The following is a 57,671-nucleotide window of genomic DNA, read 5'->3' on the forward strand; positions in this document are numbered from 1 at the left end:
CCGGGAGATTCATCTCATGATCGTAGCTGAATTCTCCTTCAATTGTTGCTACATCTTTCGGAATATCAATCAATACAGGTCCGGGTCTTCCAGTTGTTGCAATATGGAACGCTTCTTTAATGATTCGCGGCAGATCTTCCGGCTGGCGAACCTGGTAGCTGTGTTTTGTCACCGGCATCGTAATCCCTAGAATGTCTGCTTCCTGAAATGCATCACTCCCGATAACAGAGGTTGCCACCTGCCCTGTAAAGACAACTAACGGCAATGAATCAATCATGGCATCAGCAAGGCCTGTAACAAGGTTTGTCGCTCCCGGTCCTGATGTGGCGATAACGACACCCGGTTTTCCAGTGACTCTTGCGTATCCTTCCGCTGCATGAATCGCGCCTTGTTCGTGACGGGGAAGGATATGTACCAACCCTGAATTGTATAGCTTATCGTAAATCGGAAGCACAGCCCCGCCCGGATAACCGAAAATCATTTCTACTTTCTCTTTTTTTAATGATTCAATCAGCATTAATGCTCCGCTCATCGTCTGTGTACATTTGGCAGATGCTGAATCCACCTGTACATTAGTCCTCATTTTAGTTCCTCCTTTTGGATTTTCATCCTTTAAAGATCATCTTTTCATTAGCTAGATAGCTGATTATTCAATAAAAAAAGCCCTTCCACCCACAATCAGCCGCGCAGTAACTGCGATAGCTAAAAGGGGCGAAAAGGCTTTTCTTTCCGCGGTACCACCCTTGTTTACGGCCTTAGTCGGCCGTCTCATGGATATTTCTATCCGCTTTAGTAACGAGTGAATCAAGTTCACCCGGCCAAGTCCTACTGTCATTTCAGACTGGCACTCTGAGGCGAGTTCACCTTGTAAAGTTTCACCGGTTCTCAGCTAACCCGGTTCTCTGTGGAAAGCTTTATCAAGGCTACTTATCCTCATCTGCGCTTTTCATATTCACCCTTCAGAACGGCTTGCAAGCAGTTCAATGAAGGTCGATTGTTTTCAATTTTTCAGAATCATATTGCGATCATTTTCGCTTGTGAAGCTTGCGTTATCTTTTGTTGAACTCATATTACGCCGCTTTGGACGCAGTGTCAACAGCATTTTTTAAAATTATTAGACAATTTTGATTAATCAATCTATATTGTATACGCTTTCATTATTGGTACAAAAGGAATTGTAAATGTTAAAAGTTTTTATAATTTTTTTATTAATCTATCAAGGATACACCAGAATAATTCAATTTTACATAAACGTGTAAGATTTTATAACACGCTATGATTCGTATCGGAATTGAATCTGACAGATCCTCTTGCAAACCATTTCAATTCGGATAGGCACTCCCCTTGTTCCCTCGGCATACATTAATGGTATCTTGCACAGAAAAGGTGATACGATGAATAAATCATTTGCAGACATGCAAGGATTTCCTGCGGGCTTTCCAAGCTTCCCCAGCTTCCCACAACAGCATTATCCTGCTACCCCTGCCTTTTACCAGCAAAGCCAGCAGCCATTTGGAGGCTACGGATACGGACAGCCGTTCAGCCAGGCATACAGCCCGTTGACCACTCCCTCTACTATGTACTCCTCTTATCCATACACTTCAGATTTTTTCGGGCAGCAATTTTCAGGCACTGGCTTCAGCGGCCATAGCGGCGGGTTCAGTATTCCGGCGACACATGTCGGCGGTTTTAGCGGAACAGCCGGTGTGCATGGAGGCTTTAGATATTAAAGAAGACTGCAAGGGCCGAACAACGATTTCGGCCTCTTTTTTTGCTTTCAAACATCTTTTGCAACTCATATATTGGCTTCAATACTGTCAGGTTTTCTGTCTTTATAGTTGGAAACAGGATGAAATATGATTAAGATCAATGTTTGAGGAGGAATAAAATTGCATATAAAAATAGACGATTTAACTGGACGTCAGGTGGTCTCACTTGTGAATGAGCATTTACATAGCATGACGCTTATGTCCCCGCCAGAAAGCACTCATGCCTTAGGTTTAGAGAAACTAAGAGAGCCTGAAATAACATTTTGGAGCGCATGGGAGGGCGATGAACTAGCCGGCTGCGGAGCGCTAAAAGAACTGGACAGCCGGCATGGAGAAATCAAATCAATGCGAACATCTGCATCACATTTAAGAAAAGGCGTTGCCAAACAAGTTCTCCAGCACATCATTGAAGAAGCCGAGAAGCGAGGTTATGAGCGACTAAGCTTAGAAACGGGTTCAATGGCTTCATTTGAGCCGGCAAGAAAATTGTATGAAAGCTTTGGTTTTCAGTATTGCGAACCGTTTGCAGACTATGTTGAAGATCCGAACAGTGTGTTTATGACAAAGGAGCTGCAACTATGAAGATAGATAAGACAGAGGAAAGTCTGTCTTATCTATCTTTTTTGATATTCACACACATTTCACCCTTTTGATACCCGCCAATGTTTTCAATTTTGTTTAATTCAAAGAGCATCGGGAATTACAAACGACATGAACGATATCATGCAAATTCATAAAGGAGGAGATTGATATGAAAAGCATAGTTGGTGTATTCGAAACTCCGCAGGAAACCATCGCAGCGATTGAAGGCTTACTCACAAAAGGCTATGATTCTGACGACATCTCTGTTGTAACAAGCCGGCGAGATACAGATTATTTGGAGTCACGTACAGGAACAGAGGTCAATCAAGCCATCGATGCACATCAGGGCGAATCTGAATCTTTTTTCGATAAACTGAAAGATTATTTCACAATGGATGATACTGCTGCACACAGCAAAGCATTATCCGATTTGGATATTAAAACGGATGAAATAGACAAGTATCAAGAAGATTTGGATGACGGAAAACTCCTGGTAGCCGTCGATACAGATGCAGATGTAAATGCTCCTCTTGATAACGGCAGTGCCCTTTCAGGCGGCTTTTCAAGCACAAATGAAATGGCGGATTATACAACGAAGGAAGAAAAAACGATGCCGCTCCGGGAAGAACAGCTGAAAGTCGATAAAGAAGACGTTCAAACCGGTGAAGTAGAGATAGGAAAAGAAGTAAAAACAGAAAAAAGAGATATGGATATCCCGGTGAGACATGATGAAATTTATGTGGAACGCCGTCCAGTAGATGAAAATAAAACGGACGCTGCTCCCGTCAACGATTCGGAAGAGATCAGAGTTCCAATCGTTGAGGAAAAGCTGGAAGTGACTAAAAAACCGGTTGTCACTGATGAAGTGGTTGTCGGTAAACGCACTGTTGAAGAAAATGAACATATTTCTGAAACTGTGAAAAAAGAAGAACCTCGTCTGAATAAAGAAGGAAAAGTTGACGGCTTGGATGATGATCCGTTAAATAATAAATAAAAATCATAGACCGACAACAAAAAACCTCAAATCCTAAATGGATTTGAGGTTTTTCTTTTTGGTACGTCCCAGGAGAGATTCGAACTCCCGACCGACGGCTTAGAAGGCCGTTGCTCTATCCAGCTGAGCTACTGGGACACGTTTTGTTTTTTGTTTTTCGCTTTAACTATCAGCGACAAGATTTATTATATATGGGATGCAACAATAAGTCAACGGTTTTTTAGAATTTTTTTCATGAGGAAGAAAATTTTCTTCCTCATGACATTTTCATAGTGTGACTCGGTTTTGCAGATCCTCAATTTCATTGCCTGCTTGGTCGTAAAAACGGACTGTCGCAGCATCATTTTCTAATGTCAGTATAGCATAGCTTTCTGTCCTGCGCACCCTTGGAAGCCGGATGCTGCCTGGGTTAATCATCAGTTTTCCGCGCAGCACTTCGCTTCCCGCGATGTGCGAATGCCCGAAGCAGATAATATCCGCTCCGAGCTCTTCTGCACGATAGTATACGTTTAACAAGGTCTGTTTTATACCGTGAAGGTGGCCGTGTGTGACCAGTATTTTTCTTGAACCGGCAGTTAGAAGAAGCTCGTCCTTAAAATCGCCGATAAAATCGCAATTGCCTTTTACAACCGCATAAGGCTCCAATGCAGGATGCCCTGTTTCAAGCTCAGAGTCTCCGCAATGAATCATAAGGTCAACTTCTGCTTCATGCCGTTTCGCAATGGTCTGGAGTTCTTCTTCAAGCCCATGGCTGTCACTGATAATCAGCACGTTCATGTACAAGCTTCCTCCTTATGCCTCCAAAAGCTTAGACAGCTTTTTAAGCGCGTCAGCCCTATGGCTGATTTTATTTTTTTCATCACTGGTCAGTTCAGCCATTGTCTTATCTTTATCTTTCACGATAAAGATTGGGTCATAGCCAAAGCCATATTCTCCTCTCGGTTCCTCAGCAATATACCCTTCAACATGGCCTTCGACTGTTTTTGTTTCCTCTCCCGGAATACTCACGGCCAATGCGCAGCGGAAACGGGCGGTGCGCTGTTCTTTTTCGATTCCTTTCAGCTCGCTGAGCACTTTATCGATATTTGCCTGGTCGTCTTTCTGTTCCCCTGCATAGCGGGCTGAATAAACCCCGGGTCTGCCGCCAAGATTATCGATGGATAGACCGGAGTCGTCCGCAATCACCATTTTGTTCACTGCTTTGGCAACAGCTTCTGCTTTCAGAATGGCATTCTCTTCAAATGTATGGCCTGTTTCTTCAATTTCTTCTGTGAATCCAATTTCAGCTAACGATTTGACATCATAGCCTTTTGGCTCAAGAATTTCTTTAAATTCCTTCACCTTTCCCGGATTATGTGTCGCAATAATTGCTTCTTTCATGATGATCAAGCCTTTCTATCTTTATTTCAGTTCTGGCAGAGAATCCCCCAGCACTTCTTTTTGCTTGTCAATCAGCTCTTGAATTCCTTTTTCCGCAAGACCGAGAAGACCATTCAGATCCTCCCTTGAAAAAGTCGCCTCTTCGCCGGTTCCCTGCAGTTCCACGAAACGGCCGCTGCCTGTCATGATGACATTCATGTCAACTTCAGCAGAGGAATCTTCTTCATAATTTAAATCTAACAAAATTCCCTGTTCCTTATCAATTCCAACAGAGATCGCAGCGAGAAAATCAGTGATCGGATTTGTCTTGATTGTTCCTGCTTTGATCAGCTTGCCAATGGCAATCGCCATCGCAAGAAATGCACCTGTAATGGAAGCTGTTCTTGTTCCGCCATCAGCCTGAATGACATCACAGTCAATCCAAATCGTCCGTTCACCGAGCTTTTCCAGATCTACAACAGCCCGAAGCGCGCGGCCGATCAGGCGTTGGATCTCCATTGTTCTGCCGGAAATTTTCCCTTTAGAAGATTCTCTAATTGTTCTTTGATTAGTTGCCCGCGGCAGCATGCTGTACTCTGCTGTAATCCAGCCTTTTCCTCCGCCCCGCAAAAACGGCGGTACGCGGTCCTCAACAGACGCGTTGCAGATTACCTTTGTATTTCCCGCTGTTATTAGAACAGAACCTTCCGGATGGCTGATAAAATCCAAATCGAATGTGATTGGACGCAGCTCATCGTGTTGTCTTCCGTCATGTCTCATGTTTTACCTCCGATTGTATGTACATAAACCATTTTTGTCCCGGAATTGAATAAAGAAAGAGGCAGCCGGAACGCTAACCTCTTTCTTTCTAGTATATCAAAAATCCCAATTTAAAAACTACCCGTATTCACTTGAGAAGGTCTGGAGACCGGTTCTGTGAGCTTTTCGCCTTTTTCGTTTACAAGCTCTGATTTTCCATTCACTTTAACAGAGACGCCTTTTACATCCGGCTGTTCCGTTAACGTCAGCACAATGCTGTTCAGCACTTCTGAAGAAATCATTTTCGTCTTCTCATCGGCGCTGCCGAATATAGATTGGTTGAAATCCAACGTCACGCGACCGTCTTTCATTTTCGGTTTGCTGACCAGCTTTACATCTTCATTGAAGTCTGTTAACAGCCCGCTCACCTTGCTTGGGCCTTTAGCCAATTCATTGATGGCTGCTGTAATGTCGTCTTTTTCCGAATTGTCGATTCGTTTCGTCACAGGCACGTAGTACTCACTGTCTTCGTTTTCCGCCAAATAGTAGACTGTCAGCGGGTGGGTAGCAGTGAGATCATTTACACCGGCTGTTTCCAAATTAATGCCGTCTTTGCGGCTTAAATCATCTGAGATCGGCGTACCTCCTACAGGCATCTCCTTCAGTTCATGCCCGTTTATTCTCAGCTTCACTTTATCTATCGAACTGAATTGCGTCAGCGTCCACGTCACAGATTGAACGATTTTCTGTTCGTCCTCTTTTTTATAATTTTTGAACTCATTAGAGAAATCAGCTATCGCGGTTCCATCTTTTTTGATGTCAACGTTAACGGTTGTGTCAGCCGGCAATACTGCTCTGAAGCCATTCGGAAGAATTTCAGACACAGGCCCGCCCTGTACGAGGTATTCAAGCGCCTGCTTAGCCGTGCTCTCACTTTTAGGAAGAGGCAGCGTTTGCGCGACGACATACCCGTTTTTATCAATAAGATATAGCTCCCTCATAACAGCAGATGAGGCTTGATCCGTTTTTGCGGTATCACTCTTTTTATTCTCTGTTTTTTCGGCTGCTGTAGTATTTGACTTAGCCCCCGCTTCATCGTTCACGTATGTAACGTCTTGAGGCGGATCAATTTCCTTGGCTGCCTTATCAGATTGAAACAAACCGCATCCGGATAAAAGCAAGGCAGAGGTGAGACAAGTCGCACCAATGACTGCAGGTCCTTTTTTCAGCATACTTTTCCCTCCTAAGGATGTTTGTACTATTATGTATACGAGCCTCTTTAGGAAATAGACCGAAGAATTCCGGCAAAACAGAAAAAACCCGCAACATTCCGTTGCGGGAAAAACTATCTTTTAATCGGTTCTTGCAGTGAGATACATTCCACATGCCCCACTTCATGGCCAAACCAATCGTCTGCGATTTTTGCAAACTGATCACGCGCCCCTGTTGTCAGGAACTGATGATTCGGGGCAATCGGAGACTGGTTCAGCAGCCCTTTATAAGAGAGAATTGTGCTGACTTCCCGGGCTGTTTCATCGCCGGACGAAATAATGTTTACGTGCTCTCCCATATATCTTTGAATGGCTTCTTTTAAAATAGGGTAATGGGTGCAGCCTAAAATCAACGAATCAATCGATGTGTCTTTTAACGGATACAGCGAGGTTTTGACAATCTCGTCTGCTGTTTTGTCGAGAAACTTCCCGCTTTCCACAAAAGGCACAAGCAGCGGGCAGGCAAGGTTTTCAACCTTCAAATCAGGATTTAATGCCAAAAGCGCTTCTTCGTATGCATTGCTCTTAATCGTATTCTCTGTGCCGATGACACCGATATGCTGATTATCCGTCACTTTTATCGCTGCTCTCGCACCAGGCTGGATGACTCCGACCACCGGTATACCGACGCTGCGCTGGATGTCATCCAAAGCGATCGCTGTTGCTGTGTTACAGGCGATCACGAGCATTTTGATGTGGTGGTTTTCGAGTAAATAATTCGTCAGCTCCCATGTATATTGAAGCACCTCTTCTTCAGGGCGCGGCCCGTAAGGACACCGTTTCGTATCCCCGACGTAGATAATATTTTCTTTAGGTAGCTGTCTCATGATTTCCTTCGCAACGGTTAAACCGCCAACCCCGGAATCAATGACCCCTATTGGTTGTTCCAACAAAATCGCCTCATTTTCTCTTCATTTCATGCTGCAGTTTCATCAAAGACTTTTCGAAGATGGCTATTTCTTCATCTGTAAACGATTCGAACATATCACGCAAATATTCCTGCCTTTTTGTAATGACCTCTTGGATAATCCGTTCTCCTTCAGGCAGCAGATGTATCCGGACAACACGTCTGTCCGCCGGGTCCTTGACCCGCTCAACAAGCTCATTTTTTTGCATGCGGTCGATTAAGTCCGTTGTCGTGCTGCATGCCAGATACATTTTGCCCGATAGTTCGCCGATTGTCATATCTCCCAGTTCATAAAGCCATTGCAGGCCGACAAATTGCGGCGGCGTAATTGCATATTGGTTAAGGATTTCTCGTCCTTTTTGCTTAATGATCGCGGCAATGTGGCGGAGAGACTTTTCAATATCCGCAACATGCTCCAAAGGTTTTGATGTCATTTGTCCATCCCTCACTCAAGGATCTCTTACGCACAAAAGCGTTCCGTGTCTATTTTCCTTCTTTTTTGAAGAAAATGCAAGACTCACAGGAGAGAAATAGAGGACTTTAGTCAAACAACATCAAGCAAAAAAATTCATTTTATGACTTGCCTACGTTTTGCACAGCATTCAAAAATATGGTTTCGAATGTTCCAAACAAACAGCAATAACCGGCTCCTTCCTGAAAAGAAGGAATACCGGCAAGAATTAAAGCTCTAGCTCACCCATTCTAAGAAGCTCAACAACGGCTTGCGAACGCCCTTTCACACCCAATTTCTGCATGGCATTTGAAATATGGTTTCGAACGGTTTTCTCACTGATAAATAGCTCGCTTGCAATCTCCTTTGTTGTCTTATCTTGAACGAGCAATTCGAACACTTCTCTTTCTCTTTTCGTTAGCAGCGGCTTCGATTGAAATTCTTTCTCCTTCAAGTATTGTAACCCTCCTTGCTAAGGTGAGAGCGAATCAGAAACGAATGGGTTTTGATATAGTCGAGATATCATATGTAAGAAGGGCGCAGGAGGTGACGTTTACAAGAGAATTAGTTTAACGTGTATGGAGAAGCGTTTCTTTCTCATCATCCGTCCAGCTGACAGCCTTGCCGCTTTCCTTCGAGACTTGAACCATCACGACTGCTCCGGTGAAGCAAGGTTCGCCTTTGTGGTTCTCTCCGAGATAATGCAAGGTAAGAGATGAACTGCCGACAGCGCTTGTTTTCACATAGATACGCAGCTCTTCATAAGGCATGACTTGGCGCAAATAATCGCACTGCTGGCTTGCCACAACTGTCATGGTCTGTTTGTTTTCACTCATCATATTCAGCTTTTTAAAATAAGAAATTCGCGCCTCCTCAAAATATATAAAAGGGGTTACATTATTCATATGCCCAAACATGTCCGTCTCGGAAAATCTTACGGATACCTCATTAAAAAAAGAAAAGGATCTTTTCCATTCTGGAAATGGCATATCAATATAAGCGGGAAGCTTCATTTTTTTCATCTCCTTATTGTTTAAAAAAACCTCTCCCATGCGGAAGAGGTTTTTTCTTCTTATACTCTGTCGCTTCCAAAGAAATTGCGGAACGCTTGTAAGTTTGTGTCTCTATTTAAGGCTGCAATCGAAGTGGTAAGCGGAATGCCCTTCGGACAGGATTGGACACAGTTTTGCGAGTTGCCGCAATCTGCAAGGCCGCCTTCATCCATTAGTGCTTCTAATCGGTCAGATTTATTCATGGCGCCTGTCGGATGTGCGTTAAACAGGCGGACTTGAGACATCGGTGCAGGCCCCATGAACTTCGATTTGCTGTTCACATTCGGGCAGGCCTCGAGGCAGACGCCGCACGTCATGCATTTCGATAATTCATATGCCCATTGACGGCGTTTTTCCGGCATTCTCGGTCCCGGTCCTAGATCGTACGTGCCGTCAATCGGTATCCACGCTTTTACCTTTTTCAATGAATCAAACATTCTGCTGCGGTCAACCTGCAAATCACGAACGACTGGGAATGTTTTCATTGGTTTTAAACGAATCGGCTGCTCAAGCTGGTCGATAAGAGCCGTACAAGACTGGCGGGGTTTTCCGTTTATGACCATTGAACATGCGCCGCATACTTCCTCAAGACAGTTCATATCCCATGTGACAGGGGTTGTCTTTTCACCTTTGACATTAACCGGATTCCGACGGATTTCCATCAGAGCGGAAATGACGTTCAGATTCGGGCGGTATGGAATCTCAAATTCTTCATCGTAAGGCGTGCTGTCGGCTGTATCTTGACGTGTGATAATAAATCGTATGGTTTTTTGTTCACTCATGATTATTTCGCCACCTTCTTCTTCGAGTAATCCCGTTTCCGAGGCGTTATCAGTGATACATCGACATCCTGATACTCAAATTCCGGCGCTTCATACGGGCTTACATGTTTAGCCATTGTTGTTTTGAGCCATTCATCATCATTACGTTCAGGATAATCCGGTTTATAATGGGCGCCCCGGCTTTCATTACGGTTGTAAGCGCCAAGGGTAATCACCCTTGCAAGCTGGAGCATGTTCGAGAACTGGCGTGTGAACATCGCCCCCTGGTTGCTCCATTTTGTCGTGTCATTGATGTTGATCTTTTTAAAGCGCTCCATTAATTCCTGAATTTTGTCGTCCGTTTTCAAAAGCTTGTCATTATGGCGGACAACCGTTACGTTCGCCGTCATCCACTCACCGAGCTCTCTGTGAAGAACATAGGCATTTTCGGTTCCGTCCATGCTCATAATATCAGCCCATTTTTCTTCTTCTTTTTTAACGTGAGCGTCGAATAAAGAAGAAGACATGTCTTCCGCTGAAGATTCTAAGCCGTTTACATATTTCACCGCGTTCGGTCCGGCCACCATGCCTCCATAAATCGCAGACAGCAGGGAGTTCGCTCCCAAGCGGTTGCCTCCATGCATAGAGTAATCACATTCCCCAGCCGCAAACAGTCCAGGGATGTTTGTCATTTGATCGTAATCCACCCATAAACCGCCCATAGAATAATGGACCGCCGGGAAGATTTTCATTGGAAGCTTGCGCGGGTCGTCTCCCATGAATTTCTCATAAATTTCAATGATGCCGCCAAGCTTAATATCCAGCTCTTTCGGATCTTTATGAGACAGATCGAGATAGACCATGTTTTCACCGTTAATGCCAAGCTTCTGATTCACACACACATCAAATATTTCACGTGTCGCAATATCACGCGGCACCAGGTTTCCGTATGCCGGATATTTTTCCTCCAGGAAATACCACGGTTTGCCGTCTTTATATGTCCACACGCGGCCGCCTTCACCACGCGCTGATTCACTCATCAGTCTTAGTTTGTCATCGCCCGGGATGGCTGTCGGGTGGATTTGAATGAATTCTCCGTTTGCATAGTACGCTCCCTGCTGATAAACGATTGAAGCAGCAGATCCTGTATTAATCATGGAGTTCGTTGATTTTCCAAAAATGATCCCCGGTCCGCCCGTCGCCATAATGACCGCGTCAGAACGGAAGGATTCAATTTGCATGTTTGTCAGGTTTTGCGCAACAATTCCGCGGCAGGTTCTGTCATCATCTAATACAGCGCCAAGGAATTCCCAGCCTTCGTATTTTGTGACCAGACCCGCAACTTCGTATCTGCGCACTTGCTCGTCCAGTGCATAAAGCAGCTGCTGTCCCGTCGTCGCACCCGCATAAGCCGTTCTGTGATGCTGTGTACCCCCGAATCGACGGAAATCAAGCAGACCTTCAGGCGTCCGGTTAAACATAACACCCATCCGGTCTAATAAGTGGATGATCGAAGGCGCCGCTTCACACATTGCCTTAACCGGCGGCTGGTTGGCAAGAAAGTCTCCCCCGTATACCGTGTCATCAAAATGTTCCCACGGAGAGTCACCTTCCCCTTTTGTATTGACCGCTCCGTTTATGCCGCCTTGCGCACAAACTGAATGAGAACGTTTGACAGGAACGATGGAAAACAGCTTAACCGCCATTCCTGATTCCGCTGCTTTAATTGTCGCCATGAGGCCGGCAAGACCTCCGCCGACTACGATAATGCTTGATTGACTCATGATAGCCCCTCTCCCTCTAGTAATCTAGTACTCTTAAACAAATGCAAAAATCGCTTTTAAGCCTACGTATGACAGTGCAACAAAAATAATCAGCGTAACGTATGTCGAAATTCTTTGAGAACGAGGCGTGACCGTGATGCCCCATGTAACAGCGAAAGACCATAAACCGTTCGAGAAGTGGAAAATTGTTGATAAAACACCGACAATGTAAAAGCCAAGCATAGCCGGAGAGCTCAAAATATTCGCCATCATGTCGAAATTGACCTCAGCGCCCATTTGTGCGGCAATGCGGGTCTCCCACACGTGCCAGCTGACGAAAATAAGAGTGATGATACCGGTTACACGCTGCAGGACAAATAGCCAGTTTCTCATATAGCTGTATTGGCCTGCGTTATTTTTCGCAGTAAACGCTATGTACACACCATAAACTGCATGATAAATTAATGGTAAGAAGATAATAAAAATTTCCAAGGCATACCTGAAAGGCAGGCTATCCATAAAATGAGCAGCGCTATTGAATGCTTCAGCGCCCCTTGCGGCAAACTGGTTGACGACTAAATGCTGAATGAGAAAGATGCCGACCGGTATGACGCCAAGCAAGGAATGCAATCTTCGAAAATAAAACTCTCTGTTCCCAGACATTACTTTACCCCCTGTTTGATAAGTGCGAAATGTGCTAAATCTCTTCCTCCACTTCTTTCAATTGTAAGCACTTTATTAAGATTTATTGACAATTTCATTTTACTCCTCCCTCAAAAGGGCGTCAAGAAAACGCGTACATAAATTATAATTTTCCGAATTGATTAGTTGATTGAAAAATTTTATTTTATCAATATATATTTCTCGCTTAATTTTTCATAAGAATTACAGGATCATTCTGTAATCCTCCCCCCTGTTTGAGCTATAATATACGCAGGAGAGAGGGGAGACAGATATGAAGTCTAAATTTGAAGCATCTATTGACAACCTAAAAGAAATTGAAATGAACGCCTATGCCTACGAACTAATACGAGAGATCGTTCTCCCAGATATGCTTGGCCAAGATTACTCTTCCATGATGTATTGGGCAGGAAAACATCTCGCCCGTAAGTTTCCTCTTGAATCATGGGAGGAATTTCCGGCCTTCTTTGAAGAAGCGGGCTGGGGAACCCTCACCAACGTAAGCGCTAAAAAACAGGAGCTTGAATTTGAACTTGAAGGGCCGATCATTTCCAACCGGCTTAAACATCAGAAAGAACCTTGCTTTCAGCTGGAAGCTGGTTTTATCGCTGAACAAATTCAATTGATGAATGATCAGATTGCCGAATCATATGAACAAGTGAAAAAGAGAGCCGATAAAGTGGTTCTGACTGTGAAATGGGATATGAAAGACCCAGTGTAATCAAAAAGGCGGTGACTGCATAGTCCCGCCTTTTTGATTATCATTACACAGCTGAAGGGTGTTTTGAAAGCTCAAATGCATCGTGAAGCGATTCGACTGCTTTCACCATATCGTTTTCGCTTACGACGGTTGACACTTTGATTTCAGATGTGCTGACCATTTTAATTAAAATGTTTTTTTGCGCCAGTACAGCAAACATTTCAGCCGCTACACCGGGATTTGAGACCATGCCTGATCCGACAATGGATACTTTGGCCAATTTACTTTCTGTCTCGATTTTCTCGAATTCCAGCGCGTCTTTATACTCTTCAAGCACCGCAACAGTTTGGTCTGCATCCTCTGTTTTGACAGAGAAGGAAATTCCAGTCTTGTCCTCGGCCTGCGTTTGGATAATGATATCCACGTTTATGTTTCTTTTGGCAAGTGTCGTAAAAATAGTAGACAACGTTGTCAGGCCGCTAGTCAGCCCGTAAATGGTTACCCTTGTGATTTGATCTTCAAATGCAATGCCTCTGACAATTAAATTCTGTTCCATGGATGATTCCTCCTCAATTAATGTCCCCGCTTCGGTTTCTGTACTTGAACGCACTTCTAACGGCACTTGGTAATTTTTCGCGAACTCAACAGCTCTCGGATGAAGAACGCCGGCGCCTAAATTGGCAAGCTCAAGCATTTCATCGTATGAGATGCCGGCAAGTTTTCTCGCTGATTTCACATAGCGCGGATCGGTTGTAAACACGCCGGGCACGTCTGTATATATGTCACATTTATCAGCTTTTAAAGCGGCAGCCAAAGCTACTGCTGTTGTATCTGAACCGCCACGGCCCAATGTCGTAATTTCACAATCCTCTGTCATGCCTTGAAATCCTGCAACAATGACGATTTTTCCTTCTTCAAGCCGGTCTGCTAAAACCGATGTGTCGATATCTGTAATTCTGGCGTTTCCGTGAACGGCCTCCGTACGGATTCCCGCCTGCCAGCCAGTATAAGACACGGCGTCATATCCTTTTTCCTGCAATGCCATTGAGAGGAGTGAAATCGTGACCTGTTCGCCTGTCGCCAGCAGCATGTCCATTTCGCGTTTGCTCGGCTGGTCAGAAATGGCTTTTGCAAGGCTGACCAATTCGTCAGTGGATTTTCCCATAGCTGACACGACGACAACGACTTGATGGCCTTTCTGTTTTTCTGCAATCGCGCGGTTTGCCGCATTTTGAATTTTTTCGACTGAGCCGACGGAAGTACCTCCGAATTTTTGTACAATAAGACCCATGTATTACCACCCTTTACATTTTGGTTCGTGCGGGTGAGGAGAAAGAGCGCTTTGTCCACAATAAAAAAAGCAATGAGAGGAATACTCTCATTGCTTATCAATTAATCATCATGAATGATTATGAACAACGAGATAGCCCTCCAAGAAAATGATTTCTTGACAGCCTTACATTTATTCAATGCACGGCCAGCAAATAATACCGATGGGGTTTTATTTGCTTCGGCGACGCTCCCCTTTCAGCCTTTTTCACAGAATCCATCTTTCTCCAAAGGCATACTCTTGAAGTTCGCACCTCTATCTTCACCATATAACACGATCTAACTATGAAATTAGTTCACATTTTATCAGATCTTATTGAAAAGGACAACATTATTTTTGCAATTTATCGTAAAGGAGCTGAGCCGCCGCAGCGGGAACACCCGCTTTTTTGATGTCCTCAAGGCTTGCTTCCTTCATTTTTTTAACGGAACCGAAATGCTTTAACAGCATTTTCTTTCTTTTCTCTCCGATACCCGGGATATCATCCAATACGGATTGAAACGCGCTTTTTCCGCGGATTTGCCTGTGAAAACTGATTGCAAAACGGTGCACCTCGTCCTGAATGCGCTGTAGGAGATAAAATTCCTGGCTGTTTCGCTCCAGATACACCACCTCCAGCGGCTCCCCGATCAGTAAGTTTGAGGTTCTGTGCTTTTCGTCTTTCGCTAAACCGGCGATCGGGATATCCAAGCCGAGTTCATTTTCAATGACATCCCTTGCAGCGTTGATCTGCCCTTTTCCTCCGTCAATGATGATCAGATCAGGCAGCGGCAGATTTTCACGAAGCACTCTCGTGTAGCGTCTTCTGACGACCTCTCTCATAGAACCGTAATCATCCGGTCCTGTAACGGTTTTGATTTTATATTTGCGGTATTCCTTTTTGTACGGTTTGCCGTCGATAAACACGATCATCGCGGAAACCGGGTTTGTCCCCTGTATGTTTGAGTTATCAAACGCTTCAATTCTGTGCGGCGTATAAATATTCAATGCCTCACCGAGTTTCTGTACAGCCCCAATTGAACGCTCCTCGTCCCGTTCGATTAAGGAGAATTTTTCTTTCAGTGCGATTTTCGCATTTTTATGGGCCAGCATGAGCAGTTCTTTTTTCTGGCCCTTCTTCGGCTGGTGAACGTTTGTTTCCAGCAGCTGCTCGATCATGGATTGATCTACGCTGTCCGGAACTAAAATCTCCTTCGGAAGGAAGTGGTTGTTTTTTGAATAGAACTGTCCGATGAATGTAAGGAACTCTTCATCCGCTTCCTGATAAAGCGGGAACATGCTGACATCGCGCTCAATGAGCTTTCCTTGGCGGATGAAAAAGACCTGCACGCACATCCAGCCCTTGTCATATGCGTACGCAAATACATCCCGGTCGACTAGATCGTTCATCGTCATTTTTTGTTTTTCCATCGTTGATTCAATATGGGCGATCTGGTCACGAAGCTCTTTTGCCCGTTCAAACTCAAGATTCTCAGCGGCTTCGTGCATTTTTTCTTCGAGCTCTTTTTTGACCTCATTATAGCCGCCCCTTAAGAAACGGGTAATGCTTTCAACCAGCTCTCTGTTCGTCTCTTCGGAAATGTCCTTTACGCACGGAGCAAGACATTGGCCCAGATGATAGTAAAGGCACACTCTGTCCGGCAGCTTGGAGCATTTTCTGAGAGGGTACAGACGGTCGAGCAATTTTTTTGTTTCCCTTGCTGCCTGTACATTCGGGTACGGCCCAAAATATCGCCCTTTGTCTTTTTTGACATTGCGGGTGACAATCAGCCTTGGGTGGCGTTCATGGGTGAGTTTTATGAAAGGATAGGTTTTGTCGTCTTTGAGCATGACGTTGTATTTCGGATCATACTTTTTGATCAGATTCATTTCTAAAATAAGCGCTTCAAGATTGGAGGACGTCACGATATATTCAAAATCCTCGATTTCCGTCACAAGCCTTTGGGTTTTCGCGTCGTGAGAACCGGTGAAGTAGGAGCGCACTCTGTTTTTCAGCACCTTTGCTTTTCCTACGTAGATCACAGTCTGCTGCCGGTCCTTCATGAGATAACAACCCGGTTGATCGGGAAGGAGGGCGAGTTTTTCTTTCAGTTGTTTGTTCATATGGTACCCTTCCTTATATTTAATCCTTTGTTTCCAGTTTAACACGAACGTTTGTTTTTCTCTATGATTCACAATTGGCGAATAAAAAAAGCGATCCCTCAATCGGAATCGCTCTGGCATGTAAGCAGCCGAAAATTAAAGATGTTTGTTTACAAGCTCTTGAAGCGCTTCTTTCGGTTTGAAACCGACTGAAGTTTCAACTACTTCTCCGTCTTTTAAGATAAGAAGTGTCGGGATGCTCATAACGCCGTATTTTCCAGCTGTTTCTTGGTTTTCGTCTACATCGATTTTTACGATTTTCAGTTTGTCGCCCATTTCTTGATCCAGTTCTTCAAGAACAGGTGCAATCATTTTACAAGGTCCGCACCAAGGAGCCCAGAAGTCTGCCAGTACGACGCCTTCGCTTGTTTCAGCTGAGAAAGATTGATCAGTTGCTTTTACGATAGCCATTATTGAATTCCTCCAATGTGAAATGATGATTTTTAGTATAGCATCTCCCATTCGTTCACGCTATCTTAATGCTTACAAATATTTTTTCCTGATCATAACCGGTTTACTCATTTTTATCCGGGTTGAATGGGATGTGTCACTTTTATTAAAACACGAATCTGATAATGGCCCCGATTACTACAATAGCCCCGATAATCATTAGAATAGTACGAAGCATGGGATAACATCTCCTCTTCACTGTCATGTACTTTACCATGCCCTTTTGATGCTGTTTTAAAACATGAAAAAGCGCCGGCGTCTCGCGATTACGAATCAGCACGCACCGTAAGCAAGACGACTGACATTGGCGGGAGTTTTACTTTCAGTTTGTTTTTGCTGAGCGTGTATTGTCTGAACGCTTCCGGTTTGACGTGATGAGGATCGTCAAACGTGTTATGTGCATTCATTTTTTCTGCCGTAAGAATGATTCCGGAATGATCCGCTTGCTTTTGCAGGCCTCTCAGCTCGATCTCAGCCTCTGCTTGGTTTTGGTGATCGATGTTGCAAATCGTGATATTGATATCGCCTCCAGCTTGTTTTGACGCTGACATGCTGATTTGCGGGAGCGTTTCACCCTTCCATTCATAGTCGGCACACAATACCTCTGTATCTAAAAGAGAAGCATCCTGGTGCACCTTAAACATATCAAACACATGGTACGTCGGTGTCAAAAGCATCCGCTCTCTCTCAGTCAAAATCATCGCTTGAAGAACGTTTACTGTTTGAGCGATGTTGGCCATTTGCACCCGGCGGCAATGCTGATGGAAAATGTGAAAATGGGAAGCCGCCACCAGTGCATCACGTATGGTGTTTTGCTGATAAAGGAAACCTGGATTCGTGCCTGACTCAGGATCAAACCACGTGCCCCATTCATCAATAATCAGCCCGACCCGCTGCTCCGGATCGTACCGGTCCATAATCGTGCCGTGTTTTTGAATCAATTCATCGATGTATTTGGCTTTTTTCATTGTAATGAACCATTCATCCTCCGTGAATTCTGTGGCTGATCCTTTGCCCTTCCAGAAATCACCCGGAATCGTGTAATAATGAAGACTCAACCCGTCCATCAGGCCAGCGGCTTTTTTCATAAGCACGTCCGTCCAGTTAAAATCATCGACATTTGCGCCGCCTGCAATTTTATAAATTTCATTCCCGCTGTAATTGCGGACATAAGTCTGAAAACGGCGGTACAAATCTGCGTAGTATTCGGGATGCATGTTGCCGCCGCAGCCCCAGTTTTCATTGCCTACGCCAAAATATTTCAGCTTCCAAGGCTCTTCTCTTCCATTTTGTTTTCTCCAGTCTGACATGGGCGTGCCTTCTTCAAATGTCATGTACTCAATCCATTCCGCCATTTCCTGAACGGTTCCGCTTCCGACATTGCCGCAAATATATGGCTCGCATTCAAGCAGCTCGCAAAGCATCATAAATTCATGCGTTCCGAATTCATTTGATTCAATTGTACCGCCCCAGTGAGTGTTAAGCATTGTTTTACGGTCACCGACACCGTTTGCCCAATGGTATTCGTCCGCAAAACACCCGCCCGGCCACCTGAGAACAGGAATATGCAGCTGTTTGAGCGCTTCCAGCACGTCCTTTCGTATTCCGTTGATATTGGGAATGTCTGAGTCCGTCCCGACCCATATCCCCTCATAAATCCCTCTTCCTAAATGCTCAGCAAAATGACCGTATATATTTTTGTTAATGGTTCCTTTTACGATATCTGTTTGAATCACTGCTTGATGTTCAGACATGCCTCTGATCATTCCTTTCATACGAATATGAAAAGCACCACAGTCAAATATGTGATCTGTCGTTTGCCTGAGGAGTCAGCATGAATGTAAGCGCTTTTAAAGTAACCATATTATATATGTTCGTACATGTCAACGATATTTTCTATCGTATTTATATTTGTACGTATGTATTTATAAATGTAAAAAACCCGGACTTTAAAAGTCCGGGTTTTCTTTATGAGTGTATATTCAACTGTTTGAATTCCTCAGTTAATAACGGGACGACTTCAAATAAATCTCCGACAATGCCGTAATCGGCTATTTTAAAGATGTCGGCTTCAGGGTCTTTATTGATGGCGACGATCACCTTGCTGTTTGACATGCCGGCCAAATGCTGAATGGCGCCGGAAATGCCGCATGCAATGTACAAATCCGGGGTGACGACTTTCCCGGTCTGCCCGATTTGGAGAGCGTAATCGCAATAATCAGCGTCACATGCACCGCGAGAAGCCCCGACTGCGGCTCCTAGGACCTCAGCAAGCTCCTCCAGCGGCTGAAATCCTTCCTTGCTTTTGACTCCGCGGCCGCCCGCAACGATAATTTTCGCTTCAGAAAGATCAACACCGTCGGCTGTTTTTTTCACGACCTCTTGGATCACGGTACGGAGATCAGTTAGAGAAACATCAACGCTTTCGATGTTTCCCGACCTGCTTGTGTCTTTTTCTAAGGCTTGAATGTTATTAGGGCGAATCGTTGCAACAATCATCGGATCGGTGGAAATGACCCTTTCAAAAGCTTTCCCCGAGTAAATCGGGCGTGTGAACACAACATTCCCTCCGGTAACGCTTACATCTGTAGCATCAGAAATTAAGCCTGTTTGCAGCCGGGCAGCAAGCTTCGGCGAAAGGTCCTTCCCCATTGCCGTATGCCCGAATATGACTGAATCAGGCTTTTCTTGCTCAATCACACCTCTCATGACCTGGCTGTATCCGTCTGCCGTGTATGATTTCAGCTTCGGATCCTCGGCTGTGAGAACTTTATCTGCTCCGTAGTGGATAAGTTCTTGTGCAATGCTTTGTACATTTTCGCCGATCAGAACACCGATAACTTCTCCATCGCCTGAAATGGTCCTTCCTGCAGCTATTGCTTCAAAGGTGACATTCCGCAATTCTCCGTCGCGTATTTCTCCGAGTACGATCACTTTTTTTCCCATTCTAACATCCCCCTGTTTCTTTGAATGTCCAAGCTTTAAATGACTTTAGCTTCGCTGCGGAGCAATGAGACAAGCTCTTTTGCCTGTTCGGCAGGCTCTCCCTGCAGAAGCTTCCCGGCTTCTTTTTTCGGCGGCAGAAAACGTTCAATGGTTTTCAGCTTTGGTTCGGCGTCCTCCTCGTCCAGGTCAAGATCATCAAGCTCAAGCTCTTCAAGCGGCTTTTTCTTAGCCTTCATAATTCCCGGAAGTGATGGATAGCGCGGCTCGTTTAAGCCCTGCTGAGCTGTGACAAGCAATGGAAGCGTCGTTTTGATTTTTTCAACATCTCCTTCGACATCCCTTTCTGCTTCTGCATCAGTTCCGTTGATGTCGAGTTTGGTGATCGTAGTGATACACGGAATGTCCAGGAGCTCGGCAAGCCTAGGCGCCACTTGTCCTGAGCCTCCGTCAATGGCAACATTTCCGCCGAGAATCAAGTCAAACTCCTGATCCTTCATATAATGGTATAAAACTTGAGAAATGGAGTATTGGTCGGGTTCTTCGAGATCATCTTCTATGTTGATTAAAACGGCTTGGTCACATCCCATGGCAAGCGCAGTACGCAACTCTTTCTCCGCTTCTTCACCGCCGACCGTGACGGCGGTGATCGAACCGCCGTGCTTTTCCTTCAGTTGGATGGCTTCCTCTATTGCATACTCGTCGTATGGATTAATGATCCATTCCGCTCCGTCATCCTGAATCTTTCCTGCTTCAATGACGATTTTTTCCTCTGTATCAAACGTCCGTTTCATCAGTACAAATAGATTCATGATCATATCCCCTTTTATTCGCCTTTGAACTGAGGCTTTCTTTTTTCGAGAAATGCCTGGATGCCTTCCTTGGCGTCATCTGACTCAAATGCTTCCCCAAATCGTTTTGCTTCAAGCTTTAAGCTTCCTTCGTAGGAATACACCTTGTTGGAATAAAGAAGCTCAAGCAAAGACGCAAGCGTTTGCGGGCTTTTCTCTGCAAACTTAGCGGCAAGTGCTTTTGCTTTTTCAAGCACTTCTGCCTCATCTTTTGCTCCAATTGAGACAAGTCCGAGATCAAGCGCTTCTTTTCCGGATATCGGTTCTCCTGAGCCGATGAGCTCTAGTGCCTTGGCTGTACCGACATATTTCGGAAGACGCTGTGTTCCTGCAAAACCCGGGATGATACCAAGGTTAAGCTCGGGGAGCCCCAGCTTAGCATCTTCTGCCGCGATTCTGATGTGACAGGCCATTGCAAGCTCCAGCCCGCCTCCGAGAGCAGCGCCGTGAATCGCTGCGATAATCGGTTTTGGAAAGCTTTCGATTCTCTCCATTAACTGCTGGCCGCGCTCAGCAAGCAATGAGGAATCCTCATTGCCTTTAAACGATGTGAATTCTTTAATATCAGCGCCGGCTGAGAAAAATCTTCCCTCGCCGTGAATGATAATGCTTCGTACGCCTGCATCTGTCTCACATTGATCAAGACAGGAAGACAGCTCTTCTAATATCTGGCTGGAAAGCGCGTTTGCCGGCGGATTGTGAATCGTCAAGACTGCCACAAATTGATCCACCGCAAGTGAAATTGCATTCATAGGACAGAACTCCTTTACTTATTGTGAATTCCGGATACCAATAATTCTAAAACGCTGTTTGAAAGCGCAACAAGATCGTACTTTTGGTCATTCATCACCCAAGTTGTCACGGTTTCGTCAATCGTTCCAAAAATCATCTGCCGGGCGAGGCGGACATCGAGGCCTTCTTTTATTTCGCCTGATTGTATGCCTTCCGTCAAAATGCCATCTAAAATATTCAAGTAGCCTTTTAATATTTCGTTGATTTTCTGGCGCAGCTCCAAGTTGGATTGGCGTAGTTCAAGCTGAGTGACAATCGCGAGATCATGGTCACCAGCTAAAAGGGAAAAATGCTTTGAAATCACAAGCGCCAATTTCTCCTTCGCTGTTGTTTTTTCTTTAATGTCCTCTTCCATCCGCTCAATAAATTGGCCCATTTTTTCTTTGAAAAGAGAAATTAAAATATCTTCTTTGTTTTTAAAATAGAGATAGATGGTGCCGTCCGCTACTCCGGCTTGTTTGGCAATTTTGGATACCTGTGACTGGTGGTAGCCGTTTTCCGCAATGACTTCTACTGCTGCATCAATAATCTGCATATACTTTGGCCGTTTTTGCTTCAATGTTCATCGTTCCTTCCTATAGAAATGAATGACTATTCATTCATAATTTCATGATAAGAAGGATTTTCGGGTTTGTCAAGTTTATTCATAGGCGTTCTTTTTTATTTGATATGATGATTTTCCGCTTCTTCTTCAAGTAAACGCCTTCTTAAAATTTTTCCGACCGCCGTTTTCGGCAGCTCTTTTCTGAACTCATAGGCTTTGGGCACCTTGTATGGCGCCAGTCGGGATCTCGCAAAGGCGTCCAGTTCTTCTGCATCGGCATTTGCGCCTTTCTTTAATACGACAAATGCTTTTACTGTTTCTCCCCTGTAGGAGTCGGGCACACCTGCGACGACAATTTCCTGGACGGCTTCATGTTCATAAAGCGCTTCTTCTACTTCACGCGGGTAAATATTGTAACCTCCGGCAATGATGATATCCTTTTTCCTGTCAGCAATATAGAAAAAACCTTCTTCATCCATATAGCCCATGTCCCCGGTGAACAGCCAGCCATCTCTCAGAACAGCGGCGGTTTCCTCTGGTTTGTTCCAATATCCTTTCATGACCTGCGGACCTTTTACAATGATTTCTCCATGCTCATACGGAGCGGCAAGCTCACCCGTCTCTTCAGAATAGATCGCGGCGTCCGTACTCGGCCAAGGACAGCCGATACTGCCCGGCTTGTTTTTCCCCCAGATAAAGTTGGCGTGCGTCACTGGGGATGCCTCTGACAAACCATAGCCTTCCACAAGTTTTCCGCCAGTCACCTTTTCAAATTTCTGCTTTACCTCCACAGGGAGCGCGGCTGATCCGCTAAGACAGCTTTTAATGGATGATAGATCATAATGCTGCAATTCGGGGTGATGCAAAAGGCCAATGTAAATTGTCGGTGCCCCTGGAAAGAGCGTCGGTCTGTGTTTGTCGATGATTTTAAGTGTTTCAAGCGGATCAAACTTAGGAAGAAGAATCATTTCGAAGCCTAGTTTAATCGAATAGTTCATGACTGCCGTCAGTCCGTAGACATGAAAAAACGGGACAATGCCCAGCACTTTTTCAGCGCCTTCCTTCACATCGAACATCCAAGCGGCGCACATTTCAGTATTGGCCAAAATATTTTGGTGCGTAAGCATGACCCCTTTGGGATCTCCGGTTGTTCCCCCGGTATACTGGAGGACAGCGATATCATGCTCAGGATCGATCTTCGGAATTGTCAGGAGTTCAGTTTTTTCCTGCTTCAAACTGGAAGCGAACGTGTGAATGTTAGCTGTTTTGTCAAAGTCGATATGCACTTTTTGTTTTTGCGTGAGCGGGTAAAGAACATTTTTCGGAAAAGGCAAATAGTCTTTTACGCTGGTGATCAAAATCTGTTCGACTATTGATAACGTTTTCATTTTTAATGCCTTCGGGAAAAGCAAATCTAAGGTGATGATCACACTTACTTCAGCGTCTCTGAGCTGATATTCAAGCTCATGCTCGGTATAAAGCGGGTTCGTCTGCACCACGATGCCGCCAGCAAACAAGACACCATAATAAGAAATCACTGTTTGTGGGCAATTGGGCAGCATAACAGCCACTCTGTCTCCTTTTTGCAGGCCATTGTACTGCAAAAAAGCTGCGAGTTTAAGAGCATCCGTCAGAATGTCATGAAAGGTGAGTTTTTTTCCATAAAAAGATATTGCGGTTTTGTCAGGGAATCGTGCGGCGGAGTCTGTCAGGATGGATTGCAGGGTTTTATTCGGCAACGGAAGCTCATGCGGGATATCGTCGGGATACTCGGCAAGCCACGGCTTTTGAGACTGCATAAAACCTCCCCCTTTCGATTTTAGAGTTCCACCCTATCATTATAGCAGATGGACGGCAAAAAAAAGAAAAAGAAAGGTAAATCTTTCTTTTTCTCATCATACGAACAGATATATAAGACCAATTAATAAAAAGATTCCCGCCGCGGCGAGCAGTACTTTTGCAAGCTTTTCCATCTATTCTCCGTCCCCTTATATTCCGGCTGCCACCACAAATGAAAGCCCGACAGAAATGACAAATGAAATAAAGCCGACAGCCCGGTTATCATTTTCGATTTCCTTATCAATTTTAAACCGTGGAGTCAAAAACTCAAAAATAAAGTAGCTTAAAAGAAGCATAACAAATCCGTAAACGCCCCAGCCGATCATTTGCAGCAGCGAATTGTGCTGGGAGATGGAATGCTGGAATACGTTTGCGATTCCTAAAATTTTTCCGCCGGTTGCCATTGCCACCGCAAGATTTCCTTTTTGAATCTCTTCCCAGTTTTTATAAGCCGTCACCAGCTCAAACACAGTCAAAAAGAGGACGAGGCAGAGAACCGCGACACTGTAATACGCCGCGATTTCCACAAGCTCGTTTTCCCAAAAATCACTCATGGCCATACTCCCTTTTATTTTAGTTCAACAACCGTAACGCCTGATCCTCCCTCGCCTGCTTCACCGAAACGGGAGCTTTTGACGCTGCGGTGGTTCTTCAGAAGATCCTGCACGCCTTTTCTTAAAGCGCCGGTTCCTTTTCCGTGAATGATTGACACTCTAGGATATCCGGCTAACACTGCATCGTCCAAATATTTTTCAACACGGCTGAGGGCATTTTCATAGCGTTCGCCGCGTAGATCAAGCTCAAGCGATACGTGATAATCCTTTCCCTTGACCGCCGTAATGATTTTTTCTTTTTTTGGCTCCGGAGCTGATTTGATAAACTCCAGATCTTTTTCCTTTACTTTCATTTTTAATATGCCGATTTGTACATTCCATTCATTGCCGCCGGTTTTTTCAAGCAATGTTCCTTTTTGCCCGAAGGTGAGGACTTTTACCTCATCACCTGGCTTGAAGTCACGTTTTTGCGTTTTCGTTTTTTCCGGTTTTTTGGACTTTTCAAAGGTAGGAACTGCGCCTTCTAACCGTTTCTTCGCGTTGATCAGCTCGTGATCCTTGAAGGATTTGTGTTCTTCTTTTATGGAGCGCAATTCATGAATAATATCTTCGGCTTCTTTCATTGCCGCTTTTACTTTATCAGCCGCTTGCTGTTCAGCCTCCTCGAGCATTTTGTCTTTTTTGCTGTTAAGCTCGATGATTTGCTGCTGCAGCTCTTTGTGCAGTTTTTCCGCTTCTTTTCTGATCGATTCTGTCTCAGAAAGCTCTTCTTCCGCACGTTTTTTGCTTTGTTCCAGCGACGCAATCATTGTATCAACTTCGTTATGCTCAGCCGTCATTTCTGACTTCGCCTGCCCGATGATATGGTCTGGAAGTCCAAGGCGTTTTGAAATTTCGAAAGCGTTGCTTCGTCCCGGCACACCAATTAAAAGTTTATAGGTTGGTGACAGCGTTTCGATGTCAAATTCAACGCTCGCATTCATGACGCCTTCTCTGTTATAGCCGTACGCCTTCAATTCCGGATAATGCGTCGTAGCTAACACTCGTGCATTGGTGCGATGCACGTCATCCAGGATGCTCATGGCGAGGGCCGCCCCCTCCTGCGGATCTGTCCCTGCACCAAGTTCATCGAAAAGCACAAGGCTGTTTTCATTGACCTGTTCTAAAATGCCGACAATGTTCACCATATGGGATGAGAACGTACTTAAGCTTTGCTCAATCGACTGTTCATCACCGATATCAGCGAATACGTGCTCAAATACCGCCGCTTCTGACCCTTCATCTGCCGGGATATGAAGACCTGATTGTGCCATTAAGGTTAACAGGCCTAACGTTTTAAGGGTGACTGTTTTCCCCCCGGTGTTTGGACCTGTAATGACAAGGGTTGAAAAATCGCCGCCAAGCTCAATGTCATTGGCAACAACCTGATCAGGCGGAAGCAATGGATGGCGAGCTTTTTTTAAACGGATAAAGCCAGTGTCGTTCATCATCGGTTTTGTCGCTTTGACCGCTTTTGCATATCTTGCTTTTGCAAAAATAAAGTCAAGCGTCTGCAACACTTGCAAATCTAGAAATAGCTCTTCTGTATGCTCTGCCGTTTTCTCTGTCAGCACACGCAAAATCCGTTCGATTTCTTGCTTTTCTTTCACTTTCGCCTGCTGAAGGGAATTGTTCATATCTACAATTGCCTGCGGTTCAATGAATAGTGTTGCGCCGGAGGACGAAGTATCGTGCACAATTCCGCCGTAGCTTGATCTGTACTCCTGTTTGACCGGGATTACAAAGCGGTCATTCCGAATCGTAACAATCGTATCAGACAGCATTTTTGAAGCGGAAGAGGAACGCAGCATTGACTCTAACCGGTCCCTGATTCTCGATTCGAGTGTTCTGAGCTGCGTGCGGATTCCTCTCAATTTTTCCGATGCATGATCAAGCACTTCTCCGTGATCATCGATGCAGGAATTAATGTCCCGTTCTAAATCGGACAGCGTGATAAGCTGTTCAGCGTGCTGATGGATCAGCGGAATGTCAACACCGTCTTCAGCCATTTGGGTGATAAAATGTTTCATCTGTTTAACTGCATAAAGCAGGCCTGAGATTTCAGTGAATTCTGAAGGACTGAGAACGCTGCCGATTTCCGCTCGTCTTAATGCTCCTCTGATATCAACAAGACCGCCAAACGGCGCTCGGCCTCTCAGCCGGATAATGGCAGAAGCTTCGTCTACTTCATCCAGCTGTTTTTTGATTTCGTCTATAGAAGCAGAAGGCTTAAGCTGGAGAAGCATTTCTTTTCCGAGCGATGAAGCGGCATGCTCAATAACCTGTTCTTTCACTTTATGAAATTCAAGAGCTGATAATACTTTTTGCTGCACGATTGTGTGAGCCTCCTTACTTAATCGTTGCGCTTCAGGAATGCCTCTACGTCTTCAAGCGACCGGGCATTCAGAACGTTTTTCGTTTCCGTCCATCCTTTGCGCGCGGCAGTAACGCCAGTTTTCATATCGTCTAACATCTCAATATTATGGGCATCAGTATTAATCACCAATGTAACCCCTTGTTCGTTTGCTTTCAGTAAATGCTCTGTGCGCAGATCGAGGCGCGCAGGGTTAGCGTTGAGTTCAAGCGCCGTATTTGTTTTTTTCGCAAGATCAATCAGCTTATCAATATCGATTTCATAACCGGCCCGTCTGCCGATCAGGCGTCCGGTCGGGTGTGCGATAATGTCAACATGTTTGTTTGTCAGTGCCGTCTCAAGCCGTTTCATAATCACGTGTTCCGGCTGATTAAAACTTGAGTGAATCGATGCAATAACGATATCCATTTCCGCCAGCACATCGTCATCATAATCGAGCGTACCGTCAGGCAGGATATCCATCTCGACACCTTTTAAGATACGGAAGTTTTCGAACTCAGCATTCAGCGCGTCAATTTCTTTTGCCTGCTGTTTAAGTCTTTCTGCAGTAAGCCCGTTGGCGACCTTTAAATATTGTGAGTGATCGGTGATCGCCATGTATTGATAGCCTTTTTTGATGCATGCTTCAGCCATCTCTCTGATCGAAAACGCACCATCGCTCCACGTTGAGTGCATGTGGAGATCTCCCTTGATTTGCCCGAGCTCTATCAGCTCAATGCTATCGCTGTAGGTTTCCACTTCCTGTCCGCTTTCACGAATTTCCGGCGGAATCAGCGGCAGGCCGAAGTGCGCATAAAATTCACGTTCGCTCGGAAATGTTTTGATCTCACCGGTTTCAACTGTCTCAACGCCGTATTCACTGATCCGCTCGCCGCGTTCTTTTGCGATTTGGCGCATCTTAATGTTGTGATCCTTTGATCCCGTAAAATGATGGAGTGTTGTCGGAAACTGCTCTTCCGTCACAAGACGGAAATCGACGCTCGTTTCATATTCAAAGGAAAGGATGACGGACACCTTCGTATCTCCGCTCGCGATCACGCTTTTGATGTTTGGCAGTGCAAGAAGCTGTTCCCTTACTTCAGCCGGCTGATCTGTAGCAATGATATAGTCCAAATCCTTCACCGTTTCCCGCGCTCTGCGAAGACTTCCGGCACGAGAAAATTTGATGATATGCGTAAATTGAGAAAGATGCTCCTCAATATCTCGCGCGATCCGGAGGGCGTACCCGATCGGGAACCGCTCAGGCTGTTTTCCGGCTTCCCCGAGCGCCTGTAATATTTTTTCTTCTGATTTTTTGCCAAAGCCCGCAAGGCCTTGCACTTTTTGCTGTTCACAGGCTTCCTTCAGAGATTCTGCATCATGTACGCCGAGCTCTTTATACAGCTTTGCGATTTTTTTGCCGCCGAGCCCCGGCAGCTTCAATAAAGGGACGAGTCCTTCCGGCACTTCTTTCTGCAACGATTCAAGCGTGCTTGACTTTCCTTCATCTATATACTCCTTAATGACGCTGTACGTTCCTTTTCCAATGCCGGACAGCGACATCATATCGTCCATTTCTGATAAGCTTCGGTCGTCCTGTTCCAGGGCTGCCGCTGCTTTTCGGAATGCGGATACTTTAAACGGGTTGTCCCCCTTTAGTTCCATATAGACTGCGATGGTTTCAAGCAGCCGGATAATATCTTTTTTATGCATACAATAACCCCCAGACGTTCACATATGTTTCCATCATACTCGAAAAAAACTTCTCCGGACAAGAGAAGTTTTTTATGCCCCGTACTGTGTCCACAGCTCTTCTAAAAGCCCTGACAAGTACGGTGTATGGTTAATGATCACATTTGCGAGAGACGATTGCCCCATCATTTGCTGCAACGCATCTACCGGCAGAACGGATGCGACATACAACAGCACAAATGTAAATAAATAGACTTCTAGAAAACCGAGAACGGCGCCCAGCAACTGGTTGATTTGTTTGATCACCGGAATGCCGGCGACAATACTCAAGAACGAGCCGATGATTCTCAGTAAGATTTTAGCGATGATAAATAAAACGATGAACGCAATCGCATTATAATAGGCCGCTTCTAAATTTCCCGTAAAAAAAGAAAGAGCCGGCTGTCCCGCTGAAAAGTCGGGTGCGGGAATCCACTTTAAATGCGGCGCCACATTTTTATAGAATAAAGCCGCAAAGGCGATCGATAAAATAAAGCTCGTCAAGCGGATAAACTGCAGGATAAAACCGCGTTTTAACCCCAGTAAAGTCCCCATCAGGAGCAAGATTAAGATGATGATATCCAGCATAGTTGTTCAATCCTTTTCTTTAAGCTGACGCTCCAGTTTTTCACATTTCTCTTGTAACTTAACATAATCGTGCACCACATTTACCGCTGTCAGCACTGCAAGTTTATTTATATCAAGGTATGGATTTTTTTCATTGATTTCTCTCATTTTATCATCAACAATTCCGGCGACATACCTCATATGGGCTCTGCTTTCTTCACCGACAATCGTGAAGTGCTGGCCGTAAATGTCAACGGTTGTTTTTGTTTTTTTGCCGTCAGACAACGTTTCTCCTCCATTCCGCGAGAATCCTAGTTCTTATCATAACACGTTTATTAAATGAATGGAAAGACGAGCCTCCCGCTGTTATGATACACTGGTATATACAGTGAAAAGTGTAAAAAAAGGAGATTATTACGTGTCCCATTCAGTGATAAAAGTATCGTTGTCTGCTATTGACCAAATGAAAATGACGTACAGCGGTTCGCTTACCGCCTCTGTTCCACAGGGAGCCGTTTTTCAGGCGAAACCGCCCGGCTGTACCATTACAGCATATCAATCAGGCAAGGTCCTGTTTCAAGGTAAAAACGCAGCGGCAGAATCCGCGCGCTGGGGAACAGCTGAGCCTCAGGAAAAGAAGAAACCGGCCAAAAAGCCGGCTGATCCCCGCTATGCCCCTCCGGCAGATATCGCCGGAATGTCTGTTATCGGTTCTGACGAAGTCGGAACCGGAGATTACTTTGGCCCAATGACGGTTGTATGCGCGTACGTCGACAAAACCATGCTTCCTTTAATGAAGGAACTCGGTGTTAAGGATTCTAAAGATTTAAAAGATCCGCAAATCATCGAGATTGCCCGAAACCTGATCAAAACTATTCCATATAGCCTGCTGGTTTTAAAAAATGAAAAGTATAACAGCATGCAGGAAAAAGGCATGAGCCAAGGGAAAATGAAAGCTTTGCTGCACAATCAGGCGATCACCCATTTATTAAGGAAAATGGATGGAATAAAGCCTGAGGCCATTTTGATTGACCAATTCGCTGAGCCAGGCGTCTACTTCAATCATTTAAAGGGCAGAGACATTGTGAAGGAGCGGACCTATTTTAGCACAAAAGCTGAAGGTATTCACCTGGCTGTCGCCGCTGCTTCAATCATTGCAAGATATTCATTTTTAATGGAAATGGATAAACTATCACGCGCGGCAGGAATGACGCTTCCAAAAGGGGCCGGTCCGCACGTCGATGAAGCGGCCGCCAAGCTGATCCTCAAAAAAGGGGCATCTGCACTCAGAACCTTTACAAAACTCCATTTCGCCAATACGCAAAAAGCGCAGCGCCTTGCTGATAAAAAACGTTCATAGAAAAAAGCTTGCAGATTTCTCTGCAAGCTTTTTTCACCTTTCAGCGTGATTGAAAATCCTTGAAGTCTAGGAAAGACGAGCATTGGAGCACAGCGAATGTTCTAATTCGTGAGCACCAACGCGCAGACTTGACAACGAATGCAAGGATTTGCCAAGACGCTGAGCTTGCAGATTTCTCTGCACGCTTTTTTATCAGCCTCTTAAAACAGCTTGATATGTGTCTTCTAACGCCTTCAGCACTTTACTGTGCGCTTTTGTCACTTCTTCTTCAGTCAGTGTTTGTTCAGGGTTAACATACTGGAGTGAGAAAGCGACAGACTTCTTGCCTTCCTCCATATGCTCTCCTTCGTATACGTCAAATACGGTTACCTCTTTCAGAAGCTTGCCGCCGGCCTCTTTAATGACGCTCTCGAGCTGGCCGCTTGTGACGGTTTTATCTGTTACAAGAGCGATATCACGTGTAACAGACGGATATTTCGGAATCGCCGTGTAAACAAGCGGTGCTGTTTCTGCTGCAAGTAACGCATGAAGATCAATCTCAAATACGTATGTTTCCTTTATATCCAGTTCTTTTTCCAATGAAGGGTGGACTTGGCCGATGAAGCCGATCAGAGAGCCATTCAGTAAAATGTTCGCTGTTCTGCCCGGGTGCAGCTGTTTGCGTTCAGACTGTACAAATTCAATGCTGTCTAGGACGTTGAGTTTGTCTAACAGCCCTTCGACAATACCTTTGACAACAAAGAAATCAACTGGTTTCTTCTCACCCTGCCATAGCTGCTTGCGCCATAATCCGGTAACAGCTCCTGCCACGCGTTCTGTTTCAACAGGTTTTGTGTCCTCTTCCTTCGTCAGGAAAACGGAGCCGACTTCGTACAGTGCAACTGAATCAGTCTGTCTCGCGAGGTTGTAAGAAACAGAATCAAGCAGATTCGGAACAAGACTGTGTCTGAGAATGCTTCTTTCTTCACTCATAGGAAGCGCAAGCACAGTGTTCAGTGATTTTTCAATCGCAAACGCTGCCGCTTTCTTCTCATTTGTCAATGAGTAAGTGATGGCTTGGGATAAGCCTGCGCCTTCAAGGAAACGTCTGACTTTACGGCGTTTTGCTTGATATGGCGTTAATCCGCCTGTTGTTCCCGCTGTCTCAGGAAGCGTAGACGGAATGTTATCGTAGCCGTACAGCCTTGCCGCTTCTTCGATTAAATCCTCTTCTATTGTAATGTCGCCGCGGCGTGATGGGACGGTCACAACGAGAAGATCATCCGCTTCACCAACCGTAAAACCAAGACGTTTATAAATGCTGATCAGTTCTTCCTTGCTGATCGTCATGCCTAGAACGCTGCTCACTCTGTCAGCAGACACGTGAATGTTATTTGCTTCGATTGTCAGGTGATCTTCCTCAACCGTTCCAGCAAGCACCTCACCGCCGGCATACAGATGAATCAGCTGTGCAGCCCGTTCTGCTGCAAGTCGTACGCGTGCGGGATCAATTCCTTTTTCAAACCTTACGCTTGATTCACTTCTCAAACCAAGGTCCTTGGAAGCCTTGCGAACCGTCTGCCCGTTGAAATAAGCAGCCTCAAGCAAAATCGTTTTCGTCTCTTCCTGAACCTCTGACTCTGCTCCTCCCATGACACCGGCAACGGCCTGCGCTTTCGTTCCGTTTGTAATGACAAGGTGATCGGCAGACAGCTTACGTTCTTGATCATCAAGAGTGACGATCATTTCATTCTCAGCTGCTTTTCTTACTACGACTTCCTTAGAGCCAAATCTGTCATAATCAAACGCGTGAAGCGGCTGTCCGTATTCCAACAGGACAAAATTTGTGATGTCAACGACGTTGTTGTGCGGACGAATGCCTGCATTCATCAGCTTTGTCTGCATCCAAAGCGGTGACGGAGCAATCGTGACATTTTTAATGATTTTTGCAGTGTACAGCGGGTTTGCTTCTTGATCTTCAATTTTGACTGAAATGTAATCAGACGCTTGTTCTGAAGCAGCCGGGTAATCCGTTTGCGGAAGCTTTACTTCAGTATCTAAAATCGCGGCAACCTCGTAAGCAACACCAAGCATGTTCATGGCATCCGCGCGGTTTGGCGTTAAACCCAGCTCAAGAATCGCATCGTCAAGCTGTAAAGCCGCTAAGGCATCGCTTCCTGTTTCAGCGTCATTCGGGAATACGAAAATGCCTTCTGCATACTCCTTCGCCACAAGTTTGCTTTCAATACCAAGCTCCTGTAAGGAACAGATCATGCCGTTTGATTCTTCACCGCGAAGCTTAGCTTTTTTGATTTTGAAATTGCCCGGCAGCACCGCTCCGACTGTTGCAACCGCGACTTTTTGTCCTTTATCCACATTCGGCGCGCCGCAAATGATTTGTACAGGGGCTTCAGCTCCAATATCCACAAGGCACTTATTCAGTTTATCAGCATTCGGATGCTGCTCGCGCTCCAGCACATGGCCGATGACAACGCCTTTGATGCCTTCTCCTTTGTATTCAATTCCTTCAACCTCAATACCGGCTCTTGTAATTTTTTCAGCAAGAACAGCCGGGTCCATGCCTTTTAAATCAACATAATCCTCTAACCATTTATAAGAAACAAACATCCTTGCATCCTCCTCTTACGCCTGTTTAAACTGCGAAATAAATCTGACATCGTTTGTATAGAAGTGGCGGATATCATCAATGCCGTATTTCAGCATCGCGATGCGCTCAACACCCATTCCGAATGCGAAGCCCTGATATTCCTTCGGGTCAAAGCCAGCCATTTTAAGCACATTCGGGTGAACCATGCCGGCGCCGAGGATTTCGATCCAGCCTGTTCCTTTACATACTGAGCAGCCGTTCCCACCGCATTTAAAGCATGTCACATCCACTTCTACTGAAGGCTCAGTAAACGGGAAGAAGCTTGGGCGGAGTCTGATTTCGCGGTCTTGCCCGAACATTTTTTTCGCAACGAGTTCAAGCGTTCCTTTTAAATCACTCATGCTGATGTTTTTGTCAACGACAAGCCCTTCAATTTGCATAAATTGATGAGAGTGCGTCGCGTCATCGTTATCACGGCGATAAACTTTACCCGGGCAAATGATTTTAACAGGCCCTTTGCCTTCATGCTTTTCCATCGTCCGTGTTTGGACAGGAGAAGTTTGCGTTCTCATCAAAGTTTCCTCTGTGATGTAAAAGCTGTCCTGCATATCGCGCGCAGGGTGTTCTTTTGGCAGGTTAAGCGATTCGAAATTGTAGTAATCCGTTTCAACCTCTGGCCCTTCCTCGACTGTGTAGCCCATCCCGATAAATAAATCTTCAATTTCTTCAATGACAACAGTGAGCGGATGGCGGCCGCCGACTGCAACAGGATTCCCAGGCAGCGTGACGTCAATTGTCTGTCCCGCAAGCTTCTGCTTCATTTCCTCTTCTTCAAGCTTCTCGTTTTTGTCAGCAATCGCATTAGCGATACGCTCTCTTACTTCGTTCGCGAGCGCCCCCATTTTTGGACGTTCCTCAGCAGAAAGCTTGCCCATTCCGCGCAGCACTTCTGTAATCGGCCCTTTTTTTCCGAGATATTGCACCCGAATATCATTGACAACCTTTAATGAGCTTGCTGCTTCTACTTGTTCTATGGCTTCTTGTTCCAGCTGTTTTAGCTTTTCTTCCATTTTGCATCCTCCTTTTATGTAAACAAACCGTCATATGTCTTTGGAAAACAAAAAAACCCGTCCCTTGTACAAGGGACGAGTTGTGGCCGCGGTACCACCCTTATTTCAGACAGACTGATGCTGTCGTCAGCTTCATTGACATAACGGAATCAGATTCCGGTTCACCTTTACGCGCAGTGTGCGCGGTCCCGGCGACAACTCAAGAGGTGAAGCCAATTTCCGGCTGCGTTAAAAATGCTCTCAGTCAGCGGCATTTTCTCCCTGGAAAGCAGTTGATCAGAAATTGAGGTCCTCTGTCACGGTTTTTGAAATATTATGTTCTATTATAGAGAAATCCACCGCTTGGCGCAACACTATCCTCGCAAGTGATACACGAGGATGGCAGCCGCAACTGCGACGTTTAGTGATTCAGCCTGTCCGTAAAGCGGCACGTACAGGTTCAAATCCGTTTTTTCCAGCAATGCAGCATCCACCCCTGCGCCTTCATTTCCTACAATGAGCGCAAAGGATTCAGACTGAGGGATCTCCCGGTAAGGCGCTCCGTTTTGCAGCGCCGTGCCGTACACTTTTACGCCCTCTGCCTTCAATTCGTCCACATATGACTGCAGGTTTTTTCTCACAACAGGAATATGAAAGTGAGATCCTTGCGCAGATCGCAGTGTTTTTCCGTTAAAGGCGTCAGCCGTGCCGTCACCGAGTACAACTGCATCCAAACCGGCCGCATCAGCCGTTCGAATCATTGTGCCTAGGTTTCCCGGATCTTGAACGGCATCAATCAGCAGCATCTTACGTGCCGTTGCCAGCTGTTCTTCAGGCATATGGCATACGGCGGCAATCTGCTGCGGCGTTTCGGTTTCAGTCACAGCTGAGAACGCATCTTCGCTCAGCACATAGCATTGGATACCCGCCTCAAGATCTGAAGGAATCTTTGTTTCATCCTTTACAAGAATTTCTTTCACCGTACCCGGGCTTTTCAGCGCCTCTTCAACGAGGTGTTCTCCCTCTATCAGAAATGTATTTGTTTTTGTTCGTTCTTTTTTTGTGTGAAGCTTTTTCCAATCCTTCACTTTTTGGTTTTTTGCTGATTCTATATGTTTCACTGTCTGTGTGGCGCTCCTTTTTTTAACATGATGTTATTATATCGCAAGAACAGCACATAATAAACCAGATGCAGGGTTAGAATATACGTATTACATTTTAGGAAAAGGAGCGTTTTACATGGATCTTAATTTACGTCATGCCGTCATTGCCAACGTAACCGGCAATAATCAGGAACAGCTTGAGCATACAATTGTAGATGCGATTCAAAGCGGTGAAGAAAAAATGCTTCCAGGGCTCGGCGTTTTATTTGAAGTCATTTGGCAGCACGCATCCGAAAGTGAGAAAAACGAAATGCTGAAAACGCTTGAAGGCGGATTAAAACCCGCCCAATAAGACATGAAACCGGGTGACTGCGCCCGGTTTTTTTCTTATATAATAAAAGCATGATGAGGGGGAACGCCATGTTTTTACAGCCATTATTAGCGAAAAAAATTATTGCTGAAGTCAAAAAAATGTACGAACGTGAGGTCATTATCGTAAACACGGATGGCCTTATTATGGCGAGCACAAACGATGAGCGGGTCGGACAATTTCATGAGGGAGCGCTTCTCTGTGCAAAAGAAAAACGCAGCGTCATTATTACAAAGGAAGATGAAAAAAGGTTAAAAGGAGTAAAGGCGGGCATCAACCTCCCAGTATTTTCTGATCATGATGTGATCGCTGTCTTCGGGCTGACAGGTGAGCCCGCTGAGATTCAGCCTTACGGGGAGCTGCTTCGAAAAATGACAGAGCTGTTCATTAAGGAATCATGGCATTTAGAGCAGTCCCAGTGGCGTGAAAGAATGCTGGAATCTTTTATGATCGATTGGCTGCAATTAAAAGAGTGGTCTTCGGGTTTTCTTGAGAAAGCTCAGCTTCTTGGTGTGGACCTTGCCTCCCGGCGTCAAATGATTCTGATTCAGGGGTATGAGTGGTCACCTCATGATATTGAGCAAATGGCACGTATTTGGAAATCCTCGTACCCTGCGGATTTGTTCATCAGGTGGGGAAATGAACGGATTTTGATTAATCACGAAGTGCCACAGCATGAACAAAGAGATCGGCTTTTACGGCAGATCCTTCACATTTGTTCGTTTGCCAATACCGCAAACAGCCAATTGGCAGCAGCTGGCGCTGGAAGGACTGTCGCAAGCTCCAGCCTGACAGAATCATACGGGCAAGCGGAAAAAGCGCTGGCTGTCAGCCTTAAGCGAAAAACGCCCATATTCGAAGAGGATCTGAAGCTTGATATGTGTCTGACGGAAATCAGTCCGGGGACCAGAAACGAATTTCCGCAAAGAGTATTCGGAGAGACGCTTCGGCATCAGGAATTAATGAGAACGATACGGACCTTCTTTCTACATGATTTGTCTTTAAAACAAACCGCAGAAGATATGCATATTCATATCAATACATTGCGTTATCGTCTGGCTAAGGCTGAACAGCTGACCGGTTTGCATTTTGACCGCACCGAGGACATCGTCACGATGTACGTCGCACTCTATTTTTTAGATCAAGATACAAAATAGAAAGAGTTTTAGTTTCATTTTTTGTATGTTTCTCCATGGAAAGCTTTTCTTTTTTTCTTTTACAATAGATTGAAAGCGTTTTTCAACAGGGGGATTGGTGAAATGATCACAAAGGATGTAAAAGGACAGCTGATTCAAATCGTCGGACCCGAAAACTTTGATGACTCAAAAGCCGGCCGGCTCGTTTATTCTTATGATGCGACGCCGCAGTTTCAATCTATGCCTGATGCCGTGATTGCGCCTAGGAATACAGATGAAGTTTCACAAATTTTAACGATTTGCAGAGAACATCGCGTGCCGATCGTTCCGAGAGGATCAGGGACAAACCTTTGCGGCGGCACGTGCCCGACTGAAGGCGGCCTTGTGCTTCTCTTTAAGCACATGAACAAGATTCTTGAGATTGATGAAGAAAATTTAACTGCCACAGTTCAGCCGGGCGTCATTACGTTGGATATGATCCGCGCGGTTGAAAGCAAAGGTTTGTTTTATCCGCCCGATCCGAGTTCTATGAAAATATCAACCATCGGCGGAAACATCAATGAAAATTCCGGCGGGCTCCGCGGATTAAAATACGGCGTCACCCGCGACTATGTGATTGGTCTGGAGGTTGTGCTCGCAAATGGAGACATCATCCGCACCGGAGGAAAACTCGCGAAGGATGTGGCCGGATACGATCTGACGCGTCTTTTTGTCGGTTCAGAAGGAACACTCGGCATTGTGACAGAAGCCATCGTCAAACTTGTTCCAAAACCGGAAACCAAGAAGACGCTGCTTGCCCTTTATGAAAGCATCGATGCCGCTGCTCAAACGGTATCGAATATTATTGCCGCGAAAATGATACCCGCAACGCTTGAATTTCTCGACCAGCCTACACTATTGGTAATTGAGGATTATGCCAAAATCGGACTTCCGACAAGCGCAAAAGCAGTTCTGTTAATTGAACAAGACGGGCCGCTTGAAACCGTTGAACGGGATATGAAAAAGATTGAGGCGATCTGCAAAAAAGGCGACGCCGTTTCCGTTCAGACCGCACAAACGGAGGAGGAGGCATTCGCCCTGACTGAAGCACGGCGCTCCGCCCTTTCTGCCCTTGCACGCCTCAAGCCGACGACGATTTTAGAGGATGCGACTGTTCCTCGCTCAGAAATCGCCAATATGGTCAAAGCGATTAATCATATTGCTGCTAAATACGATATTTCCATTTGCACCTTCGGCCATGCAGGAGACGGGAACCTCCATCCGACATGCACGACAGATATACGCAATGAAGATGAGATGGAGCGTGTTGAACAGGCTTTTGCCGAGATTTTTGAGAAAGCGATTGAACTTGGCGGCACGATAACCGGAGAGCACGGAGTCGGGGCCATGAAAGCGCCTTACTTGGAAATGAAGCTGAAAAAAGAAGGCATTGATGCGATGAAAGCGTTGAAAGCGGCATTTGATCCCCAGAACATATTAAATCCGGGCAAGGTGTTTGCAAAAGATGCCAGAAAACGTGTGGTGGCACAAAGATGACAACAGAAAAAGAAATGAAACAGATCCAAAATGAATTTAAAGAGCGTATGGATGAAGGTGAGTTATTAAATTGTATGCGCTGCGGATTTTGTCTCCCTTCCTGTCCGACCTATATCGAATCAGGATTTCAGGAAACACACTCCCCGCGCGGGCGTATCGCCTTAATGAAAGCCGTGGCGGACGGTATGATTGAACCGGATGATGATGTCGAACGTTCGCTGTCACTTTGCCTCGGCTGCCGAGCCTGTGAACCCGTATGCCCATCCGGCGTGAAATACGGTCAACTGCTGGAGGAAGCCAGAGATATTATCCACCAAAATAAAAAACACTCGCTTGGCGCACGTGTCATGCGAAAGACGGCTTTTCACGAGCTGTTTCCGCACCAAAACCGCATGCGCTCAGCTGTAAGCCTTATCGGTTTGTATCAGCGGTCAGGACTGCAAACCGCTGTGCGAAAAACCGGTATGCTTCGCGTCCTGCCTGAGCATTTGCGGACGATGGAGGCTGTTCTTCCTGATGTTCCAAAAAGCAAAGAAATGAACAATCGGCCGCGTTTCCTGCCGTCCATTAGCCCCATGAAAAAACGGGTCGCCTTTTTTTCGGGCTGCTTAATGGATACGATGTTTTTACCGACTAACAATGCCACATTGAAGCTGCTGCAGCTAGCAGGCTGCGACATTGTCATCCCGCCTGAACAGGCTTGCTGCGGGGCACTGCATGGGCATAGCGGTGAAAAAAACGCAGGGAAACAGCTCGCGAAACAAAATATCGCTGCTTTCGAAGCGTTAGACGTGGATGCTGTCATCACAAACGCAGGAGGATGCGGAGCCTTTCTTACTGAATATGATCATTTGCTGAAGGATGAACCGGAGTGGTCGGAGCGTGCCGCCGCTTTTGTTCAAAAGCTGAAGGATTTTTCTTCTGTTTTGGTTGAACTCGATTTCCATCAAATGGACTTAGCGCTCAGGACGCCTCAGGTCGTTACCTATCAAGATTCATGCCACCTAAGAAATGTAATGCATACGTCGCTTGAGCCCCGCCAGCTGCTCCAGAGCATCAAAGGAGCTGAATTCAGAGAAATGGAGAAAGCAGACAGCTGTTGCGGATCAGCGGGAATTTACAACATCGTCGAAGCTGAAATGTCTATGAAAATACTGGACAGTAAAATGGCTGCCGTCAAAGCAACCGAAGCGATCCTCATTGTAACAGCAAACCCCGGCTGCCTGCTGCAGATGAAGCTCGGGATTGAACGTGAAGGACTAAGCGGTAAAGTCAGAGCCGTTCATCTGGCTGATTTGCTATTAGAAGCAACCGGGCAGAAAACAACATGAGAAAGCCCAAAACAGAAATTGTTTTGGGCTTTTGTTCGTTATTCCATCGGACTGCAAATTTCGATATAATGTCCATCTGGATCTGCGATATAGGCGACCGTCTGCCCCCATGGTTTCACTTTCGGCTCCCCGATAATCGAGACGCCTTGTTCTCTCATCCTTTTGATGACAGTTTCTACATTTTCAGTAACAAACCCGATTTCAAATGTGTTTGAAGCAGATGTTTCCGGAATATCCAGCGCTGTGATGTCTCTGGCGCTTTCCCTCGTATTAAGGGCCAATATCGTCGATCCTGTTTCAAATTCGACATATGTGCCGTGTTCAGCACGAATCGGCAGTCCTAAAATATCCCGATAAAAATGAATAGCCCGCTTGCTGTCCGATACGTATAGAATAAGATATTTCATTGATAGGTTCATTGCCACGCCCCCTCAGCATTTCAATAGTCCTCCTAGCCCGGTATAGATGCTTCCATCCTTAAACTCGGATCTCTCCACATCTGCGCCCACTTTTTCACGGCCGCCACAATAATGATGAAGCCTAACACCAGCATGATGATAGATAATACGCCATTCAATACACTATATCCTGCTGCTTCAGGATTAAGATATACATGGCGCACCATCCAATAGCCCGCATAGTTGACAGTGACATATAAATAGGCAAGCGGGATAAGACATGTCAAAATGTATCGGCGTTTATCGGCGATTTTCAACACGATGGTCGCTCCGATAATCAGCCCTACTGACGCCATCAGCTGATTGGAAACGCCGAACAGCGCCCAAATGGAACCGATATCTCCTGAATACAGCAAGTACCCCCACATCAAACAGGCAAGCGCGCTGGCAAATACAGAGCCCGGAATCCAGTCTGTTTTCTTCAGCGGTTTATACACCTCTCCGAAGAAATCCTGGATCAAATAACGGGCAACACGTGTACCGGCGTCAATAGCTGTTAAAATAAATACCACTTCAAACATAATGACAAATTGGAAAAAGTATGAGGCCAAATGGCTGAAAAATGGCATTCCGGTAAAAATATAAGTCATACCCACCGCAAGCGTGACGGCTCCCCCAGTTCTCCCTTCTAAGTCCAAGCCGATTTCCCTGCTCAATTCAGGCAGATGGACGACATTCATGCCAAGCGTACGGAAAACCTCCGGCGTGCTGTTAATCGCAAAGTAATCAGCAGGCTGTAAGGCGGTTGCCGCAATCAGTGCCATGATGCCGACAAGACACTCAACAAGCATTGCGCCAAACGCCACCGGCTTCATATCACTCCATTTATTCAGCATTTTCGGTGTCGTTCCTGAGCCGACAAAGGCATGGAACCCAGAGATCGCCCCGCAGGCAATGGTTATTGAGATGAACGGCCAGACAGGTCCTGCCAGCACAGGCCCGCCGCCTTTTACGAATTCTGTAAACGCAGGAAACGGAATGGACGGATTGACGACAAACACACCAACAATCAAAGCGATAAAAACACCGATTTTCATAAAGCTGCTTAAATAATCACGCGGTGCGAGAAGCAGCCAAACAGGAAGCGCAGCGGCAAAAAACGCATAAACAGGAAGCGCGATTGCAAGCGTTTTCGTATCTAGTGTTAAAAAGTCACCGAGCGTGGTAGTCTGTACCCATGGGCCGATAAAGACTCCTGTCATTAAAAAGAGAAAACCGACCGTTGACGCGAGCTTTAAATTTCCCGTTTTCTTATAAAATAAGCCCACGCCCATCGCAATCGGAATCGTAATCCCTACCGCAAATGTCCCCCACGGATTGCGTTCAAGCGCGTGCAGCACGACCATCGAGAGACCTGCCATCGTAATCGTGATAATAAACAGCATGGACAGTCCCGTACAAAAGCCGGCAACAGGGCCAAGCTCATCCTTCGCCACTTCCGACAGCGATTTTCCGTTTTTGCGCATTGATGCAAACAGCACAACAATATCATGGACGGCTCCCCCTATTACCGCCCCGATTAACAGCCACAATAGCCCCGGCAAATAGCCAAACTGCGCCGCCAGAATTGGTCCGACCAGCGGCCCGGCCGCTGCGATCGCGGCAAAATGGTGGCCGAACGAAACCCATTTATTTGTAGGCACATAGTCTTTCCCATCCTCAAGCGTGTGAGCGGGTGTCGGCTTGTCATCATTCACTTTGAGAACCTTCACCATCATAAATGTTCCGTATAAACGATAGGCAATAGCCAAAATACACATTGACGCTATCACAATTGTAACCGCATTCATTTTCTCCCATCCCCTTTGCTGTTTTTCATAAATATATCATAATTTCATGGGGAAAAGCGGTCATTTTTTCCTATACAAAAAAGCCGGCTGGGATGGGCCGGCTCGTGGCAGTTAGTTTAGTTCAATGTCTCCAGATGTTGTACGAACTTTTAAATGGTTAGAGGGGCTATCACCTACATAACCTACAATACGGTGCTCTGATTTTTCTTTATACAAGATGTGATCGAGATTGGCCGCGGCATCACCTGAGTCAGCCTGAAAATCCACTGCCAAAGATGCAGGTTCTTTCTGATACTCTACTGACACACTTCCGCTCGTAGTGACGATGTCGATCTCTTCGTTCTGATGATCCTGAAGAAGATCAATATCCCCGGAAGTTGTCTTATAGTTCACCTTTTCAGCTGTTGTGCGGCTGCTTTTTATTGATCCGCTTGTTGTCTTTACTTCACCTTGGCCGAATGAATTTTGGTCAGTTTGAATTTCTCCACTCGTTGTTTTTAGCGTCAGCTCGTTTTCGATGCGTGTATGCTTCAGCTCAATATTTCCTGATGTAGAGTCAGCAGCTGATTGATCTGTTTGCGTATTTTCTATCAGAATATCGCCAGAGGTTGTCGTTACGGTTATCTCATCATACTTCTTTTCCGGAATCGTGATTGTGATTTTCATATCCTTTTCGCTGCCCCACGGTATAAAAGAGATGATATTCTCGCGTGCTATTTGATTGATTGTTAATGAATTGCCATCTTGGCTCACATCGAACAGCTTTTTGCTTTTATCACTGACTTGCCCTTCAGCAGCTACCTGAATATCATCCGTTTGCCCGCTTTTGACCTCTGCATGCATCGAGCTCGTTGTTACCTCAATTTTTTTAATATCTGCAGGATCATATGTTTCGGCAGCTTTCACCTCTTCTTTTGTAAAATCCGAGGTAGCAGCAGAGATGACAGCCCCGATTACCCCGACTGCAAATACTGCGATCAATCCTATTATGATTTTTTTCATGTCTGCGCCCCCGTCACCAGCTTTAAATTATATCTGATATATCGCAAACTCATGCCATACAGCAGCTTGCCTAAATGCCACAGCCCTATACACAAGAGCAGCCCCAGACTGCCAAACACGAGTGATAAAAAGAACTCCAGCATCATGTGCGTATTCATTTGAAACATCACCATGCCGACAAACATAATTGGTGATACAGAAAGTGCAAGCGCCACCCCGCATAAACCCACGTACACTCCAAAAATGCCAATAGCTGGTCCCAGCACAAAAATCAAATTTAAGATGCTTATCGCTGCTGCTGAACATGCCATCTGAAAGAGGTTCTTCTTAGGGCGCTGCACTGCTGGAGCAGTTCCCGTGACATCTGGCACCAATTCCTTTGCTATTTGTTTTGGGGAGCCGAGTTCCCTGATGATGTCCGCTTCCGGCCTGCCTTCTTTCATCCCTTCTGTAATATGTTCTTCAAAATCAAATAAGACCTCATTCCGCTCTTCTTTAGAAAGCGGCTGTAACGCTTTACTTAACTCCTGTAAAAACTGTTCTTGATTCATCGTTCTCCTCCCCTTGCCTCATCAATGATTTGATTGACAGATGCTGTGAACTGATTCCATTCTGCCAGCAGCAGTTTCATTCGCATGAAACCAAGCTTTGACATCGTGTAATATTTTCTGGCAGGCCCTTCGGAAGACGGCGCCATATATGTTTCTAAATACTCTTCTTTCGTCAGTCTCCTGAGAAGAGGATATAAGGTGCCTTCAGCTATCGCCATGTGTCTGGAAATGTTTTGAGAAAGCTCATATCCGTATTGGTCTTTTTCGGATATTAATACAAGCACACATAGCTCTAATGCTCCCTTTTTGAATTGAGCATTCATCATAAGATCCTCCCTGCGGCTGGTCATTTTTGTTTATTTTTCCCATCACTTATCCATATGGTAACATCCACTACTGAACATTACAAGGTACTGAATGATATCTACTGAGAAAAAAAGAAAAACCGGAGAGAGATCTCCGGCTTTGCTTCTCTTATGACTGTTTTTCCAGGCGGATCACATTCCAGGAAAGCGGCGTGAAATGAGCAGTTAAGCCGTTTTCGCTGACAGACGATGTTCCGTTGGAATGCGGGACGACATTTTTTCTGTTATGCTGGTTTGTCGCTTTGATATCCTGATGCTCAAGCACGATGTGCTCTGCGATTTGGTAGGATTCAAAGCCTCTGAGCGAAATCTCCGTCTCCATCTGATCCTCAGCCTTGTTTACCGCAAAAATAGTGAGGGTTTCTTCCTCTTCAGAGTACACAGCAGCAGCATCAACATATGGCACATCAGTAAAATCAGAACAGTCGTACTTCGGAGAAGAAATAAGCGGTTTCAGTGACTCGCCCCTTCCGTAAACAGAAGCATGCATGTATGGATAGAAAATCGGCTGTCTCCATGCTTCTCCGCCTTTTTCCGTCATGATCGGCGCGATGACATTGACAAGCTGCGCAAGACACGCGATTTTCACGCGATCTGCGTGCTGCAGCATCGTAATGAGGAGAGAGCCGACTAATAAGGCATCTTCAAAATTGTAAATATCCTCTAAAATCGGACGCGCAGTGATCCACGGCTCGACTTTTTTATCAGCCTCATTTGAGTGATACCATACGTTCCATTCATCCAGAGAGAGATTGATTGTTTTCTTGCTGCGTGTTTTTGCTTTTACATAGTCACAGGTTGCGGCGACAGATTTAATGAAATGATCCAGATCCATGGAACGGGCCAAGTAGTTTGGCAGATTGTTATCCCGGTTTCCGTAGTAGGTGTGAAGAGAGATATAGTCAACATGCTCGTACGTATGCTCAAGCACCTTCGCTTCCCAATCGATAAAGGTCGGCATACCGCTGTTTGAGCTGCCGCAGGCAACAAGTTCAATTGATGGGTCAACCCATTTCATGACCTTTGCTGTCTCTGCGGCTAGCCGTCCGTATTCATCAGCTGTTTTGTGGCCGATCTGCCACGGTCCATCCATTTCGTTTCCTAAGCACCATGTTTTGATGCCGTACGGCTGTTCATAGCCATGTGATCTTCTTAAATCACTCCAATAAGAGCCTTTCGGATGGTTGCAATATTCAACGAGATTACGGGCGGCATCTATGCCTCTTGTGCCGAGATTGACGGCCATATTGACCTCGGTGTTCACCTTTTTTGCCCAAGTTAAAAATTCATTTGTTCCCACTTCATTGGTTTCTGTCGTTTGCCATGCCAAGTCAAGCCGTCTCGGGCGATTTTCAACTGGTCCGACACCGTCCTCCCAGTTGTATCCGGATAAAAAGTTTCCGCCCGGATAGCGGATGATCGGAACCTGTAATTCTTTGATCAGCGACTGGACATCTTTTCTAAACCCATCTTCATCCGCTTCAGGGTGATCAGGCTCATATATGCCTTCGTATACCGCACGCCCCATATGTTCGATAAACGATCCGTAAATCCGTTTATCTACTTCACCGATTTTATATTCTTTGTCTACAATCATTCGTGCTTTTTTCATCACACGTTTCCTCCTTCATTAACCTTTGACTCCCCCTACCGTCAGGCCGGAGATAAAGTATTTTTGGAAAAACAAGAAAATGATAATGACAGGCAAAATCGCAAATACCGAGCCAGATATAAGCATGTCATAGTTGTTGCCATAAGGGCTCAGCAAGCTGGACAGACCAATTGGAAGCGTAAACATTTCTTTCGACCGAAGCACAATCAGCGGCCACAAGAAATTGTTCCAGCTGTTTAAGGACTGAAGGATGATCATCGCGCCGAAAGCCGGTTTCATCAGCGGTGCCATAATCCTGAAAAAGATGCCAAATTCCGTACAGCCGTCCATTCTTGCAGAATCCAACAGATCCCTTGGAAGACCAAGCGCATATTGCCTAAAAAAGAATACGGCAACAGGTGAAACGATAAACGGCAATATGACACCCGTATACGAATCGATCAAGTGCAGTCCGACGGTAAGCTTAAACAGAGGAAGCATCATGACCTCCAGCGGAACCATCATGATAATCAGCACAAGAACAAAGATGATACTTCTGCCCTTAAAATCATAAACCGCAAGCCCGTACCCGATCATCGAAGAAAAAAACAGGGTGAGCACGGTTGTGAAAAGCCCAAGCACAAGGCTGTTAAAGAACCATTTGAAATAAATGCTGCCGCCGTTAAACAGAAATGTATAATTATCAAGACTCATTACTTTAGGATCAATGTCAAGATTCAGCCCCACACGCAAAAGCTCAGATGACGGCTTTAAGGATCCTAAAAGCAAACAGAAAATCGGAAAAATATACAATAGGCTCAGCATCATAAAAAACAGAGTCAGCGCAATTCTGTAAACGCTAAACTGAGGACTGTTCCGCAACATTTATCCCTCCCCCTTAAACGAGCCTGACAGCTTTAATGAAATCAGGCTGACAACAAGTATCACAATCAAAAGCACAATGCCGATGGCCGCTCCGTACCCCATTTCGTTGTAGGCAAGCCCCTGCTGATACAAATATCCGACAAGAGTCAGACCAATATTACCCGGGGAATTATTCTGCCAAAGCACGTAGCTTTCCTCAAACATTCTGAAGCCGCCGATAATGCTGATGGTCAGCACATATACGGTAACAGGCTTGAGAAACGGCAGCGTAATGTGTCGGAATTTTTTCGTCGTATTCGCCCCGTCTATATCAGCAGCTTCGTACAGCTCTTTCGGCACATTTTGCAGGCCTGCTAAAAAGTAAAGGATGTTGATTCCCATCCATCTCCACGAAGCAAGCAGCACCATCAAAAACATGCCGGTATGTTCATTGTTCATCCAGTTCTGAGGTGATAAGCCGAGTTTGAGTAGGATGGAGTTAGCCAGAGACGTTTCCATTTCTCCGAAGATCAGCCGAAAAATGATCCCCGCGACAATGGTGGAGGTCAATGCCGGTATGAATAGCGCTGATTTAAATATATTTCGAAATTTGACCAGCTTTGAATTCAGGAATATGGCCAGAAGCAATGGGACAGGAATCAGCACGATCAGCGTCCAAAAGGTGTATTCCAGCGTATTCCAAAGGGCGGTATAGAACGTCGGGTTGTTTAGCGCTGTATAATTAGAAAATCCGACAAACGACACCTCTCCCGGCAAAATTCTTTGAAAGCTCATGATGAAGACACTAATGATGGGGTATAGAAAAAATACGAGAAAGGATAAAACGAATGGCGCTGTAAACAGATAGGGCGCCGCTTTTTTCGAATAAAATAGATCTCGCCAGCCTGATTGTTTCGCAACTGAAGGAACGGGATGAACCGTTCCCGTTTTCACAGGTTTCATGAGAACCTCCCCGCTTTCACTTTTTGAATGGGATTCTATTTCTGTTTCAGTTCACCTGCTGCTCTGTCCAAGGCTTGTTTAGGCGTTTTTTGCTGAGATTTAAGCGCGTCGAACAATACGCTTCTGTTGACAAGGTCTGAAGCCTTGGCAAAATCCTCATGTAAATAAATTGGATTGATTTCATCCTTGATATCGAGCAGCACAGAAAAAATGCCTGTTCCGTTTTGGAAGTAATCCGTGTATTTGTTTTTCTCTTTCAATTCCTTGGAGCTCCAAACATCCCAGCGAAGCGGGTCAAACCCGAGTACGCTCCAGAGTTTTTTATTTCCTTCTTTAGAGCCCTTCGCAAAGGCCAAAAACTCTTTTGCTAACTCAACATGCTTGGATTGCTTCGGTACAACGGTTGCCGTACCGCCCAAGCCTGCCGAGCGGTCGCCCCCCTCTTTCCATGCCGGGAGCGGTCTGATGGCAATCTTCCCTTTCAGATCAGGCATATAATCGATAAATCTTCCCATATACCAAATCGGCATGAGGACTGAAGCAGCTCCTCCTTGGTTCATAAAACCGTAGTATTCTTCACTGTGATGCCCCCCGCCTGGAGCAGGAATCATCGTTTTATCATTGATCATGTCTTTTAAATATTGAAGTGTTTTTACGTTGGTGTCATTATTGAGGATCAGCTTGCCGTTTTTATCAAAATAGCCTGAGTTTTGCTGTGAAATCATAGATAAGAAGGTTCCGGAATCATTTGTTTCCACCGTTCCCATCGGCTTCCCGGTCACTTTGCGCACTTTCTGTCCGGCTTTATGGTAATCATCCCATGTTTTAATATCGTCAGGATTGACGCCGGCTTTTTTCATCACATCCATGTTATAAAACATGACTGTTGTCCCTACATGCGTATCGAGTCCGTAAAGCTTTCCGTTTTTGCTGTACAAGGTCAGCCGCGCCTCTACGAATTTATCGCGGTCCTTTTCAATCAGTGGAGTCAAGTCGGCAAGCGGTATGTCAGAGCCCTTCAAAAAGTTTGAAAAACGGGCCAATTCGACATCGGCAATATCAGGGACGCCTTCTCCCGCTATTAAGGAGATAGATAAGTTATCGTGCATTTGCCCATACGGATAAACGACCGTATTCAGCTTAATTTTGCGGTCAGGATATTTTTTGTTCCATTCCTTCACCATTTCCACATAGAACTGCTCATGAAGCCCGTTAAATGTCCAAAAGGTCAGCTCAGTTTCACCCGATTTGCCGGATGATTTTTCTGCTGAACACCCGGCAATGAGTAATGTCAGCAGCATCATGAGCACAAGAAAACAGACAGTCATTTTTTTCATCTGCGTTACCCCTTCCATTCGAGGTGCGGGCTATTCATATAGACCATGATTGATCAGCGTTTTGTTTTCATTGATCATTCTTAATCCGGTGCAGCGGTCTCTTAAGGTGTGCGCGTGTCTGAAGGCATTTTTGACGGAATCCTGCCCGACACCGATTTCGTCAAAATACGCAGGGCCTCCGGCTGATCTCAGCCAATCAGCGAGCACTTTTCCTTCCGGGAGTGTTTGATAAGCCGATTGAATGGCTTGCCGCCGGCTTGGTGAAAATTCGTTCAATCCCTCATCCTTTGCGAGCTTTCTGTATGTGTCAGTTAATAAAACAGCGGCACAGCCCACCTTTGCCCCATGAAGAATCTGAGGCCGTTTTTTCTCCATTAATTCCATCTCAATCCAATGTGAAATATGATGCTCGCCGCCTGATGCCGGACGGGAATGATCTAAGGCCAGCATGACAAGCCCAGATACGATTAAAGACTCCATCAAAACCCGTATGCCAGTTTCCGTTTTCAGCGCGATGTCTTCTGTGTGTGCGATACAGGCGTCAAGCGCCTCCTGAACGATCTTAGCTCCTGCTGGCGAATAAGGCTCGCCGGCAAGATGCCGGGATATTTCCCAATCTGCTAAAGATGTTATTTTACCGAGCATGTCACCAAAGCCAGCCGCCACCATTGATTGCGGTGCCGCTTTTAATAGATCCAGATCAGCGAACAGCGCAGATGGGGCCTTCGTTTGAATGGTTGTTTTCGTGCCGTATAAAATAATCGGCGCCCCGGCTGACGTAAAACCGTCTACAGATGGAGCAGTCGGATAAGAAATAAACGGCAACTCTCTCTGAAACGCCGCAAAGCGGACGATATCATGAATCGTGCCCGAACCGACTGCAATCATGACATCCATTGTTTGTTTCGTATGGATCAGCGCATGAATGAGTGATCGTTCATCAGCTGTCACATCTCCGGCTTCATTTTTTGGAATGATCAGGCACTCGGCCTGAAATCCTGCTTGATTCAGTCGGTTTTCCAAATCAATTCCTGCAATGCGGTGTGTATTCGCGTCGCAAAGAAGGACAATATGTTTGTAGTTTTTTCGTTTTACATAATCCAAAAGCGAATCAGCTGCTTGTTTACCGAGGACAATTTCTTCAACTTCTATAGGAGACGTCTCTTCTCCGGCGTGTTCAAAAGCACGCTGAACGTCAGCTGCGATACGATTCATATCAGAATCCCCTCCTCAGCCAATTTGGTTACATCCTCTATGGACTCCAGCACATAATCCGGCGTATACAAACGCTGTTCTCCCGGTTTCGCAGAACCAGTAAGCACTAAGGCGCTTTTCATGCCATAAAGCTTTCCCATTGCAATGTCAGATTCAATGCTGTCTCCTATAATCATGCATTCATGTGCGGACAGCCCCATTGCTGTATAGGCAGCCTCAGCCATCAGCCAAGACGGCTTTCCGACAACAAGTTCAGTCTTCGCTTGAGCGGAAGCCTCTATCGCCCCAATCATTCCGGCCACATCAATAGCATTTCCATCTTCGTTCGGAAAAGAGCGGTCTTTGTTTGTAGCAATGATACGAGCGCCGCCGGCAGCCGCTTGAAAGGCTTGATTTAAATCTTTGTACGTAAGTGTTTCGTGAAGGGAGATGACGAGCCAATCCGCTTCCTTCGGTTCGTTCGCACGCTGCACACCGGCCAGTTTCAGCTCGTCAACCAAACCTTGTTCTCCAAGCACCCATACCTTTGAAAAACGATAATGTTTATTCAGAAAGGCCGCCGTTACACTCGACGACAGAACAATGTCGTTTACATCCGCTTCAATCCCCGCTCCAAGAAGTTTTTTTCTGCACATGGCACGGGAGATATTCCCCCGATTGCTTAAAAAGACGATTTTCTTCCCCATTCCCCGAAGTGTATGGATCGCTTCTCTTGCCCCTTCAATCAATTCATTTCCTCTGAATACAGTACCGTCCAAGTCAATCAGAATGCCAGCCGGTGACACAGGCGTATCATGACTGGCCATAATACGCATTTGCTCCGTGTTTTCGATAAAAATGCTTTTCATGCAGGACTGTATTAATTGGGGTTACATCCTTGTTCAGCATAATGGAGTGATAGGCCATTTCGGCAACCGTTTCTAATACAACTGCGTTATGAATGGCATTTAAGGCATCCGTTCCCCAGCAGAACGGTCCGTGATTATTCACGAGCACACCCGGAATCTGTTCGTAGTTATGATGCTGAAAGGTTTCCGCTATGACTTTTCCTGTATTCAATTCGTACTCATGAATGATTTCTTCATCGTACATTTCTCTAGTACACGGAATCGCACTGTCAAAATAATCAGCATGAGTCGTGCCTAAAGGCGGAATGTCTCTGCCTGATTGCGCCCAGCTTGTCGCCCATTGAGAATGGGTATGAACTATTCCCCCGATATTCGGAAAAGCTTTATATAAATAAACATGGGTAGGTGTATCTGAAGAAGGCTTAAGCGAGCCTTCGACGACTTCTCCTTCAAGGTTCAAAACAACCAAGTCCTCTGCTGTCAGGTCGCTGTATTCGACTCCGCTAGGTTTGATGACAATTCTTTCTTTTTCACGGTCAATGCCGCTGACATTTCCCCACGTAAAGGTTACCAGCTGATGCTCCTGAAGCTTCAGGTTGGCAGCCAGCACTTCTTTTTTTAATGTTTCAAGCATGCTCCATCACCCTTTATCAATTCTTTTTGGCGGCAGATGAAAATTGAAGATTTTTGATCGTTTTCAGACGCTTCATGACATGGTTTTCTTTTCCGAAATAATGAACCAGCTCTTTATATTCAGCGTACAATTTTTCATAGACGGCGGCATTTTCGGCATTTGGCGTATAAGATATATCTTTCAGTTTTCCCATGTTCGCCGCTGCGTCTTTGATGTCGTCGTATCCGCCTTTTTCTTTGCCTGCGGCTAGCGCGCCGAAAATGGCAGATCCTAAGGCTGGGGCTTGCGGTGAACCAGAGATTTTAATGTCCATGTTTGTCACATCCGCATAAATCTGCATGACAAACGGGTTTTTCTCAGCAATTCCGCCGGCTGCGAACAGCTCCTCAATCGGAACCCCGCTTTCTTTGAACGTTTCGATAATCATCCGTGTTCCGTAGGCTGTCGCTTCAACTAACGCTCTATAAATCTCTTCAGGCTTCGTCAGCAGGGTCATGCCAAGCAGCATCCCTGTTAAATCCGCATCAACAAGAGTTGAACGGTTGCCATTCCACCAATCTAAAGCAAGCAGGCCGCTTTCACCCGGCGCTTGATGGTTTGCTTTCTCACTCAGCAGCTCATGAATGCCAATGTTTTTTTCCTTTGCTTCCTCTTGATACGCTTGCGGAACACACGTTTTCACAAACCAGTCAAAATGATCGCCAACACAGGACTGTCCGGCTTCATATCCCGCATAGCCCGGGAGAATTCCGTTGTCCACAACGCCGCACATTCCTGGAACGATATGCACCTCTTCACCAAGAAGAACATGGCACGTTGAGGTTCCCATAATCATCAGCATTTTCCCTGGCTCTGTGATACCGACCGCCGGCACGGAAACATGAGCGTCCACATTGGCAACCGCAACAGCCGTTCCCGGAAGAAGCCCTGTCAGCTTTGCCATTTTGTCAGTCAGGCCGCCGGCTTTTTCCCCTACTGAATGAATCGGCCCTGCCAATTTATCTCTTGTAATCGTTTTCATTGAAGGGTTCAATTTCTCAAAGAAACCATCTGTTGGATATCCCGCTTTTTCACTCCAAATCGCTTTATACCCTGCAGTACAGTTGCTTCGCTTGAGCGAGCCGCACAGCTGGTACACGATCCAGTCCGCAGCCTCGATGATCCGGTCAGCCGCTTCATAAATGTGAGGCGCTTCCTCAGCTATTTGCATGACCTTTGGAATCATCCATTCTGATGAAATTTTTCCTCCGTACCGCTGTAAAAAAGCCTCTCCTTCTTCTTCCGCGATTTGATTGAGCCGATCAGCATGTTTTTGTGCCGCATGATGCTTCCAGAGCTTCACATAGCTGTGCGGCTCCTCTTCATATTCAGGCAGCATGCACAACGGCTGTCCGCTGCTGTCAATAGGAAGGATTGTACATGCCGTGAAATCAATCCCAATTCCGATAATGTCTTTTGGTTCAACGCCCGTCTGTTCAAGTAAAGACGGAATGGTTGTTTCCAAGACTTCGAGATAATCAGCAGGGTGCTGCAGCGCCCAGTCGCGCGGCAGCTTTTGGCCCGTTTTGGGCAGGACGGTATCAATGACAGCATGCCTGTATTCTTTTACAGCAGACGCAAGTTCCTCCCCTGTTTGGACATGAACCAACACCGCTCTTCCAGATAAAGTTCCAAAATCAACCCCTATAGTGTAAGCCATGTGACATCCCCCTCTACTTTTGAAGCCGGTAAAGCGCCTCGTTCCATTTTAACTCGTGTTTCAGTTTATGAATTGTCGTATCACGGGAAATGAGAACACTTTCGATCCCCGCCATTTCCGCCCAATCAAGCATTTGCTCCGCTGTCAGTTCATAAGACAGGCAGGTATGGTGTGCGCCGCCGGCTAAAATCCATGCCTCCGCTGCTGTTTTCAATGACGGCTCCGGCTTCCAGAGAACTCGGGCCACCGGCAGATTCGGCATGTCTTTTTCAATTTCCTGGCCGTTGACTTCATTCAGCACAAGGCGGAAACGCCCGCCAATATCAACAATGCTGGCTTGAATGGCCGAACCGCTGATGCCGTTAAATACAAAACGCGCAGGGTCCTCCTTGCCGCCGATCGAAAGCGGGTGAACCTCGATTTTCGGCTGATCCAAAGCGACAGTCGGACACACTTCAAGCATGTGAGAGCCCAGAATCATTTCATTTCCCGGTTCAAAATGGTACGTGTAATCTTCCATGAAGGAAGTTCTTTTTCCTTTGGCCATGATTTTCATCATCCGTACAAGGGCCGCTGTCTTCCAATCCCCTTCACCGGCGAAACCGTAACCTTTCTCCATCAGGCGCTGAACGGCAAGTCCCGGCAGCTGTTTCATTCCGTGCAGCACTTCAAACGATGTCGTAAACGCTGTGTATCCGCCTTGTTCAAGAAAAGCGGTTAAGCCTAGTTCAATTTTCGCCTGCTCTTTAATGGACGCTACCTTTGCTTCGTCACGTTTTGTTTCCTCGCTGATCACATATAATCTGTCATATTCCGCATAAAGCGTGTCAACTTCGTCGTCCGTAATGCGATTCATCACTTCAACAAGATCTCCGATGCCATATCCGTCAACCTGCCAGCCAAATTGAATATGCGCTCCGACCTTGTCTCCGTCGGTTACCGCGACATGACGCATGTTATCTCCAAATCTGGCAACCTTAATATGTCTGCTTTCATTTAATGCAGCCGCCGTATCCATCCACTGGGACATTTCTTTTTTCACTTCTTCATCATCCCAATAGCCGGCAATGACTTTTCGGCTAAGCCCCATTCGCGAGTTGATGTAACCGTACTCTCGATCGCCATGCGCGGATTGGTTGCTGTTCATAAAATCCATGTCAATCGTACCCCACGGAATATCGCGATTATATTGGGTATGCAAATGCAAAAGCGGTTTTTGATAAGAGGAAAGGCCTTCTATCCACATTTTTGCAGGGGAAAATGTGTGCATCCATGTAATGATGCCAGCGCACGTCTCACTGTACTCCGCTTCTCTTAACAGCTCTCTAATCGTTTCCGGTGAAGTGACGACGGGCTTATGAACCATTTTATATCTGGAAGAAACCCCGCTGAGCCCCTCACAAATGCTTTTCGCATGCTGATCCACCAGTTCCAGCGTTTCTTCCCCGTATAGGTGCTGGCTTCCTGTCACAAACCAGAATTCATAATCCTTTGTCTGAAGCATGTAAACTGCCCCTTTCCCATAAAATAAAACGCTTTCAAACACAAGAAAAAGATACGTACTAATGATAAAAAACAAACCTGTAAATAACAATTTGTACGAACAACTTTATTATAGTAATTGACTATTACACTGTCAATCTTTTCTTTTAAAAAAAGCCGGGCTCTGCCCCCGGCTTTTTGATTCAATAGGACGGCCAGCCCGAGCTCCAATTCAAATCATTGATAAGAAGCTTCGGAATGCCGTTGTTATTGGCATCATAGGCATGGCGAACAAGAATGTTTCCATTTACAATATCCTGGCCTCCAGGTCCTTTCCATTGATCATTGCCCGAATCCAAAATGGTGCCTCCGCCTTCGAGCATGCTTTTTCCGCTTTTATCAAGATAAGGGCCTGTAATGTTTTTAGATCTTCCGTAAGCAATTTTGTACGTACTGTTTACGCCGGCACAGCATTTATCAAATGAAACCATTAAATAGTAGTAACCATTTTGATACGTAAGAGCAGGGGCTTCCAGCGCACCTCCATTATTCGGTCTGGCTGCAATCGAATAGAGCGAGCCTGTAGGCTTCATCGTATTCTTATCAAGCTTGGTCAGCTTAATGCCGGTCCAAAACGAGCCGAACGCGAGCCACGGGTTGCCATCCTTGTCGAATGTCAGCTCCGGATCAATGGCGTTATAATTATTTGAGCTTGTCGAACGAATCACCAAGCCCTCGTCCTTCCAACTCCCCGAACTGATGCTTGTGGAAGATGCCAGGCCAATGGCAGATGTATTGCTTCCAAAAGAAGAAACAGAATAATACAGCCAGTACTTTCCGTTATAGTATTGGATGTCCGGCGCCCATTGGTTTGGCTCGTAATTCGGCACATAATTGGACCACCACGATAGCGGTGTGCTGAAAATAGATTTTTGTACGGTCCAATTTTTAGCGTCTGAAGACTTCAACACCCGCAGTCCCCGTTCTTCCGTAAGCCCTGTGCCGAGCGCATACCATGAGCTCCCCTCTTTAATCATAGTCGGGTCATGAAGCAGTTCATTGGATGCACCCCAAAACGCGGCCTCTGCGGGAGCAGCGGAAGTGAATATCAAACCTGCAGCCAGAGCGGCACTCGAAAAGTGAAAGAAACGTTTCCATGTTTTTTTTGTTTTCAATTTTGTTCATCCTCCCTTATATTAGAAAGCGCTTACAAAATAGATTGTTTACCCTCCCTTCCTTTCAAATGAGCTGCGTATCGTAGATCTTCATGTACAGGACAATTTCGGTATCCTCTTTATTGTAGTTACTCCACGGTAATTTGTACAGACAAAAAAATAGAATCCGCCTAAACAGGCGGATTCCTCCGTATCTTTATTGGTACGTAATTTCATCAACCGTTTTACGATCTAGCTTCTTAATGACTTCTGTAATTAACTTAACTGCGTTTTCATAATCATCACGGTGGAGCATGGCTGCGTGCGTATGAATGTAGCGCGTTGCGATGGTAATGGACAGCGCAGGAACGCCATTTGCCGTCAAATGGATGGCTCCCGAATCAGTTCCGCCGCCGGCAATCGAATCAAATTGGTACGGAATGCCTGCTTCTTCCGCGGTAGCGACAACTGCATCGCGCAAACCTTTGTGAGAGACCATAGATGCATCGTAAACGATAATCTGCGGGCCTTTACCCATTTTGCTTTGCGCTTCCTTCTCGGAAATGCCAGGCGTGTCTCCTGCGATTCCTACATCAACCCCAAACGCAATATCAGGCTGAATGGTGTGTGCAGCCGTTTTCGCTCCCCTCAGGCCGACTTCCTCCTGCACGGTTCCGACGCCATACACAATGTTTGGATGATCAGTGTTTTGTAAGTTTCTTAACACATCAATTGCAATCGCACAGCCGATGCGATTGTCCCAAGCCTTTGCGAGCAGGAATTTTTCATTGTTCATGATCGTAAATTCAAAATGCGGAACAATCATATCTCCCGGAAGCACGCCCCACTCCAAGGCTTCTTCCCGGCTTGAAGCTCCGATATCAATAAACATGTCTTTTATTTCCACTGATTTTTTTCTTGCTTCAGGAGACAAAATATGAGGCGGCTTAGATCCGATAACCCCTGTGATTTCTCCTTTTTTCGTGACGATGGTGACGCGCTGGGCAAGCATAACCTGAGCCCACCAGCCGCCAACGGTTTGAAAACGGATAAAGCCTTTATCTGTGATTTGTGTCACCATAAAGCCCACTTCATCCAAATGTCCGGCGATCATAATTTTCGGGCCGTTTTCTGCACCAGTTTTTTTAGCAATTAAACTGCCCAGGCGATCTGTTGTCACCTCATCAGCAAATGGTTCTATGTATGATTTCATCACTTGCCTTACTTCTCTTTCATTGCCCGGTATGCCTTTTGCATCTGTTAAATCTTTCAGCATGGTCAATGTTTTATCTAATTTTTCCATGTTCCAAACCCTCCTTCATCAGTCCTGCATTCTTATTATACAAAACATGGCGCTAACCATACGACTATTTCACTTGAAAATCGGGTATATGTTTTTAGAACTTTCTTTTAGAAAAAGTGAAACTTTTTTCTATGCTCTTCGTATTACATCAGATCATCACAATAAGGGAGGTGCCTTCACACAATGTTTGTCATGGTTCTAAGGATTATTTTGCTTGCACTTTTTGCTTATTGTATTTATGCCGTGGTCAAATATGTCGCGAATCCAAAGAGAAGGCTTAAGCTGGCCCAATCAAAAGAACATTTTTATATTATCGATGAACAGAACAATACCCGAAAGAACTTTCAGCTGACGTATAAAGGCGTGCTTTTTGAAGGAGAAAAGCATATTCCTTCCAAGGATCATCCACTGTTTATCCACACCATCTTTGTCTGGACAGAATCTCCTGAGAAGCTGAAGCATTTCTCTGCAAAAGATTTTGAGAACATTGAAGAAAAAGTGCTGGAACGATATCCAAATTGTAAAATTGACTGGGACCAGCCCATTAAACTTGCAAAAAAAGCAGAAGAGCGTTAAAACGCTTTTCTGCTTTTTATAAATCAAACGGACTGTAGTAAATACCGATGAGAATCGCTTCTATTACCAGAAGGAGCGGTACTCCGTACTTAAAAGAAGCGTGTTTCGTTTTATGTCTGAAGGTTTGCATGCCAAGCCAGATACCGAGCGCTCCAAACACGGTGGCTATCAGCCACAGCCGGT

General features: G+C 45.6%; 57 protein-coding genes, 1 tRNA gene, 1 pseudogene, 1 riboswitch and 1 other annotated feature (2 of these 61 cut by a window edge). Of the genes and pseudogenes, 11 read left to right on the top strand and 48 right to left on the bottom strand.

Going from position 1 to position 57,671, the window contains the following annotated elements; translation table 11 throughout:
* Window positions 1-583, bottom strand: partial view of an acetolactate synthase large subunit gene (gene ilvB / locus C1T29_RS16090; RefSeq protein WP_103749934.1) — the start only. The gene continues 1,142 nt to the left of window position 1, outside the view; the window shows 583 of its 1,725 coding nt (coding positions 1-583); it begins with the start codon at window positions 581-583; its stop codon lies off the left edge, out of view.
* A 121-nt stretch (window positions 584-704) separates the two neighbouring features.
* Window positions 705-949: a binding site (T-box leader), on the bottom strand.
* A gap of 445 nt (window positions 950-1,394) precedes the next feature.
* Between ilvB and cotQ the strand changes: the two genes are divergently transcribed.
* The 3 genes from cotQ (at window position 1,395) to C1T29_RS16105 (ending at window position 3,345) form a co-directional block, all read left to right on the top strand.
* Entirely contained in the window at window positions 1,395-1,730 is a 336-nt protein-coding gene (cotQ, locus tag C1T29_RS16095) for an inner spore coat protein CotQ (protein ID WP_103749933.1), read from the top strand.
* A 159-nt stretch (window positions 1,731-1,889) separates the two neighbouring features.
* Window positions 1,890-2,351, top strand: coding sequence for a GNAT family N-acetyltransferase (locus C1T29_RS16100; protein WP_014664879.1), 462 nt, complete (start codon window positions 1,890-1,892; stop codon window positions 2,349-2,351).
* Window positions 2,352-2,520: 169 nt separating this feature from the next.
* Window positions 2,521-3,345: a YsnF/AvaK domain-containing protein gene (locus C1T29_RS16105; protein ID WP_103749932.1), complete on the top strand. Its 825-nt coding sequence runs from the start codon at window positions 2,521-2,523 to the stop codon at window positions 3,343-3,345.
* Window positions 3,346-3,409: 64 nt separating this feature from the next.
* Here the strand turns inward: C1T29_RS16105 and C1T29_RS16110 are convergent.
* The 12 genes from C1T29_RS16110 to sdhC form a co-directional block, all read right to left on the bottom strand.
* Window positions 3,410-3,483, bottom strand: a tRNA-Arg gene (locus C1T29_RS16110).
* A gap of 129 nt (window positions 3,484-3,612) precedes the next feature.
* Entirely contained in the window at window positions 3,613-4,122 is a 510-nt protein-coding gene (locus tag C1T29_RS16115) for a metallophosphoesterase (protein ID WP_103749931.1), read from the bottom strand.
* Window positions 4,123-4,137: 15 nt separating this feature from the next.
* On the bottom strand, window positions 4,138-4,734 hold the full coding sequence (locus C1T29_RS16120; protein WP_080429044.1) for an XTP/dITP diphosphatase: 597 nt from the start codon (window positions 4,732-4,734) through the stop codon (window positions 4,138-4,140).
* Window positions 4,735-4,746: 12 nt separating this feature from the next.
* A complete protein-coding gene (gene rph / locus C1T29_RS16125; RefSeq protein WP_003246039.1) occupies window positions 4,747-5,484 on the bottom strand; it encodes a ribonuclease PH in 738 nt (245 codons plus the stop codon).
* Between the two features lie 110 nt (window positions 5,485-5,594).
* Window positions 5,595-6,695 (bottom strand): spore germination protein GerM, encoded by a 1,101-nt coding sequence (gene gerM, locus C1T29_RS16130; protein ID WP_014664884.1) that lies wholly within the window; start codon window positions 6,693-6,695, stop codon window positions 5,595-5,597.
* Between the two features lie 113 nt (window positions 6,696-6,808).
* A complete protein-coding gene (gene racE, locus C1T29_RS16135; protein ID WP_095432381.1) occupies window positions 6,809-7,627 on the bottom strand; it encodes a glutamate racemase in 819 nt (272 codons plus the stop codon).
* Between the two features lie 7 nt (window positions 7,628-7,634).
* Window positions 7,635-8,075: a MarR family winged helix-turn-helix transcriptional regulator gene (locus C1T29_RS16140; RefSeq protein ID WP_003229573.1), complete on the bottom strand. Its 441-nt coding sequence runs from the start codon at window positions 8,073-8,075 to the stop codon at window positions 7,635-7,637.
* A 246-nt stretch (window positions 8,076-8,321) separates the two neighbouring features.
* A complete protein-coding gene (gerE, locus tag C1T29_RS16145; protein WP_003184172.1) occupies window positions 8,322-8,546 on the bottom strand; it encodes a spore germination transcription factor GerE in 225 nt (74 codons plus the stop codon).
* A gap of 115 nt (window positions 8,547-8,661) precedes the next feature.
* On the bottom strand, window positions 8,662-9,105 hold the full coding sequence (locus tag C1T29_RS16150; RefSeq protein ID WP_040082240.1) for an acyl-CoA thioesterase: 444 nt from the start codon (window positions 9,103-9,105) through the stop codon (window positions 8,662-8,664).
* A gap of 59 nt (window positions 9,106-9,164) precedes the next feature.
* The gene (sdhB, locus tag C1T29_RS16155) at window positions 9,165-9,926 is read right to left on the bottom strand and encodes a succinate dehydrogenase iron-sulfur subunit (protein WP_069839675.1); all 762 of its coding nucleotides are present in this window, start codon (window positions 9,924-9,926) and stop codon (window positions 9,165-9,167) included.
* Window positions 9,927-9,928: 2 nt separating this feature from the next.
* A complete protein-coding gene (sdhA, locus tag C1T29_RS16160; RefSeq protein ID WP_014664887.1) occupies window positions 9,929-11,689 on the bottom strand; it encodes a succinate dehydrogenase flavoprotein subunit in 1,761 nt (586 codons plus the stop codon).
* Between the two features lie 33 nt (window positions 11,690-11,722).
* Window positions 11,723-12,331, bottom strand: coding sequence for a succinate dehydrogenase cytochrome B558 (gene sdhC, locus C1T29_RS16165; protein ID WP_003222512.1), 609 nt, complete (start codon window positions 12,329-12,331; stop codon window positions 11,723-11,725).
* 292 nt (window positions 12,332-12,623) lie between these two features.
* Here sdhC and C1T29_RS16170 point away from each other — a divergent pair, with 292 nt between their 5' ends.
* Complete coding sequence (locus C1T29_RS16170; RefSeq protein WP_003222508.1) at window positions 12,624-13,070, top strand: YslB family protein; 447 nt, start codon at window positions 12,624-12,626, stop codon at window positions 13,068-13,070.
* Window positions 13,071-13,113: 43 nt separating this feature from the next.
* On the opposite strand, the gene C1T29_RS16175 is transcribed toward C1T29_RS16170, so the two are convergent.
* From C1T29_RS16175 to zapA, 14 genes are all read right to left on the bottom strand, one after another.
* Window positions 13,114-14,340, bottom strand: coding sequence for an aspartate kinase (locus C1T29_RS16175; RefSeq protein WP_014664888.1), 1,227 nt, complete (start codon window positions 14,338-14,340; stop codon window positions 13,114-13,116).
* 125 nt (window positions 14,341-14,465) lie between these two features.
* Window positions 14,466-14,645: riboswitch (Lysine riboswitch) on the bottom strand.
* 64 nt (window positions 14,646-14,709) lie between these two features.
* The gene (uvrC, locus tag C1T29_RS16180) at window positions 14,710-16,482 is read right to left on the bottom strand and encodes an excinuclease ABC subunit UvrC (RefSeq protein WP_069150012.1); all 1,773 of its coding nucleotides are present in this window, start codon (window positions 16,480-16,482) and stop codon (window positions 14,710-14,712) included.
* Between the two features lie 135 nt (window positions 16,483-16,617).
* Window positions 16,618-16,932 carry a thioredoxin gene (trxA, locus tag C1T29_RS16185; protein WP_014664890.1) on the bottom strand — a complete coding sequence of 105 codons (315 nt, stop codon included), beginning with the start codon at window positions 16,930-16,932 and terminating at the stop codon, window positions 16,618-16,620.
* Between the two features lie 305 nt (window positions 16,933-17,237).
* Window positions 17,238-18,725: an alpha-L-arabinofuranosidase AbfB gene (gene abfB, locus C1T29_RS16190; protein ID WP_103749984.1), complete on the bottom strand. Its 1,488-nt coding sequence runs from the start codon at window positions 18,723-18,725 to the stop codon at window positions 17,238-17,240.
* A 214-nt stretch (window positions 18,726-18,939) separates the two neighbouring features.
* Complete coding sequence (gene etfA, locus C1T29_RS16195; RefSeq protein WP_069839677.1) at window positions 18,940-19,917, bottom strand: electron transfer flavoprotein subunit alpha; 978 nt, start codon at window positions 19,915-19,917, stop codon at window positions 18,940-18,942.
* Between the two features lie 35 nt (window positions 19,918-19,952).
* Window positions 19,953-20,726 (bottom strand): electron transfer flavoprotein subunit beta, encoded by a 774-nt coding sequence (gene etfB / locus C1T29_RS16200; protein WP_014664893.1) that lies wholly within the window; start codon window positions 20,724-20,726, stop codon window positions 19,953-19,955.
* 14 nt (window positions 20,727-20,740) lie between these two features.
* A complete protein-coding gene (locus C1T29_RS16205; protein ID WP_103749930.1) occupies window positions 20,741-21,517 on the bottom strand; it encodes an enoyl-CoA hydratase in 777 nt (258 codons plus the stop codon).
* 14 nt (window positions 21,518-21,531) lie between these two features.
* Entirely contained in the window at window positions 21,532-22,116 is a 585-nt protein-coding gene (gene fadR / locus C1T29_RS16210; RefSeq protein WP_095432388.1) for a fatty acid metabolism transcriptional regulator FadR, read from the bottom strand.
* Between the two features lie 101 nt (window positions 22,117-22,217).
* The gene (lcfA, locus tag C1T29_RS16215) at window positions 22,218-23,900 is read right to left on the bottom strand and encodes a long-chain-fatty-acid--CoA ligase LcfA (RefSeq protein ID WP_103749929.1); all 1,683 of its coding nucleotides are present in this window, start codon (window positions 23,898-23,900) and stop codon (window positions 22,218-22,220) included.
* A 189-nt stretch (window positions 23,901-24,089) separates the two neighbouring features.
* Window positions 24,090-24,494, bottom strand: a complete 405-nt coding sequence (locus tag C1T29_RS16220) for a DUF350 domain-containing protein (RefSeq protein WP_003222485.1) — start codon at window positions 24,492-24,494, stop codon at window positions 24,090-24,092.
* Between the two features lie 14 nt (window positions 24,495-24,508).
* Complete coding sequence (locus C1T29_RS16225) at window positions 24,509-26,866, bottom strand: endonuclease MutS2 (protein WP_103749928.1); 2,358 nt, start codon at window positions 26,864-26,866, stop codon at window positions 24,509-24,511.
* Between the two features lie 20 nt (window positions 26,867-26,886).
* Window positions 26,887-28,599, bottom strand: coding sequence for a DNA polymerase/3'-5' exonuclease PolX (polX, locus tag C1T29_RS16230; protein ID WP_095432391.1), 1,713 nt, complete (start codon window positions 28,597-28,599; stop codon window positions 26,887-26,889).
* 72 nt (window positions 28,600-28,671) lie between these two features.
* Complete coding sequence (locus C1T29_RS16235) at window positions 28,672-29,205, bottom strand: CvpA family protein (RefSeq protein ID WP_014664899.1); 534 nt, start codon at window positions 29,203-29,205, stop codon at window positions 28,672-28,674.
* Between the two features lie 6 nt (window positions 29,206-29,211).
* Entirely contained in the window at window positions 29,212-29,469 is a 258-nt protein-coding gene (gene zapA, locus C1T29_RS16240; RefSeq protein WP_003229534.1) for a cell division protein ZapA, read from the bottom strand.
* Window positions 29,470-29,602: 133 nt separating this feature from the next.
* Between zapA and rnhC the strand changes: the two genes are divergently transcribed.
* A complete protein-coding gene (rnhC, locus tag C1T29_RS16245; RefSeq protein ID WP_103749927.1) occupies window positions 29,603-30,544 on the top strand; it encodes a ribonuclease HIII in 942 nt (313 codons plus the stop codon).
* A 192-nt stretch (window positions 30,545-30,736) separates the two neighbouring features.
* On the opposite strand, the gene pheT is transcribed toward rnhC, so the two are convergent.
* Together pheT and pheS are read right to left on the bottom strand one after the other, a co-directional pair.
* On the bottom strand, window positions 30,737-33,151 hold the full coding sequence (pheT, locus tag C1T29_RS16250; RefSeq protein ID WP_103749926.1) for a phenylalanine--tRNA ligase subunit beta: 2,415 nt from the start codon (window positions 33,149-33,151) through the stop codon (window positions 30,737-30,739).
* A 15-nt stretch (window positions 33,152-33,166) separates the two neighbouring features.
* On the bottom strand, window positions 33,167-34,201 hold the full coding sequence (gene pheS / locus C1T29_RS16255) for a phenylalanine--tRNA ligase subunit alpha (protein WP_071581560.1): 1,035 nt from the start codon (window positions 34,199-34,201) through the stop codon (window positions 33,167-33,169).
* Window positions 34,202-34,281: 80 nt separating this feature from the next.
* Here pheS and C1T29_RS16260 point away from each other — a divergent pair, with 80 nt between their 5' ends.
* Window positions 34,282-34,488, top strand: a complete 207-nt coding sequence (locus tag C1T29_RS16260) for a hypothetical protein (RefSeq protein WP_071577091.1) — start codon at window positions 34,282-34,284, stop codon at window positions 34,486-34,488.
* A gap of 66 nt (window positions 34,489-34,554) precedes the next feature.
* Here C1T29_RS16260 and C1T29_RS16265 read toward each other — a convergent pair whose 3' ends face one another.
* Complete coding sequence (locus tag C1T29_RS16265; protein ID WP_014664902.1) at window positions 34,555-35,301, bottom strand: TrmH family RNA methyltransferase; 747 nt, start codon at window positions 35,299-35,301, stop codon at window positions 34,555-34,557.
* Window positions 35,302-35,419: 118 nt separating this feature from the next.
* Between C1T29_RS16265 and sspI the strand changes: the two genes are divergently transcribed.
* The 4 genes from sspI (at window position 35,420) to C1T29_RS16285 (ending at window position 39,656) form a co-directional block, all read left to right on the top strand.
* Window positions 35,420-35,635 (top strand): small acid-soluble spore protein SspI, encoded by a 216-nt coding sequence (gene sspI / locus C1T29_RS16270; protein WP_003222464.1) that lies wholly within the window; start codon window positions 35,420-35,422, stop codon window positions 35,633-35,635.
* Window positions 35,636-35,703: 68 nt separating this feature from the next.
* Window positions 35,704-36,810, top strand: a complete 1,107-nt coding sequence (locus C1T29_RS16275; RefSeq protein WP_103749925.1) for a CdaR family transcriptional regulator — start codon at window positions 35,704-35,706, stop codon at window positions 36,808-36,810.
* A gap of 102 nt (window positions 36,811-36,912) precedes the next feature.
* Window positions 36,913-38,325, top strand: a complete 1,413-nt coding sequence (gene glcD, locus C1T29_RS16280; RefSeq protein WP_095432395.1) for a glycolate oxidase subunit GlcD — start codon at window positions 36,913-36,915, stop codon at window positions 38,323-38,325.
* The gene (locus tag C1T29_RS16285) at window positions 38,322-39,656 is read left to right on the top strand and encodes a (Fe-S)-binding protein (protein ID WP_103749924.1); all 1,335 of its coding nucleotides are present in this window, start codon (window positions 38,322-38,324) and stop codon (window positions 39,654-39,656) included. The genes glcD and C1T29_RS16285 overlap by 4 nt, the downstream gene beginning before the upstream one ends.
* A gap of 38 nt (window positions 39,657-39,694) precedes the next feature.
* Here C1T29_RS16285 and C1T29_RS16290 read toward each other — a convergent pair whose 3' ends face one another.
* The 17 genes and pseudogenes from C1T29_RS16290 to C1T29_RS16365 all read right to left on the bottom strand — a co-directional run bounded on the left by C1T29_RS16290 (window position 39,695) and on the right by C1T29_RS16365 (window position 56,912).
* Window positions 39,695-40,063: a VOC family protein gene (locus tag C1T29_RS16290; protein WP_227099012.1), complete on the bottom strand. Its 369-nt coding sequence runs from the start codon at window positions 40,061-40,063 to the stop codon at window positions 39,695-39,697.
* A pseudogene (locus C1T29_RS24875) lies at window positions 39,978-40,165 on the bottom strand (hypothetical protein). The gene C1T29_RS16290 and the pseudogene C1T29_RS24875 overlap by 86 nt, the downstream one beginning before the upstream one ends.
* Window positions 40,108-41,904: a carbon starvation protein CstA gene (cstA, locus tag C1T29_RS16295; protein ID WP_103749923.1), complete on the bottom strand. Its 1,797-nt coding sequence runs from the start codon at window positions 41,902-41,904 to the stop codon at window positions 40,108-40,110. Before cstA ends, C1T29_RS24875 begins: the two are co-directional and overlap by 58 nt.
* A gap of 111 nt (window positions 41,905-42,015) precedes the next feature.
* A complete protein-coding gene (locus tag C1T29_RS16300) occupies window positions 42,016-42,906 on the bottom strand; it encodes a DUF4097 family beta strand repeat-containing protein (RefSeq protein WP_095432399.1) in 891 nt (296 codons plus the stop codon).
* Window positions 42,903-43,457 (bottom strand): HAAS signaling domain-containing protein, encoded by a 555-nt coding sequence (locus C1T29_RS16305; RefSeq protein WP_095432400.1) that lies wholly within the window; start codon window positions 43,455-43,457, stop codon window positions 42,903-42,905. The genes C1T29_RS16300 and C1T29_RS16305 overlap by 4 nt, the downstream gene beginning before the upstream one ends.
* Window positions 43,454-43,780 carry a PadR family transcriptional regulator gene (locus tag C1T29_RS16310; RefSeq protein WP_095432401.1) on the bottom strand — a complete coding sequence of 109 codons (327 nt, stop codon included), beginning with the start codon at window positions 43,778-43,780 and terminating at the stop codon, window positions 43,454-43,456. Before C1T29_RS16310 ends, C1T29_RS16305 begins: the two co-directional genes overlap by 4 nt.
* Before the next feature lie 151 nt (window positions 43,781-43,931).
* Window positions 43,932-45,434, bottom strand: a complete 1,503-nt coding sequence (gene abfA, locus C1T29_RS16315) for an alpha-L-arabinofuranosidase AbfA (RefSeq protein ID WP_095432402.1) — start codon at window positions 45,432-45,434, stop codon at window positions 43,932-43,934.
* Between the two features lie 18 nt (window positions 45,435-45,452).
* Window positions 45,453-46,298: an arabinooligosaccharides ABC transporter permease AraQ gene (gene araQ / locus C1T29_RS16320; protein WP_040082200.1), complete on the bottom strand. Its 846-nt coding sequence runs from the start codon at window positions 46,296-46,298 to the stop codon at window positions 45,453-45,455.
* Window positions 46,299-47,240, bottom strand: a complete 942-nt coding sequence (locus C1T29_RS16325; RefSeq protein WP_095432403.1) for an arabinooligosaccharides ABC transporter permease AraP — start codon at window positions 47,238-47,240, stop codon at window positions 46,299-46,301.
* A gap of 35 nt (window positions 47,241-47,275) precedes the next feature.
* A complete protein-coding gene (locus C1T29_RS16330; RefSeq protein ID WP_069150032.1) occupies window positions 47,276-48,577 on the bottom strand; it encodes an arabinooligosaccharides ABC transporter substrate-binding protein AraN in 1,302 nt (433 codons plus the stop codon).
* A 30-nt stretch (window positions 48,578-48,607) separates the two neighbouring features.
* Window positions 48,608-49,792 (bottom strand): sn-glycerol-1-phosphate dehydrogenase, encoded by a 1,185-nt coding sequence (gene egsA / locus C1T29_RS16335; RefSeq protein ID WP_103749922.1) that lies wholly within the window; start codon window positions 49,790-49,792, stop codon window positions 48,608-48,610.
* On the bottom strand, window positions 49,789-50,607 hold the full coding sequence (gene araL / locus C1T29_RS16340; protein ID WP_095432506.1) for a sugar-phosphatase AraL: 819 nt from the start codon (window positions 50,605-50,607) through the stop codon (window positions 49,789-49,791). Before araL ends, egsA begins: the two co-directional genes overlap by 4 nt.
* Window positions 50,585-51,274, bottom strand: coding sequence for an L-ribulose-5-phosphate 4-epimerase (gene araD, locus C1T29_RS16345; protein WP_069839697.1), 690 nt, complete (start codon window positions 51,272-51,274; stop codon window positions 50,585-50,587). Before araD ends, araL begins: the two co-directional genes overlap by 23 nt.
* 16 nt (window positions 51,275-51,290) lie before the next feature.
* On the bottom strand, window positions 51,291-52,973 hold the full coding sequence (gene araB, locus C1T29_RS16350; protein WP_103749921.1) for a ribulokinase: 1,683 nt from the start codon (window positions 52,971-52,973) through the stop codon (window positions 51,291-51,293).
* Window positions 52,974-52,986: 13 nt separating this feature from the next.
* The gene (araA, locus tag C1T29_RS16355; protein WP_103749920.1) at window positions 52,987-54,477 is read right to left on the bottom strand and encodes an L-arabinose isomerase; all 1,491 of its coding nucleotides are present in this window, start codon (window positions 54,475-54,477) and stop codon (window positions 52,987-52,989) included.
* 181 nt (window positions 54,478-54,658) lie between these two features.
* Window positions 54,659-55,630 (bottom strand): arabinan endo-1,5-alpha-L-arabinosidase AbnA, encoded by a 972-nt coding sequence (abnA, locus tag C1T29_RS16360; RefSeq protein ID WP_103749918.1) that lies wholly within the window; start codon window positions 55,628-55,630, stop codon window positions 54,659-54,661.
* 196 nt (window positions 55,631-55,826) lie between these two features.
* On the bottom strand, window positions 55,827-56,912 hold the full coding sequence (locus tag C1T29_RS16365; protein ID WP_103749917.1) for a M42 family metallopeptidase: 1,086 nt from the start codon (window positions 56,910-56,912) through the stop codon (window positions 55,827-55,829).
* Between the two features lie 183 nt (window positions 56,913-57,095).
* On the opposite strand from C1T29_RS16365, the gene ysdB reads away from it, so the two are divergent.
* A complete protein-coding gene (gene ysdB, locus C1T29_RS16370; protein ID WP_003229493.1) occupies window positions 57,096-57,488 on the top strand; it encodes a sigma W pathway protein YsdB in 393 nt (130 codons plus the stop codon).
* A 16-nt stretch (window positions 57,489-57,504) separates the two neighbouring features.
* Here ysdB and C1T29_RS16375 read toward each other — a convergent pair whose 3' ends face one another.
* A protein-coding gene (locus tag C1T29_RS16375) for a DUF1294 domain-containing protein (protein WP_103749916.1) crosses the window boundary here: on the bottom strand, window positions 57,505-57,671 show its 3' portion. It continues 103 nt past the right edge of the window; the window shows 167 of its 270 coding nt (coding positions 104-270); its start codon lies beyond the right edge, outside the window — the gene reads right to left on this strand; the stop codon is at window positions 57,505-57,507.

Source organism: Bacillus sp. MBGLi79 (assembly GCF_002953915.1).

Excerpts from the sequence above, each read along its gene's own strand:
- cotQ (WP_103749933.1), top strand. The coding sequence starts at position 1,395 with ATGAATAAATCATTTGCAGACATGCAAGGATTTCCTGCGGGCTTTCCA.
- C1T29_RS16105 (WP_103749932.1), top strand. The coding sequence starts at position 2,521 with ATGAAAAGCATAGTTGGTGTATTCGAAACTCCGCAGGAAACCATCGCA.
- C1T29_RS16115 (WP_103749931.1), bottom strand. The coding sequence starts at position 4,122 with ATGAACGTGCTGATTATCAGTGACAGCCATGGGCTTGAAGAAGAACTC.
- rph (WP_003246039.1), bottom strand. The coding sequence starts at position 5,484 with ATGAGACATGACGGAAGACAACACGATGAGCTGCGTCCAATCACATTC.
- gerM (WP_014664884.1), bottom strand. The coding sequence starts at position 6,695 with ATGCTGAAAAAAGGACCTGCAGTCATTGGTGCGACTTGTCTCACCTCT.
- C1T29_RS16140 (WP_003229573.1), bottom strand. The coding sequence starts at position 8,075 with ATGACATCAAAACCTTTGGAGCATGTTGCGGATATTGAAAAGTCTCTC.
- C1T29_RS16150 (WP_040082240.1), bottom strand. The coding sequence starts at position 9,105 with ATGAAGCTTCCCGCTTATATTGATATGCCATTTCCAGAATGGAAAAGA.
- sdhB (WP_069839675.1), bottom strand. The coding sequence starts at position 9,926 with ATGAGTGAACAAAAAACCATACGATTTATTATCACACGTCAAGATACA.
- sdhA (WP_014664887.1), bottom strand. The coding sequence starts at position 11,689 with ATGAGTCAATCAAGCATTATCGTAGTCGGCGGAGGTCTTGCCGGCCTC.
- sdhC (WP_003222512.1), bottom strand. The coding sequence starts at position 12,331 with ATGTCTGGGAACAGAGAGTTTTATTTTCGAAGATTGCATTCCTTGCTT.
- C1T29_RS16170 (WP_003222508.1), top strand. The coding sequence starts at position 12,624 with ATGAAGTCTAAATTTGAAGCATCTATTGACAACCTAAAAGAAATTGAA.
- C1T29_RS16175 (WP_014664888.1), bottom strand. The coding sequence starts at position 14,340 with ATGGGTCTTATTGTACAAAAATTCGGAGGTACTTCCGTCGGCTCAGTC.
- uvrC (WP_069150012.1), bottom strand. The coding sequence starts at position 16,482 with ATGAACAAACAACTGAAAGAAAAACTCGCCCTCCTTCCCGATCAACCG.
- trxA (WP_014664890.1), bottom strand. The coding sequence starts at position 16,932 with ATGGCTATCGTAAAAGCAACTGATCAATCTTTCTCAGCTGAAACAAGC.
- abfB (WP_103749984.1), bottom strand. The coding sequence starts at position 18,725 with ATGTCTGAACATCAAGCAGTGATTCAAACAGATATCGTAAAAGGAACC.
- etfA (WP_069839677.1), bottom strand. The coding sequence starts at position 19,917 with ATGGGAAAAAAAGTGATCGTACTCGGAGAAATACGCGACGGAGAATTG.
- etfB (WP_014664893.1), bottom strand. The coding sequence starts at position 20,726 with ATGAATCTATTTGTACTGATGAAACGGACGTTTGATACAGAGGAAAAA.
- C1T29_RS16205 (WP_103749930.1), bottom strand. The coding sequence starts at position 21,517 with ATGAATGCAATTTCACTTGCGGTGGATCAATTTGTGGCAGTCTTGACG.
- lcfA (WP_103749929.1), bottom strand. The coding sequence starts at position 23,900 with ATGCAGTCTCAAAAGCCGTGGCTTGCCGAGTATCCCGACGATATCCCG.
- C1T29_RS16220 (WP_003222485.1), bottom strand. The coding sequence starts at position 24,494 with ATGAGTGATTTTTGGGAAAACGAGCTTGTGGAAATCGCGGCGTATTAC.
- polX (WP_095432391.1), bottom strand. The coding sequence starts at position 28,599 with ATGCATAAAAAAGATATTATCCGGCTGCTTGAAACCATCGCAGTCTAT.
- C1T29_RS16235 (WP_014664899.1), bottom strand. The coding sequence starts at position 29,205 with ATGCTGGATATCATCATCTTAATCTTGCTCCTGATGGGGACTTTACTG.
- pheT (WP_103749926.1), bottom strand. The coding sequence starts at position 33,151 with ATGTTTGTTTCTTATAAATGGTTAGAGGATTATGTTGATTTAAAAGGC.
- pheS (WP_071581560.1), bottom strand. The coding sequence starts at position 34,201 with ATGGAAGAAAAGCTAAAACAGCTGGAACAAGAAGCCATAGAACAAGTA.
- sspI (WP_003222464.1), top strand. The coding sequence starts at position 35,420 with ATGGATCTTAATTTACGTCATGCCGTCATTGCCAACGTAACCGGCAAT.
- C1T29_RS16275 (WP_103749925.1), top strand. The coding sequence starts at position 35,704 with ATGTTTTTACAGCCATTATTAGCGAAAAAAATTATTGCTGAAGTCAAA.
- glcD (WP_095432395.1), top strand. The coding sequence starts at position 36,913 with ATGATCACAAAGGATGTAAAAGGACAGCTGATTCAAATCGTCGGACCC.
- C1T29_RS16285 (WP_103749924.1), top strand. The coding sequence starts at position 38,322 with ATGACAACAGAAAAAGAAATGAAACAGATCCAAAATGAATTTAAAGAG.
- C1T29_RS16290 (WP_227099012.1), bottom strand. The coding sequence starts at position 40,063 with ATGAAATATCTTATTCTATACGTATCGGACAGCAAGCGGGCTATTCAT.
- cstA (WP_103749923.1), bottom strand. The coding sequence starts at position 41,904 with ATGAATGCGGTTACAATTGTGATAGCGTCAATGTGTATTTTGGCTATT.
- C1T29_RS16300 (WP_095432399.1), bottom strand. The coding sequence starts at position 42,906 with ATGAAAAAAATCATAATAGGATTGATCGCAGTATTTGCAGTCGGGGTA.
- C1T29_RS16305 (WP_095432400.1), bottom strand. The coding sequence starts at position 43,457 with ATGAATCAAGAACAGTTTTTACAGGAGTTAAGTAAAGCGTTACAGCCG.
- C1T29_RS16310 (WP_095432401.1), bottom strand. The coding sequence starts at position 43,780 with ATGAATGCTCAATTCAAAAAGGGAGCATTAGAGCTATGTGTGCTTGTA.
- abfA (WP_095432402.1), bottom strand. The coding sequence starts at position 45,434 with ATGAAAAAAGCACGAATGATTGTAGACAAAGAATATAAAATCGGTGAA.
- araQ (WP_040082200.1), bottom strand. The coding sequence starts at position 46,298 with ATGTTGCGGAACAGTCCTCAGTTTAGCGTTTACAGAATTGCGCTGACT.
- C1T29_RS16325 (WP_095432403.1), bottom strand. The coding sequence starts at position 47,240 with ATGAAACCTGTGAAAACGGGAACGGTTCATCCCGTTCCTTCAGTTGCG.
- C1T29_RS16330 (WP_069150032.1), bottom strand. The coding sequence starts at position 48,577 with ATGAAAAAAATGACTGTCTGTTTTCTTGTGCTCATGATGCTGCTGACA.
- egsA (WP_103749922.1), bottom strand. The coding sequence starts at position 49,792 with ATGAATCGTATCGCAGCTGACGTTCAGCGTGCTTTTGAACACGCCGGA.
- araL (WP_095432506.1), bottom strand. The coding sequence starts at position 50,607 with ATGCGTATTATGGCCAGTCATGATACGCCTGTGTCACCGGCTGGCATT.
- araD (WP_069839697.1), bottom strand. The coding sequence starts at position 51,274 with ATGCTTGAAACATTAAAAAAAGAAGTGCTGGCTGCCAACCTGAAGCTT.
- araB (WP_103749921.1), bottom strand. The coding sequence starts at position 52,973 with ATGGCTTACACTATAGGGGTTGATTTTGGAACTTTATCTGGAAGAGCG.
- araA (WP_103749920.1), bottom strand. The coding sequence starts at position 54,477 with ATGCTTCAGACAAAGGATTATGAATTCTGGTTTGTGACAGGAAGCCAG.
- C1T29_RS16365 (WP_103749917.1), bottom strand. The coding sequence starts at position 56,912 with ATGGAAAAATTAGATAAAACATTGACCATGCTGAAAGATTTAACAGAT.
- ysdB (WP_003229493.1), top strand. The coding sequence starts at position 57,096 with ATGTTTGTCATGGTTCTAAGGATTATTTTGCTTGCACTTTTTGCTTAT.